The organism is Streptococcus sp. HMSC073D05 (assembly GCF_001812015.1).
Taxonomy (GTDB): domain Bacteria; phylum Bacillota; class Bacilli; order Lactobacillales; family Streptococcaceae; genus Streptococcus; species Streptococcus parasanguinis_D.
On record NZ_KV807481.1, the window covers coordinates 43827 to 101497 of the forward strand.

Genomic DNA, 57671 nt, shown 5'->3' on the forward strand with positions numbered 1-57671 from the left:
TCTAACGAATTACCGATTTCTGTCTCACTCTCTTTTTTCACTTTATATGTTACGCCCTTTGTATCTTGTTGTTACGCTACTTCTTCTGTGAATTGGCTATTATAGAGATCAGCATAGAAGCCATTTTGGCTCATGAGTTCTTGGTGGTTGCCTTGCTCGATAATATTTCCATCTTTCATCACGAGAATCAGATCTGCATTACGGATAGTGGACAAGCGATGGGCAATGACAAAGGAAGTTCGGCCTTCCATGAGTTTGTCCATGGCTTTTTGAATCAACTCTTCTGTACGGGTATCGACAGATGAGGTTGCTTCATCCAAGATAAGAAGCGGGGCATCCTTCAAGAGGGCACGCGCAATGGTCAAAAGTTGCTTTTGACCAACGGACAAGGTTACTGAATCATCTAATACTGTATCATAGCCATTCGGCAAGGTCCGAATAAAGTGATGGACACCAACCGCTCGGGTTGCCGCTTCGACCGCTTCGTCTGAAATATCGGTTTGATTAAAGACCAGGTTTTCCCGAATAGTCCCTTCAAAGAGCCAGGTATCTTGCAAGACCATCGAAAAGGCATCATGAACTTCTTCACGGCTCATGGCCTTAGTATCCACACCATCGATGGTAATTTTACCAGCTTGAATGTCGTAAAAGCGCATCAAGAGATTGACCATGGTGGTCTTACCAGCACCTGTTGGACCAACAATAGCGACCTTTTGTCCTGGCTTCGCTTCAGCTGTAAAGTCATGGATAATAGTCTTATCTGCTGAATAACCAAAGCGAACATGTTCAAAGGTGACGTGACCTTTTGGCGCTTCCAATTGACGTGTTTTTTGGGATTCGTCTTCCATTTCTTCTTCGTCTAAGAATTCAAAGACACGCCTCATAGCAGCACTAGCTGATTGTAATTGGGTAATTCCTTGGGCCATTTGACCAATTGGTTGGGTAAAGATACGGACATAGGTCATAAAGGCCACAATGGTCCCAATGGTAATATCTCCATTAATGGTGAGGGCAGCCCCTACGATACAGACCATGACATAACCAAAATTCCCTACAAACTGCATCAAGGGCATCATAATCCCAGAGAAGAATTGGGATTTCCACATGCTATGGTACAGATCTTGGTTGATGGCATCAAAATGATCTTTGGCTTGATGACGACCATTGTAGGAAATAACAACATTATGTCCACTATAGATTTCTTCAACATAGCCTGAAACTTTGGCAAGATTATCTTGTTGCTGTTTAAACAAAGGCTGACTCTTGACCATAATGATGCTGGAAAGAGCAAAGCCGGCAAAGACGGATACAATCGCTGTGACAGCTAAGTGCCAGTCCGTCTTAAACATCATAAAGATAGATCCAATCAATAAGACGATAGAGGAGACCATTTGAACCAAACTTTGGTTAAAGGATTGGGTCATCAAATCCACGTCATTGGTCACACGAGACAAGGTATCTCCTTGTTCATGGCTATCAAAATATTGGAGAGGTACACGATTGATCTTTTCAGCGATGGCATTTCGCAAGCGTTCTGCGAAGCGCTGAATCATTGTTGAGATAATGAAACTACTGCTGTAGGACACCAGTGCTCCAACTCCATAAAGGATGGCTAAGGTCAGGGCAATCGAAGTGATTTTGTCAATATCAATGGCGCCTCCCATCCCTTTTGTGATGGCATCCGTGATTTCTTTTAACTTATCCGGTCCAATAACCGTGATAATACTCGATACGATTGAAAAGAGGATAGCAACTAGGAAAAATAGGTGGAAGCCCTTCAAATAGGGAGAAAGTTGTCTCCAAAGGGACGAATCTTGTTTTGTTTTATGCATGTTCCAACTCCTCCTTAGACAATTGTGAATAGGCAATTTCTTGATAGACTTCATTGGTCGCAAGCAATTCTTTGTGGGTGCCTTGACCGACGACCTTCCCTTGATCCAAGACCAAAATCAAATCCGCATCCATAATGGTCGAAATCCGTTGGGCAACGATCAATTTGGTCGTATCTGCCAGCTCTTCTTTCAGGGCTTGTCGCAAGATACGATCCGTTTTGTAATCCAGAGCTGAGAAGGAATCATCAAAGATGAGGATCTCGGGCTTACGTGCAAGGGCACGCGCAATGGCCAAACGTTGACGTTGACCGCCAGAGAAGTTGCTTCCTCCTTGCGCTACTTCTGTATCCAAGCCCTTCTCTTTTGTGGCAACAAACTCTTTGGCTTGGGCCAATTCAAGAGCTTTCCAGATGGCTTCATCCTCTAATTTTCCTTGACTACTTTCTCCAAATTCCATATTAGAGCGAATAGTACCGCTAAAGAGCACAGCTTTTTGGGGGATATAGCCGACTTTATTATTCAATTCTTGGTGGCTATAATTCTTGACATTGACACCATCCACTAAGATCTTTCCTTCTGTCGCATCGTAAAAACGTGGAATTAAGTTGACCAAAGTGGATTTACCAGAACCAGTCGACCCGATGAAGGCAACAGTTTGTCCCTTTTGGGCTGAGAAGGTCACATGCTCAATCACAGCACGAGAAGTCCGTCCATATCTAAAGGAAACATCTTGAAATTCTACTGTACCTGCTTGGTCTGATTTTTCTTTTGACTCACTTGGGAAGGCTACAGACGGTTCAAGAGCCAAGACCTGATTAATCCGTTTTGCAGATACTAAGGCACGAGGCAGAATAATCAAGATGGCCACCATCATCATAAAGCCAATGACAACCTGCATGGCGTAAGAGGAGAAGGTGATCATATCGGAGAAGACCTTGGTCCGATCCGCTAATGCAGGACTGGTGAGGATCTTTGTAGGATCTTTTGGCATGGTGATATCATTGATCAAGTGCGCCCCAATCCAGTAGATAGCAAGGGTCAAGCCACTTGATACCACTGTCATAACAGGGTTCATCAGAGACATCAAACGATAAACAAAGAGATTTAGACGGGTTAAGCCCTTGTTTTCAGCCTGGAATTTCTCATTTTGATATGCTTCCGCATTGTAGGCGCGAACGACCCGCACCCCAGTCAAACTCTCCCGTGTCGTCGCATTCAAGGCATCGGTCAAGCCTTGAACCTTTTGCTGGCGCGGAAAGGCAATAAGAACCAGAACAGAGAGAAGAATCAAGACCATCAAGACCGCAATCCCAACAGAAGTTGTCCAGGCACTGCTCTTCCCCCAAATCTTGGTTAAGGCCCAAATCGCCATAATGGGACCACGCGTCACAACTTGCATCCCCATGACAATCATGATTTGTAACTGGGTCAAATCATTGGTTGTACGAGTTAAGAGAGAGGGAACGGAGAATTTCTTGATCTCGGCATCAGAGTAATCCATCACCTGGTGGAAAATCTCTCCTCGAAGCCGCGTCGTAAAGCTGGCAGCGACTCGTGATGCTAGAAAGCCCACAAAAACTGCCATCAAAAAGCTTCCAAAAGAGAAGAGCAACATCTTACTCCCTGGCTCCATGATATCAGAAACCTTGGTCCCCTCCTTAGCTAAGAGGGTCGTAATATCGGATAAGTATTCCGGGGTCTTTAAATCCATCCAAACTGCCAGACAGATAAAGACCGTACTAAGGGCAATCATGCTCCATTCTTTGGCGGTTAAGCGCCGAAACATATTGATCATTCCTCGCTCCTTTTTTTCATATTCTCATAAAATTGATGCATGACCTTGAAAAAGGTGGACAATTCTTCTTCTGATACACCCGCTACTAGACTCTGCTCCACTTCCTCAAAGAATTGCTTCATGTCATTCAAATTGGCTTTCACACTGTCTGTTAGGTAGACATACTTGGCCCGTTTATCGGTCGGACTAGCCTCTAAATAAATAAACCCATTTTTCTCCATTCGCTTGATCAGGCTACTGGCCACGGATTTTGAGATATGAAGTTCCTGCTCAACATCCCGAATCAAGGTCACTTTTCCCTCTTTTTCACGATGAGATAAGAATCTCAATACCTGACCTTGTGGTCCTGCGCTAAATTCAAACCCACGCTTCTTAGCCTCTCTTTCCACCATGAGGTGAATGAGATGGCCAATTTTTTTTAATTCTTGTAATGGCTTTTCCATCATTCCTCCAAATAGTTCTCTTAAGAACCTTAAAGTTACTATGAGAACTATTTTAGCACAAAAAAGATCCCTGTCAAGAAAAAAGTTTCTATAAGAACTAAAAAAATGGAGCCCAATCGACTCCATTAATGACTTCTAGATAATAATGCCTTCTAGATGATCCATTTCGTGCTGACAGATCTGGGCTGGAAAACCTGACAACTGAATTGTTTTTGCTTTCCAATTCACATCTCGATAGGCCACTGAAATCTCCTCATAACGAGTGGTCGGCCGACTCCCCACCAAGGACAAGCATCCTTCTTCTGTTTGGTAAGGCTTTTTCTTTTCAAGGAGAACAGGATTAAACAGGACCAAATTTTCACTTCCCATTCGGATGATAATAGCCCGTTTTTTCACCCCGATCATATTAGCCGCTAAACCCACACACTCAAGGAGATGAGCATTTAAAGTGTCCTGCAAATCCAAAGCCAAGGTGCGATCCTCAGGTGTCGCTTCTTCTGACTTTTGACCCAAGAATAAGACATCTTTTACAATATTCTTTTTCATTCCTTCCTCACTTCTTGATAGGTAGACGAAAGAAGAGAGTGGGACAGAAATCGGTAATTCGTTAGAATTCGATTTCGTTGTCCCACCTCCGCACAGTTGAGTAAGGCTGTAAAAGCTGATGAAATCAGCGTAGTATATCCCACTCAGCCACTGCGTCTTGCTCGACAATCCAAAAACAATTGAGAGGCCAGGACTTTTGTCCAGCCTCCTCGCTCTTATTTCTAACCTCTAAGAGACAATTGCTACTTATTTTTTAAACTTCTCGCTCACTTCTTTTGCAAGAACAAAGTTCCCCAAGGTCGCTGAACCATTGCCAGCAACTGCAGGTGTCACAATATAATCTCTCACATCAGGTACAGGGAGGTAACCGTTTAAGAGGGCAGTAAATTTCGTGCGAACACGATCTAACATATGTTGTTGAGCCATTACTCCTCCTCCAAAGACAATGACGTCTGGGCGGAAGGTAACGGTCGCATTCACCGCTGCTTGTGCGATGTAGTAGGCTTGAATATCCCATACATTGCTGTTGAGTTCAATGTTTTCCCCACGAATACCTGTACGAGCTTCCAGACTAGGACCAGCCGCAAAGCCTTCCAAACAGCCATTGTGGAAAGGACAAACACCCTTGAATTCTTTTTCCACATCCATTGGGTGTTGGGCCACATAGTAGTGCCCCATTTCTGGGTGTCCAGCTCCCCCGATAAACTCACCACGTTGGATGACACCAGCTCCGATTCCTGTTCCGATTGTATAGTAAACCAAGTTTTCGATATGACCACCCGCGTTATTGCGTGCGACCACTTCTCCATAGGCAGAACTATTCACATCTGTCGTGAAATAGATAGGTACATTCAAGGCACGTCGGAAAGCCCCAACGATATCTACATTGGCCCAATTTGGTTTTGGAGTCGTTGTGATGAAACCATAAGTGTTTGAATTTGGATCGATATCAATTGGTCCAAATGATCCAATCGCAAGCCCAACTAGATCCTCAAATTTTGAGAAAAATTCAATACACTTATCAATCGTCTCAATTGGCTTGGTTGTTGGAAATTGTACTTTTTCCACAACATTATAGTTTTCATCACCAACTGCACAAACAAATTTTGTACCGCCAGCTTCCAAACTTCCATATAATTTTGTCATGTTGGCTCCTTTTTTATTATGAAAAATATCCTGTATTTATTATAGCATATTTTGTAGTCAATCTTTTTCTCTTCTCTAAAGAAAAAACACACTTTTTTTGAGAAATAAAATTCAAGGACTGGAGATGATAGACCAGTCCTTGAGAACTTATTTTTCGATTAAGCTTTGACTTCGATGATCGCATCACCCTTCGCAACAGATCCAGTTGCAACAGGTGTGACAGAAGCAAAGTCAGCTGTGTTAGTGACGATCACCATAGTTGTGTCTTCAAGACCAGCTGCGGCAATTTTCGCTGCATCAAATGTACCAAGGACTTCACCAGCTTTGACTTTATCGCCTTGAGCTACTTTTTGATCAAATCCTTCACCATTCATTGATACTGTATCAATCCCAACGTGGATCAAGATTTCAGCACCATTAGCTGTTTTCAAACCGTAAGCATGTCCAGTCGCAAAAGCAATAGTTACTTCCGCATCTGCTGGTGCATAGACAACGCCTTCAGTTGGCTTGATAGCAATCCCTTGTCCCATCGCTCCACTTGAGAAGACAGGATCATTCACATCAGCAAGTGCTACAGCACTACCAACGATAGGAGAGATGATGGTTTCGTCTTGAAGAGATGCTGGAATAACTCCAGTTGTTTCTTCTTCAATAATTGCACCAGCTTCTTTGTCCTCTGCAGGAACTGATGAAGCTTCATCTTCATAACCAAACATATAAGTCAAACCGAAACTTAGTGCAGTTGTAAATACAACCATAAATACATATTTCAATAATTGACCATTTAGATAGAGAAGTGTACCTGGAATAATTGTAATACCAAATCCTGTACCAGCCAGATTTAACATAGATGCAATCCAACCACCTACAGCACCTGCTCCCAAAGCAATAACGAATGGTTTCACATAACGCAAGTTCACCCCGAAGATTGCAGGCTCAGTAATACCTAGCAAAGCAGAAATAGTTGCTGGGAATGCTAAAGCTTTCACTTTTTGAGATTTAGATTTTACTGCCACTGCTAAAGTAGCACCAGCTTGCGCAGTCATAGCTGCTGTAATGATTGCATTAAATGGATCTTTTTTATCTGCAGTAATTAATTGTGATTCAAGAAGATTAAAGATATGATGGACGCCAGTAACGACAATCAACTGATGAACCCCACCGATAAGAAGCCCTGCAAGTCCGAATGGTAAATTTAAAATAAACTTAGTTGCATTCAGTACATATTCTTCAATGCTGTGGAAGAATGGACCAATAATAAACAAAGCGAGGAATGACATGATTGTTAATGTGAATAATGGAACCAATAACAAATCTAAGACATCTGGAATTTTCTTATGGAGCCACTTTTCAAGTTTCGCACCAATTAGACCAACGAAGAAAGCGGGAAGAACTGAGTTCTGGAATCCAACCACATGATGGAAGATACCAAAGTATGTTGCTGCTTTAGAAGGATCTTCCGCTACAACCCACGCATTTGGAAGTGTCGGACTAACCATCATCAAACCAATTACAATCCCAAGAACAGGATTTCCTCCGAATACTCGGAACGCAGACCATGAAATCAAGGCTGGGAAGAAGGCAAACGCGGTATCAGTTAAAATTGTTGAATATGTATAAAAATCAGTAGATTTAAATGCGTCTGCTGTTGTACCAAACAAAGCCAAAACCTGGTCTTGAGCAATAGCACCGCGAATCCCCATAAACAATCCAGTTGCAACGATCGCTGGTAAAATTGGCACAAAAACGTCTCCAAAGGTACGGATCGCACGTTGGAACCAGTTTCCTTGTTTAGCAGCTTCAGCTTTCATTTCATCTTTTGATGATGTTGGTAAGCCAAGAGCTACTACTTCATCATAGATCTTGTTTACAGTACCAGTACCAAAGATGATTTGGTATTGACCTGAGTTAAAGAAAGCACCTTGTACTTTTTCAATGTTCTCAACAACATCTTTGTTGATTTTTGATTCATCTTTTACCATCACGCGAAGACGAGTCGCACAGTGAGCAACACTGCTAACGTTCTCAACCCCACCGATTGCATCTATGACTTTTTTTGCAATTTCTGTATTTGACATTTGCAAAAATCTCCTTATTTTTTATTGTTTTGAAAACGGTTCACCCGCCTCTACGTTTTTAATTGTACCACGTATTGAAAATATGTCAACCGTTTTGCAGGATTTTTTTGAAACTTTTTTGGACTTTTTGACACATTTTGATAGCATGAAACTATTTTCATTTTAAGACAGGCCTATACTACGCTTTTTAGCACTTTAAACCAGTCTTTTATTTTCATTTTCTTTCATTTTTTCATAGATTTCCAACTTCTCCTCTTTTCTTCAAGCTACAAAATAGATGTCAATCGTTTGACATTTTTTGCCGTTTTTTTCATTTATCGCTTGCATTTTTAATAGGAAATCGGTACTATGGAAGTAAGAAAAAATTCGGAGGAATAAAATGGAATGGACAACTGAACGTCGTTACAGACGTTACGAAGACTGGACAAAAGAAGAAAAGCAAGCCATCCAAGAAAACATGGCGAAATCTCCTTGGCATACACATTATCATGTAGAGCCAAAAGCTGGTCTCTTAAATGATCCTAACGGTTTTTCCTACTTTGATGGAAAATGGATCTTGTTTTACCAAAATTTCCCATTTGGTGCAGCCCATGGGTTAAAATCATGGGTACAAACAGAAAGTGAAGACTTGGTTCATTTCAAAGAAACTGGTGTAACGCTTCTTCCAGACACAGATCTGGATAGCCATGGAGCTTATTCCGGATCAGCCATGCAGTTTGGTGACAAACTATTCCTATTCTACACTGGAAATGTTCGTGATGCAGAATGGGTTCGTCATCCTTACCAAGTCGGTGCTTTGATGGACAAGGACGGAAAGATCGAAAAAATTGACAAAATCTTGATTGATCAACCGGCTGACTCTACGGATCACTTCCGTGACCCACAGATTTTTAATTTCAAGGGTCAATACTATGCTATCGTTGGTGGTCAAGACCTTGAGAAAAAAGGATTCATCCGTCTCTATAAGGCTGTAGATAACGACTATACCAACTGGGTTGCAGTCGGTGATTTGGATTTTGCAAACGATCGGACAGCTTATATGATGGAATGTCCCAACCTAGTCTTTGTTGGAGACCAACCCGTTCTCCTCTACTGTCCTCAAGGCTTAGATAAATCCGTTCTCGATTATGACAATATCTATCCAAATATGTACAAGATCGGGGCAAGCTTTGATCCAGAAAAGGCCAAAATGGTTGATGTATCTGAATTGCATAATCTCGACTATGGTTTTGAAGCCTATGCGACTCAAGGATTTAATGCTCCCGATGGACGTGCCTATGCTGTTAGCTGGCTAGGTCTTCCAGACGTTTCTTATCCAACGGATTCCTATGACTACCAAGGAGCTCTCTCACTGGTCAAAGAATTAACCATCAAAGACGGAAAACTCTACCAATACCCAGTCGAAGCCATCAAGGACTTGCGCGCTGAGAGTGAGGAATTTGCCAACAAGGCACAAACCAAGAACTGCTATGAATTGGAATTGCAGTTTGAAAAGGATAGCCAGAACGAAATCGTCCTCTTTGCCGATGCAGAAGGAAAGGGCTTAGCTCTCTCATTCGATCTCTCTAAGGGATTAGTCACAGTCGATCGTAGCCAGGCAGGTGAGCAATATGCCCAAGAATTCGGTACGAGCCGTAGCTGCCCAATCGCTAACCAAGCCACAACCGCTAATATTTTCATTGACAATTCAATTTTTGAAATCTTTATCAATAAAGGAGAAAAAGTATTTTCTGGTCGGGTCTACCCACATGCGGATCAAAATGGAATATTGATCAAGTCTGGAAACCCTACTGGAACTTACTACGAACTTGATTATGGTCGCAAAGCTAACTGATGTCGCCAAACTCGCCGGTGTCAGCCCTACTACTGTCTCACGGGTCATCAATAAAAAAGGATACCTGTCTGAAAAAACGATCCAAAAAGTCCAAGAAGCCATGCGAGAATTGGGCTATAAACCTAACAATGTTGCTCGTAGCCTCCAAGGAAAATCAGCCAAGTTAGTCGGCTTGATCTTTCCCAACATCAGCAATGTTTTCTATGCTGAATTAATCGACAAACTAGAGCACCAACTCTTCAAACACGGCTATAAAACCATCATCTGCAATAGTGAACACGACTCCGAAAAAGAGCGCGAATATATTGAGATGTTGGAGGCTAACCAGGTAGATGGCATCATTTCAGGAAGTCATAATTTGGGCATTGAAGATTACAACCGGGTAACTGCTCCTATCATTGCTTTTGACCGCAACCTCTCCCCAGAAATTCCGGTTGTCTCTTCAGACAACTACGCTGGCGGGGTGCTTGCAGCAGAAACTTTAGTAAAAACCGGAGCCCGAAAGATTATCATGATCACAGGGAATGACAACTCCAACTCCCCAACAGGCTTGCGTCATGCGGGGTTTGCATCGGTTCTACCTGAGTCCATGATCATTAATGTTTCCAGTGATTTCTCCCCTATTCGCAAAGAAATGGAAATCAAACAGATTTTAACCCACCACAAACCAGATGCCATTTTCGCCTCCGATGATTTGACGGCGATCTTGATCATGAAAGTCGCTAGAGAATTAGATATTCAGATTCCCCAGGATTTGAAAGTGATTGGTTATGATGGAACCCAGTTCATTGAGACCTATACACCTGAACTGACAACCATCCAACAACCCCTCGAAGACATTGCTATCCTCATGGTGGATCTTTTACTCCAAAAGATCGAAGGAAAAAAAGTAGCGACTACCGGTTATTTCTTGCCCGTTAGTCTCCACTCTGGAAAAAGTGTCTAAAAGCAGTATCCCCTCAGTAGAAACTGTGGGGATATTTTTCACAAAAAAAGAGCCATCGGCTCTTTTTTAATTATTCTTCTGTCACAAATTGACTGAGGACACCGTTGACAAATCGTGAAGAGGTTTCATCTGAAAAGGCCTTGGCCAATTCCACCGCTTCATTGACTGCGACGATCTGTGGTGTATCAAACTCTGTCATTTCGTAAATTCCCAGACGAAGGATGTTTTTCTCTACCAAGGTCAAGCGCTCAACAGTCCAGCCGGTTTTCAAATGTTGACCGATTTGCTGGTCCAGTTGATCTTTGGATTGGTAGACACCCGTCACGAGATTCATGAGAAAGGCAGGAAGATCGACTTCTTTGTCTTCTGCTAGGTCCTTATCATGTAGATAAGCAAAACGACAAGCTTCAACAATGTCTCCATCGTATTCCAAGGCCATCAAGGCTTGGAAGGCGCGCTCACGCAAATCTCGACGTGATTCTAATAAAATTTCATCAGTCATTGAGGAAGTCCTCATTAAACAAATCTTTCAAGTCTGGTTTTGGAGATTTTTCCGTTGCGATACCAACAACGTGAATGTTGACAGCATCCAAGGTTACATCTGCCATATCATAAACTGCAGACTTGACCGCTTTTTGAATGGCTACAGCGACAGATGGTACAGCCACTCCGTATTCTAAATAGAGATAGATGTCTACTGAAACTTGACCATCTTCTTCTGTATGAAGGTAGACGCCACGTCCAAGGGAGCGTTTGGATAAGCTATCTGAAACACTCTTGTTTTCAAGCGAATAGACACCCTCTACTTTTGCTGTCGCAATCGCAATAATTTTTTCTAATACACGTGGTGCAATAACGATGTCACCAAATTGTTCAGTTGCCATAGAAGTTCCTTTCTATTTGACACCCTGAGATGTCTCTTATGCACGAGAAACGTAAGTTCCTTCAGTAGTGTTAATGACCAATTTTTGTCCAGCTTCGATGAAATCAGGAACGTTTACGACCAAACCAGTTTCCATTGTAGCAGGTTTACCAGAACCAGTCACTGTAGCACCTTTGATAGATGGTTGAGTTTCTGCAACAGTTAATTCAACAGTTGTAGGGACTGTTACACCGATGACTTCGCTTCCGTAGAATTGAATTTTTACTTCTGAGTTTTCAAGGATGTAAAGCAATTCTTGTTCTACGTTCACAACTGGAATTTCATATTGGTCATATGTTTCCGTGTTCATGAAGTAGGCTGTATCATCCATTTTGTACAAGTATTGAGCTGGAACAGTTTCGATAATCGCTTGTTCAAATTTTTCTTCTGGACGGTAGCTAGTATCAAATGTTGAACCAGTACGGACATCACGCAATTTCATACGCATGATAGTGTTTCCTTTACCTGGTTTGTGGTGGCTAGCTTCCAAAACGCGGATCAATTTTCCGTCAGCTGTTTCAAAAGTCATACCAGCTTTCAATTTACTTGCTTCGATCATGTTTTATTACCTCTTTTTTAAAAATAGATTACTCTTTATTGTAACACACTATTTGATTTTTCTCAAACAGCAATTTTCTCTTTTTAGGAAGGCTAGAAGGTGGAGAGCGATTGCAAGAACGAGTCCTTAGAATCTCTATACCTCCAACTCCAGCTTCACTATTCCTTATTGGTCCACAGGCACAATATTGCCATCAGCATCTTTGGTGACATGGACATACTTTCCATCTACTTCAATGTAGAAGGTATGTGGCTTGTCTTGAGCTGGAGAGGCTTGTTTTTGAAGGTCATTGCCAAGGGCTTGACCCAAGTTCATCCCCATGATCATGTTCATACCATTGCCACCTTCATTTTTAGCAGCTGCGACCAAGGCTTCATTGCGAGCACGACGTTCTTCGATTTCAATGGTATTGTACTTCATCGCTGCCAATTCACTGTCCAGTTTATTGACCTTAGCCATACTGTCTGCATCGTAGCTCAAATCTTCGATGAGGACATTGGTTAATTCGATACCATATAATTCTGTCCAAGTTTTGTTGACTTCGCGTTTTGCAACTTCATTGAAGACGTCTTGGTCCGCATTGATATTGTAAATATCCGCCTTATTTTCTGCTGTATATTTTGAAATGGCCACTGCAATTTTTGGAGCCAGGTTTTGGCGCAAGGTTCCCTGAGCCACATCTTCTAAGGTAAATGGCTTATCTGTAGTGATTTGGCGACTGACTGCACTGATGTAAAAGAGTACAGGATCTGCTACTTTAACATCATAAAGACCATAAAAACGAATGCTAAGAAGTTGTTGGTAACGGTCGCTAAAGTACTCAACTGGATTTTGAGTGCCAAATTTATTTCCTGTAAAAGGTTGCATCCGCACAAAAATAATTTCTTGTTGGGTGACCACTTGGCCTCCAAATGAGAAACGATTCTTGAACTGATCCCACGTTCCTTTCACACCACCCTTTTCAAACAACCAGGCATTTTCACCGGCTTGCCATTCGTGACTCCCTGCTTCTAGAAGGTCTCCTAGAAAAGTTCCATTATTGACCAAGAGAGCAACATAGCCTTGGGGAACGATGACGACAGAACCATCTGTCAATAGGCCCGTATTTTGGTTGCTCTGGCGAGAGCGCCCATCTGGATCTTTGGTCAAGAGCTGTCCCTTAATGGCCAAAGCTGTTGCTGGAACAGCTTCTGGCAAGGTAATGGCTTCCTTAAATTTACTATCTTGAAAACTTGAAATGCCCGCTGAAAGGGCTGCTTTAATAAATCCCATACATTCTCCTATCTGTAGAATTCAATTTCATCCACAACTTCGTAGACATCCAAGACCCAATCTTTTGGATTGTGCTTCAAGGATGCTTGGCAATATTCACACTTGTCGATTGAATCAATCGTCAATGGCGCACCACAGTTCGGACAATGATCACTAACGACTTCTGAATTCTTAATGATCTCTGTCTGAGCTCCATGTTCACGGAGGAAGACCATGCGGTAAACGGTAAAGAGATCTTTGGTTGGATCCCCTTCGATCACACGACCCGTTTCATCACTTCGGATGTAATCTCTCATCGTCGATGACAGAATGACTTCGATGCGGTCATTGCCTTCTGGATTTTCGATAAAGTCTTTGATCTTCGAATCTTCCACACGCACGCGCTCAAGAACATTGGTTGTTTTGGCGCGAATATGCTCTTGCAACTGTGTCAAGTGTTGCTCATAAAGACTCGTACTTTCTAGATTCCGCACGGAATTCCAATCTTTTTCTGTCCAGGCAGACTGCAATTGAAGATAAACCAGCTTGACTTGCGATAAGAAGCGGTCTTCATCAAACATTGGATCCAGTTTACGGATACGGCGAATCGCTTCATAGTTGTTCTCAATTGGTCGACCAGCCCGTTCTTCGGTTGTCCGTTTTGGACCACTGTTTGAAGAAAATGATTCATCACTTTCATTAGCTTCTTTTGCAATATTATAGACAAATCCAATCAATCCAACGATAGCAAAAATTGCTACTACACCACCTGAGTCTGTTCCAGAACCAGAACTGTAGCTACTGGATCCGCCAGACCAACTGCTGCCACCAGACCAACTACTTCCGCCATCGGACCAGCTACTGCCACTATCGGACCAACTGCTACCACCACCTGAATCAATCAAGCTACTGCCACCACTATCTGTATTACCGACACCAGCATGGGCAGAAGGAGCAAATACAAATAGCAAGACTACTAGAAGAATTCCAACTATTACACTTCGTTTTTTCATAGGCCTCTTTTCTTATCTTTGTTTGTTACACAGGGGTTAAGAAAATACTGTCTATTTTATAGGACAATCAATTCTTTAGGAGCAAGGGTCAAGACTTCACAGCCTTTTTCTGTGATCAAGAGGTCATCTTCGATCCGCACACCAGAGAGACCTTCAATATAAATACCTGGCTCATCTGTTAAGACCATCCCTGCTTGAATCGCTTCTTTAGACGTTTGGCTGAAGTATGGCTCTTCGTGGATATCTAGCCCAATTCCATGACCGATTCCATGAGTAAAGTATTGACCATAGCCGGCTCTTTCGATCACATCACGTGGGATTTTATCAAAATCACGGAAGCCAAGTCCATCTTTAGCCGCATCAATCAAGGCTTGATTGGCTTTCAAAACGGTTTCGTAAATTTCTCTTTCCTTGTCGCTGACATGTCCTGCATAGATAGTCCGTGTCATATCACTGACATAGTGGTCATACAAGCAACCAAAATCAAGGGTCAAGGCATCTCCTGCTGAAATGACCCGATCACTTGGAGTCGCGTGAGGCATGGCAGAGCGTTCACCAGCTGCTGAAATAATATCAAAAGATACACCAGAAGCTCCCAACTCCCGCATTCTAAAATCGAGGAAAGTCGCTGCTTCCAACTCTGTCGTTTGCCCTACCTTGATATAATCCAAAATATCATGGAAGGCTTGGTCAGAGATGCTACAAGCTTTTTTAATGGCCGCAATCTCCGTTTCATCTTTAATCAAGCGCAATTCCATCACAAAGTTCGCTAGGGATTGAAGGCTAATGCTATTGAAAACAGAAGCCATGCGGGCATGGTAGGCCACCGTCACTTCGTCCTCAAAACCAAGTTCTTTGATTCCAAGGTCCTTAACGATCTCTGCAGCTGCAGTCAACTCATCGCGGGTTTCCACAATCTCTACAAAGGGGAAACAAGTCGCATGGGCATGGATGGTGTAGCGCGAATCTGTAAAGAGGACCACACGTTCTTCTGTCACCAAAGCAGTCCCGTTTGAACCCCAAAAATTGGTCAAATAATAAACGTTTTTCAAATTGTTAATCAATACCGCTTTGAGGTTTTGGGCTTTCATTTTGTTTCTTAAGTTGCTGATCCGTTGATTCATTGTAATTTTCCTTTCAAATATTGTCCTGTGTAGCTAGCAGGATTTGCTGCTACTTCCTCTGGTGTTCCGGTCGCAATAATGGTTCCACCACCGACACCACCTTCTGGTCCTAAATCGATGATATGGTCTGCGGTCTTAATGACATCCAAATTGTGCTCAATCACAAGGACCGTATTGCCATCATCCACAAATCGCTCTAAGACTTTGATCAAGCGAGAAATGTCTTCGGTATGGAGTCCGGTCGTAGGTTCATCCAAGATATAGAAGGATTTCCCTGTAGAGCGCTTGTGCAATTCAGAAGCCAACTTCATCCGTTGCGCTTCCCCTCCTGATAGAGTCGTTGCAGGTTGCCCTAGCGTTACATAGCCCAAGCCCACATCTTGGATGGTCTTGAGTTTGCGTTCAATTTTTGGAATGTGCTTGAAGAATTCAACTGCCTTGTTGACCGTCATATCCAGCACTTCTGCGATATTTTTTTCCTTGTAGTGGACTTCGAGGGTCTCACTATTGTAGCGACGCCCATGACAAACCTCACAAGGGACAAAGACATCTGGCAAGAAGTGCATTTCAATCTTGATGATCCCATCTCCTGAGCAGGCTTCACAACGCCCACCCTTGACATTGAAACTAAAGCGGCCTTTTTTATAGCCCCGAATTTTGGCTTCATTGGTCTGAGCAAAGAGATCGCGAATGTCATCGAAGACGCCTGTATAGGTCGCTGGATTGGAACGAGGAGTCCGACCAATCGGGCTTTGATCAATGTCGATCAAGCGATCGATATGCTCAATCCCCTGAATGGTCTTGTATTTCCCTGGTTTTTCCGAATTGCGGTTGAGTTTTTGAGCGATGGCTTTTTTCAAGATGCCATTGATCAAGGTCGATTTTCCAGAACCGGAAACTCCAGTGACTGCGATGAATTTGCCCAGAGGAAAGCGTGCTGTGATGTCTTGTAAGTTGTTCTCACTGGCCCCTGTAATTTCAATAGAACGGCCATTCCCCGAACGGCGCTCTGTTGGAACCGGAATCTTGCGTTTACCGGACAAGTACTGACCGGTGATGGATTTGCTATTGCCAGCCACCTGCTTTGGAGTTCCAGCCGCAACGATCTCTCCCCCAAAGACACCGGCACCTGGGCCGACGTCGATCAGATAGTCTGCCTCTCTCATGGTATCCTCATCGTGTTCGACGACGATCAAGGTATTGCCTAAATCGCGCATCTTCTTGAGACTGGCAATCAGGCGGTCATTGTCCCTTTGATGGAGGCCGATAGACGGCTCATCCAAGATATAAAGGACACCTGAGAGGTTGGAACCGATCTGGGTTGCCAAACGAATGCGCTGGCTTTCTCCACCTGATAAGGTCCCAGCCGATCGTGACAGGGTCAAGTAATTGAGCCCCACATTGTTTAAGAAGGTCAAGCGATCCTTAATCTCTTTTAGGATCGGTCTTGCAATCGTAGCTTCATTGTCCGTTAAGACCAGCTGGTCCACGGCTTTTAAGTGGTCCGCAATCGATAGATCTGACACCTCCCCGATATGCATCCCCTTTTCTCCTCCGACACGAACAGAGAGAGCCTGGTCATTGAGACGGTAGCCATGGCAGGTCGCACAGGTCAATTCGTTCATATAAGAGCGCATTTGGTTGCGGGTGAAATCACTATTGGTCTCACGGAAACGACGGTGAATATTGTTTACGACCCCTTCAAAAGGAATCTCGATATCCCGAACTCCACCAAATTCATTTTCATAGTGGAAGTGGAATTCCTTGCCATTTGACCCATAGAGGACCAAGTCCTTTTCTTCTTGAGAAAGATCGGAAAACGGCTGGTCCATATCAACGCCAAAATGGATCATGGCCTGCTCCAACATCTGTGGATAGTAGTTGGAAGAGATCGGATTCCAAGGAGCAAGCGCTCCTTCACGAAGGGTTAAGCGATCATCTGGCACCACCAAATCCAAGTCCACCTCTAGCTTAATACCTAGCCCATCACAGTCTGGACAAGATCCAAACGGCGCATTGAAAGAAAAGAGGCGGGGCTCTAATTCAGAAACGGTAAAGCCACAGACTGGACAAGCATAATGCTCCGAAAAGAGTAGCTCCTTGCCATCCATGGTATCAATCACCACATAACCATCCGCAATTCGAAGAGCTGCTTCAATCGAATCAAAGAGCCGCGAGCGAATGCCCTCTTTGATCACGATTCGGTCCACAACTACTTCAATCGTGTGCTGCTTGCTTTTAGACAGTTCTGGAACCTCTGTCACATCATAGATCTCACCATCGACCCGCACCCGGACATAGCCGTCTTTTTGCACCTTTTCAATGATATTCTTGTGCTGGCCTTTTTTCTTGCGAATAATAGGGGCTAGAATTTGCAGGCGTTGGCGCTCTGGTAATTCTAAGACTTGATCGACAATTTGCTCAACCGAAGAAGCTGTAATCGCTCCATGCCCATTGATACAATAAGGCGTCCCTACACGCGCATAGAGCAAGCGCAGGTAGTCATTGATCTCTGTTGCCGTCCCCACTGTAGAACGGGGGTTTTTACTGGTTGTTTTTTGGTCGATGGAAATAGCTGGACTCAAGCCGTCAATGGAGTCCACATCTGGTTTTTCCATATTTCCCAAGAACTGCCGGGCATAGGCCGATAAGCTCTCCACGTAGCGACGCTGACCTTCTGCATAGAGGGTATCAAAGGCCAGACTGGATTTTCCAGAACCAGACAACCCCGTCACCACGACCAATTTGTCCCGTGGAATTTCCACGTCTATATTTTTTAAATTATGGGCGCGTGCCCCATGAATGACAATTTTATCTTGCATGTTCTTACTCTAATCACCTTTTTGTTAACCTCCATTATAACAAATTTTTTAGTATTCTTTTATCCAAAACCGTCCTTTTTCTGATATAATGTTAAGGTGTAAAAAAACAAGGGGAGGCACCATGAAACAGGTCTTTTTATCGACAACGACTGAATTTAAAGAAATAGAGACGCTGGAACCCGGTAGCTGGATCAACCTTGTTAACCCTTCTCAAAGTGAATCGATGGAAATCGCCTCTGCTTTTAATATTGATATTGCAGACTTGCGGGCCCCACTCGATGCGGAAGAAATGTCCCGTATGACCATCGAAGATGAGTATACCTTGATTATCGTCGACGTCCCCATTAAGGAAGAGCGGAACAATCAGACCTACTACGTGACCATTCCGCTAGGGATTATCCTGACAGAAGAGGCTATTATCACGACTTGCTTGGAGAAATTGCCACTTCTAGATATCTTTATCAACCGACGCTTGCGGAATTTCTATACCTTTATGCGATCGCGCTTTATCTTTCAGATCCTCTATCGCAACGCTGAACTCTACTTGTCAGCGCTTCGTACCTTGGATCGTAAAAGCGAACAGATTGAAAGTCAACTCCACAAATCAACGCGTAATGAAGAGCTGATTGAGTTGATGGAGTTGGAAAAAACCATCGTCTACTTTAAGGCCTCTCTAAAAACCAATGAGCGCGTGATCAAGAAATTGACCAGTGCTACTAGTAACATCAAGAAATACCTAGAAGACGAGGATCTGTTGGAAGATACCTTGATCGAAACCCAGCAGGCCATCGAGATGGCAGATATTTATGGAAACATTCTCCACTCTATGACCGATACCTTCGCATCGATCATCTCCAACAACCAGAACAACATCATGAAGACCCTGGCCCTCGTCACCATTGTCATGTCCATTCCAACCATGATCTTTTCGGCCTATGGGATGAACTTCAAGGACAATGAGCTTCCGCTCAACGGCGAACCCCATGCCTTCTGGCTGATTATTTTCATCGCCTTTGCCCTGACCGGGTCTCTCGTCGTCTACCTCATCCATAAAAAATGGTTCTAACCAAACTTGTACATCAAAGGAGTAACTATGTCTCACACCGACCTTCATCAACTTAGTAAGAAAAATCAAGAATTTATCCGGATCGCCAAACACCAATTGCTTGAAAACGGAAAGACAGAGGAAGAAGCAGAAAGCCTCATCCAAGAAATTCTTCCAGCTATCCATGAAAACCAAGGAAAAGGAATTCCGGCACGGACCCTTTTTGGAGCTCCAACTGTATGGGCGAACTCTTTCAGCGAGAAAGAACGCTATGAAAAAGAGCATCCGAAATTAAACGATGCTCCCTCTCTCATGATTTTGGATTCCTTCCTCTTTATCTTTGGTGTCTTTGCTGCGATTAGTGCCTTCATGAACTTGGTCGCACCGCGTCGTACTGGCTATGGGGTGATCACCTTGATTCTTGGAAGTTTGACAGGGGCCCTGCTCTTGTATCTCATGTACTACTTCTTCTATCAGTATATGGATGGCACAAAAGATCGCAGTGAGCGTCCCTCTCTTTGGAAATCCATGCCGATTCTTGTTGGAGTCATGTTCCTTTGGGTCATTGTCTTGTCCTTTACTTCCTTACTCCCACAAGTTCTCAACCCAACTATTCCAGATGTTTTTGCCATCGTTTTAGGAGCTCTAGCGCTTGTCCTTCGCTTCTACCTCAAGAAACGCTTTAATATTAAAAGTTCGAGCACAGCACCCGCAACTCGACGTTAAAAAGAAACGGATGAAGTTTTCATCCGTTTTTGTTTTACTGTATTTCCCTGTTCAATCTTTTTGAAAAATAGAGGACTAAGTCATCATTGTTTTCACAAGAACTGTAAGGGGCCAAGGGGTGATCACTAAACCAAACCCCAGATCCATCTGGGATATAGCCCCGTTTGACATACAGTCTTTGAGCTGGGCCATAACCCGAGTGTAAACCAACCCCTAAAGTAACAATCTCTGATAGTAGCCAGACTCTTTTTTCTGCCTCCTCTAAGAGTTGATTCCCAATCCCTCGATTTCTAAATGGTTCAAAAACATTAAAATCAGATAGTTCAGGATAGACTCCCACGAAAGGGCCGTGCTTGGCAACAGGCAATATAGTGATATAGCCTGCCACAAATCCATCCGACTCAGCTACTAATACGTCCCTCTCTCTATTCTCCTGCTCCTGAAAATAGCTAGTCAAGATATCCTCTCTACCTGGCCACCCTTGGTGGATAAAGGCTTGAGAGATGTGCTCAATATCTGCCTTTATCATCCTCCTGATGATTACACCTTCCTTCATGTTGCGCTCCTTGATACCTTTCTCTTCATCATTATAGCATAATTAGAGCTTGGGAAAGGTCAAAGAGCTTCACACGGACCTAACTCACTATCACATTTCTATGCTCGCAAAAAAGATCCAAAAGGGTCTGAAAAAGAGGTCCCCCGGACCTGAAAAAAAGACCCGTAAGGGTCTTTTCTTTAATCTTCGTTTACGAAAGGCATCAAAGCCATTACGCGAGCGCGTTTGATAGCTGTTGTTACTTTACGTTGGTTCTTCGCTGAAGTTCCAGTTACACGACGAGGAAGGATTTTCCCACGTTCTGAAACGAAACGGCTAAGAAGCTCAGTATCTTTGTAATCGACATATTCGATTTTGTTTGCTGCGATGTAATCAACTTTTTTACGGCGTTTGAATCCGCCACGACGTTGTTGAGCCATGTTTAATTCTCCTTTATAGTTTTAATTCGTTAAACCCATTCTTAGAATGGAAGATCGTCGTCCGAGATATCCATTGGATTAGCTCCAAATGGATTTTCTTCACGACCAAAGTTTGGCGCTGCATTGTTTGGTTCAGATCCACCAAAGCTTGGGGTTGCATTTCCAGCAAAACCACCATTACCTGATGAATAACCACCACCTGCATGCCCTTCGCGTGCTGCACGGCTTTCCAATAGTTGGAAGCTGTCTGCTACGACTTCAGTGACATAAACACGTTGACCTTGCTGGTTTTCGTAATTACGTGTTTGAATGCGACCGGTAATCCCAATCAAAGCACCTTTCTTAGCCCAGTTGGCTAAGTTTTCTGCTTGCTGACGCCAGATCACACAGTTGATGAAATCGGCTTCGCGCTCTCCATTTTGACTCTTGAAGTTGCGGTTGACAGCTAGGCTGAATGTAGCAACTGCTTGATTGCTTGGAGTGTAGCGAAGTTCAGCATCACGGGTCATACGACCGACAAGTACAACATTGTTAATCATAAGTCACCTCTGATGATTTCTTACGCGTCAACTTTTACGATCATGTGACGAAGAATGTCACCGTTGATTTTTGAAAGACGGTCGAACTCGTTAAGAGCTACAGCGTCGTTCGCTTCAACGTTTACGATGTGGTAAAGTCCTTCACGGAAATCTTGGATTTCGTATGCAAGACGACGTTTTTCCCAATCTTTTGATTCAACAACAGTTGCACCGTTGTCAGTCAAGATAGAATCGAAACGTGCTACCAAAGCGTTTTTAGCTTCTTCTTCAATGTTTGGACGAATAATATAAAGAATTTCGTATTTAGCCATTGATAATGTTCCTCCTTTTGGACTAATGACCCCCTGTCTTTGCAAGGGGTAAGTGAGGTTTACTCACAAGAAACTATTATACCAGACTTTTGGAACAAAGGCAAGAATTATCTTTAGGATTTAAAAAATGATTTCTGGACGTCCCCTTCGATAAAAAAGAAAGAAATGTCCTAAAAAATGACACTTTATAGAAGAAACCCCTCCCCTTCTTCCTCTCCTTTCCTTAAAGAAAACTGATATCAGTTAGCTTTAAGCTTGAGTCTTTATACTAGCTACAACAAATCTCAAGAAACGAGGAACGATTATGAATTATCTTATCATCCCCGCCTATCAACCGGATCTGAATCTTGTCAAACTGGTTCGCTTGGTCCACGCTAAGAGCGATCTCCACATCATCGTGGTCGATGATGGGAGCGACGCTGACAAGAAAGTGATTTTTGACAAATTAGAGGGTCTTGCGACAGTTCTGACTCATGAGCACAACCAAGGAAAAGGGCAAGCTCTCAAGACTGCTTATGCCTACATCCTAGAAAGAGGCACCTATGGAAGCATTGTAACAGCTGATGCAGACGGTCAGCACAAAATTTGGGATATTTTCAGGGTTGTTAACCAATCTCAAGAGCATCCTGGATCACTTATTCTAGGAGCACGCGCCTTCTCTGGAAAAGTTCCTTTGCGTTCTGCTTTCGGGAATAAATTGACCCGTTTTCTCTTCAAACAACAAACCGGAGTGGCGGTCAGCGATACCCAAACGGGCTTACGGGCTTTCACTAGGAATCTCTTGCCTTTCATGCTTGAGGTTGAAGGACAGCGTTATGAATATGAAATGAATGTGCTCCTCGCAGCAAGCAAATCCTTCCCCATCGAGGAAGTTCCCATCGAGACGGTCTACATCAATGACAACGAAGGCTCCCATTTCCGACCTATTCGAGATGGCCTCATGATCTACAAGGACATGTTTAAGTTTGCCCTCTCCTCTCTGAGTAGTTTTATCGTTGACTATCTGGTCTACGCCTTCTTCCTTTTCGTGATGATGGCCGTGCCCATTAGTCTACGTATTCTCCTAGCCAATGGGATCGCTCGTGTAACGAGTTCCATCTTTAACTACTCGACCAATAAGCACCTAGTCTTTAAGAACAAAGACAGCGTCGCTAAAACTGGAAGTGGCTACTTTGGCCTAGCCCTCGGCCTCTTTATTCTCGATACGCTCTTGATTCGACTCTTCTATACTGCTTTCGGGCTCAATCTCCTAATCAGTAAGATTGTCGTCGGCTTCCTCCTCTTTCTGGTCTCATGGGTGATCCAGAAAAAAGTGATCTTCAAAGAAAGGACTGCTCCCCACCATGAAATTCTTTAAAAAATCCTACACCTATGCTGCCTGCTTTGGCCTTCTTTTGACCAGCAGTTTTAGCTACTCTATGCTCAAGACCTTTGTCTTATCCGATGCCATCCAAACCGTAAAAGCTACGACTACGGACACCAAGGCAGCCAAAAAAGCAGCTGCATCAGCTACAACGACGGATACTAGCTATTCAGATGACAATATCCAGGTGAGCCTAACAGAAAAAACGATTGAAAATACTCAGGTTTACATTGCAGATATCACAGTCAGCTCATCTGACTACCTCAAAACAGCCTTTGCACAAAATACTTACGGAACCAACGTGACTGCTAAAACCTCTGTCACAGCCACCAACAACAGTGCCATTCTAGCAGTGAATGGTGACTATTACGGGGCTAACAGTACAGGATATGTCATCCGAAATGGAGTGGTCTACCGCGATACCGTTCGGGAAGATGCAAGCAATGGTGACCTGGCCATTTACAAGGATGGATCCTTCAAAATTATCTACGAAGATGAGATCTCTGCAGATCAATTGGTCAAGGACGGGGTCGTCAATCTCCTCGCTTTCGGTCCTTCCTTAGTTGAAAATGGAGAAATTACCGTCGATACCAACTCAGAGGTCGGGCAATCTATGGCATCCAACCCACGGACAGCGATTGGGATCATCGATGAAAACCACTACATTATCGTCGTGTCAGACGGACGGACTTCAGAAAGTGAAGGGCTTTCTCTCTACCAATTAGCGGAAGTGATGAAATCGTATGGCGTCAAAACAGCCTACAACCTGGATGGGGGTGGATCTTCTACCCTTTACTTCAATGGCCAAGTCATTAACAAACCAACAACAAATGGTACTATCTCAGAAAGGGCGGTGAGTGACATTGTCTACATCGGTTACTAATCCTATTAAACAACGGTTGAAAAAAACGATTCTCTGGTACACTCTGATTTCAGCTTTCTTCTTTGTCGGAAGTCGCATCTATGAACACTTTAGTTTTGGCGAAACCTCTGCCTTCATGCACTACCTCTTCTTGATTCCTTTGATCGGTGGCGCCCTACTAGTGCTTCTACAGTTGATGGTGAAAGGCCTCTCTCGCCTGAGTCTCAATCTTTGGAATTCAGGAGTGGCTACGCTCACAGCCGGAGCCCTCTACCGAGGGATTGTCAACCTCTCTGGTCGATCTACTACAATGGATCAACACTATTATTACCTTGGAGTTGCCTTTCTAGCACTAGCTCTGATCAGCCTCTTCTTTGTCCGCAGTGTCTGGGTGGAGAAAACAGCTTAAGACATGAAAAACGTCCGTTTCTTAAAAGAACGGACGTTTTTTAGGGTAAGTTAACGGATGAACGACTTAACCTTCACGTTTTTTGCTAGCTACAAAGCCTGCTAAAGCTAATGAGGTCATACCAAAGAGGCTAAGGACTGTTGATGCCAATTCATCTTGACCTGTTTTTGGAAGACCAGTTGCTGGTGTAGTAGCTACTTCTGCTTGACCACCCGTATGATAAGTGACAGCGACTGGTTTGACACTTGCAACTTCTTTCGTTTCAGGTGTAGTTGATTTAGCTGGGATAACTGGGCTTTCAGGTTGAGGAGTTGGGGTAGCCGGAGTTACTGGAGCTACAGGATGGACTGGATTTTCAGGACTGACTGGATCGACTGGCGCTGGCTGTGGTTCTGGAGTTGGTTGAGGTTCTGGAGTAGGTGTATCTTCTTCCACTTTTTCCACAAATGTCTTGTTGCCTAAAATAGAAGCAGATAATTTCTTCCCTGCCTTATCCAAATCTTGGATGTACTGGATAAAGACTTCTGTATCCGGATTGATAGCCCCGATCAATTTGGTATCACGGAAGACTGAGAAGCCATCTCCACCCCCATACAAGAAGTCGTTGATAATCGCTTTATAAGTCTTGTTGCGATCGATTTCGGTACCGTCTGCCTTGTAAGCTTTCACGACCTTATAAGGATTTTCTTCTGTGGCATCCGCTGGTTTTGTGTAGGTATACTTGATGCCAGCCATTTGCAAGAAGTAGAGTTCTTTCTCATCATACTGTTGGTCTAATGCCTTGTAGATTTGGTCTCCAGTAATTTCAACTACTTGAAGGATATTTCCAAATGGTTGTACCGCTTGAGCCGCTCCCCAAGTTACAGTTCCGTCGGGCTTGACAACAAGATCTGCACGGATTCCCCCATTATTTGTAAAGGCAAAGTCAACATCTGGATAACCTGATTTTTTGGCAATTTCTAGTTGCGCTGCTGTGACCAAATCTCCAACAGCACTTTCTTTTTGTGCATTCAATTCACGGGTAATATTTTCAGCCTTGTCTGCTGTACCGATTTTTGCTTCTGTTACCTTTTTAACCGTCGCATTGGCATCATCGATGATCGCTTGAATCTTGGCATCTTTTGCTTTGCCTTTAGATGGATCTATCGCAATAATTTTAGCAGTTGGAGCTTTGACAAAGTCAGCTGTATCTGTATCTAGGACTCCACGGACATCCGAGTAGGCTTTCCCTTGAGACGTACCTTGAACTATCAAGGTATTTCCGACCATCCCGTTTGTATATTGGTGATTATGACCTGCAAAGACGATATCCACTGAGTTTTCAGGATAGATTTGATTTAATTTTTTGATCATGTCTGCAGCCGGTCCTTCTGCGACACCGTTTTTACTTGTTGCAGCGACGTGAGCTAAAACGACGATCGCATGAACCCCTTGGTCATTCAATTCGCGGGCATATTTAGCAATTGATTCTGCTTCATCCAAAACCCGGTATTGTTCATGATTTTTACGCAAGACAAGATTTGGGAATTCTGTCGTAACAACCCCGATAAATCCGACCTTAACGGTCTTGTCATTGACTGGGATTTCTTTGATGGTATAAGGTTTCCAGTCAAATGGGATTTTATTGGTATCCTTGTCGACCAAGTTGGCAATCACGACTTCTTGTTTAGAAGCTTCATGAGGATACTCATCGACGATCTTGTTGAATTGACCAGGTGTTGGGGCTTCCCCCTTCATGATCCGGTTGAATTCACCAAGTCCTTCGTCAAACTCGTGATTACCAAGGGTTCCGTATTCAAAGTTCATTTCATTGAAGACTTTTACAGTCGGTTCATCTTGAAGCAAGGCAGAGTTAGCTGGACTAGCTCCGACCATATCTCCAGCTTGTACACGGATGCTGGCATTTGGCGTTCCTGCATTCTCCGTTTCAAAGTCTTTTTGTGAATCGTTCAAGTAGGTTGCCAAAAGTGGGGCTGTTCCTGCATTTTTCACAGTTTCGCCTTCTAAACGAGCTGTCCCCGTTTGTTCCAAGGCACCGTGGAAGTCATTGATGCCCATGAACTGCACGGGCAATTCGTCTGCAAAAACGCTATTGATCGCAAAAACACTAAGACCTGCAGCGACCGCTAGGATACTGCTTTTCAAGATAATTTTTTTCTTCATAGAATACTCCATTTTCTAATGTAGAACACTTCTCCAAAAAGGAGAACGCAGAACAGTTGATTTGCTGCAATCAGCTCTTCCATTTTACTATTTTTTCGGTTTTACTTCAATATTTTCCCAGAAACTCTTACAATTTTATTGGAAAGCGCTTGATTTCCGAACATCTTTTCATGTATCTTTTATCCCCCCTACATTCAGAGCAGCAAAAAAGCCGGATTGCTCCGGATATTTAGAATGTAGACAAACTATTTTAAAGTAAAATAACTAAAGCGATTCTGCAAAGAAATAAAAACGAGTTCCAATTTTTAAATCGATTCAAAAAAATGCGAAACTTTCCGCTGTGAGAAAAGTGCCTGAAACAATCAGTTTCAGGCACTCGGAATTATTGAGACCTTAGTCTCAATAATTAGTCTTGGAACTTCGAAGAAGTTCACTGACGTCCGTACTCACTTAAGGAAAGTTTTTAATATGACTTTGTCTTAAATCTGAAAAGCCGGATTACTCCGGCTCTTTTTCTTATTTATTCACGTTTTCCCATTTCCAGTTTTGAACTTCTGGAATGTCGTCTCCGTTTTCACGGATGTAGTCATGGTGGAAGGCGATTGTTTCATCCATTTGAGCTGCGAATTCAGCTGCTTCTGCTCCAAGAGCTGCATTAGCTGCATCTTGTGCCAAGTGGAAGCGATCCAACTCAGACATCACACGCATATCAAATGGTGTGGTGATATCCCCGTTTTCACGGTAACCATGTACACGAAGGTTATGGTTGTGACGGTTGAAGAAGATATCACGGATCATGCCTTCGTAACCATGGAAGGCAAAGATGACTGGTTTATCAGTTGTGAAGACTTTGTCAAATTCTTCATCTGAAAGCCCACGCGCATCAACGGATGGGTGACGCAATTTCAAGATGTCGATAACGTTGACAAAGCGGATCTTCAATTCTGGGAAGGCTTTGTGCAAGATTGTAATAGCAGCAAGAGCTTCTAAGTTTGGCTCTGTACCTGCAGCAGCAATAACAAGATCTGGCTCTTCATCTGCTGAAACAGTTGATGCCCAATCGATCACCTTGTATCCTTCACGAACCAATTCTTCTGCTTCAGCTGCTGAGTAGAATTGAGGACGTGGGTGTTTAGAAGAAACGATCAAGTTGATCATATTTTCTGCCTTGAAGGCTTCATCCATTACCGCAAGCAAGCTATTGGTATCTGCTGGCAAGTACTCACGGATATATTCAGGAGTTTTCTCAGCCAAGTGAGTCAAGATACCTGGATCTTGGTGAGTGTAACCATTGTGGTCTTGTTGGAAGACAGTTGAAGTTGCAATCAAGTTCAAGGCTGGGTAGTTTTTACGCCATGTTGTATGGGTCTTAGACTTACGCAACCATTTGAAGTGTTGAGTGATCATAGAATCCACAACACGAAGGAAGGATTCGTAAGAAGCGAAGAATCCATGACGACCTGTCAAGACATATCCTTCAAGCATTCCTTCTGCTTGGTGCTCTGACAATTGAGAGTCAATGACACGACCAGCAGGGCTCAATGCTTCATCGTAGTCTGGTTTCATACGTCCTAACCATTGACGGCTTGTACGAGTGAAGACTTCTTGAAGACGGTTTGATTTGGTTTCGTCTGGACCAAAGATACGGAAGTTATCTGGGTTCGCATCTACCAAGTCTGCCGCATACTTACCAAATTCGATCATGTCTTGAGCCATGATTTCACCTGGTGTGTTAAATTGAAGAGCATGTTTCTTCCAATCAGCTGTGTTCATTGGTTTGATCACACCAGCATTTGTGATTGGGTTCATCGCCATGCGACGGTCACCTTTTGGTGCAATTTCAGCAATTTCGGGAACTAGTTTACCAGTTTCGTCGAACAATTCAGCTGGACGGTAAGATTCCAACCATGAAAGAAGAGCATCGACATGCTCCATGTGGTGAGCATCTACTGGGATTGGAACTTGGTGCGCACGGAATCCACCCTCGATTGGTGTTCCTTCCCATGCTTTTGGACCAGTCCAACCTTTAGGAATACGAGCAATCAAGACAGGGTAAACTGGTTGAGTTGCTTCTTCAGCAGAACCTTTACGAGCTTCTGCTTGGACTTTCTTGATTTCTTCAATTGCTTCATCCAATTTTTCAGCGAACAAAGCGTGGGCAGCTTCATGGTCTTCTGAAATTGCAGTGACATTCGCAAAGATTGGGTTCCAACCAAGACCTTCAAAGAAGAGGGCCAATTCTTCGTCTGTTTTGCGTTCGAAGATGGTTGGGTTGTGGATCTTCCCACCATTGAGGTAGAAGATTGGAAGGATAGCCCCATCGTTGACTGGGTTCAAGAAGGTATTTGACAACCAACCAGCCATCAATGGACCTGTTTCTCCTTCACCGTCACCGATAACTGTGGCAGCAATCACATCTGGATTATCCAATACAGCACCTGCAGCGTGAGAAAGGGCATAACCAAGCTCTCCCCCTTCATGGATAGATCCTGGTGTTTCAGGCGCCGCATGAGAAGCGATTCCTCCTGGGAATGAGAAGATCTTACACAAGTGTTTGAAACCTTCTTCATTTTGTGGGATGTTTGGATTCAATTCAGTATAAGAACCATCTAAGTAAGAGTTCGATACCATTACTTGTCCACCGTGACCTGGTCCTTCAATGTAGAACATATCCAAGTCGTATTTGTTGATGGTACGGTTCAAGTGAGCATAGATAAAGTTTTGCCCTGGTACAGTTCCCCAGTGTCCGATTGGGTGAGCCTTCAAGTCGTTTTCAACGACTTCGCGCTTCAACAACGGGTTATCTTTTAAGTACATTTGAGCAGCTGAAATGTAGTTGGCTGCACGCCACCAAGCGTCTACTTTATCCAAGTAAGCTTTGCTGTTATAATCGACAGTCATCTTGTCTCCTCACAATTTCTAGACAGGTCTGTTGAACAACCTGTTCGTTTGATCAATAGTTTAAACAATCTGTTTTCACGACAAACAGATGATATTGAAGAAAATATTCAATATTACTTCTATTCTATCAAGAATTTCCCTTTTTGTACATCAGAAAGCAAGAAAAATATTCTTTGAACGTCAAATTTTAATTTCCCACTAAAGTGGTTCCATTCCCTACAGGGATAGGTTTTAAAAAAAGACTTTGCTGATTTTTGCAAACGAGCAAAGTCCCAAATGAAATGGAGGAGGTTAAATGACTTTTTGACCTTTCTTGTAGACATCTGTCACTAGATTTGTCGCAAAGAAATAGAAGAGATAATCTAGATTTGGTGCATCAAAGATGGTAATGTCAGCCTGTTTGCCAACATCGAAAGAGCCGATTGTTTTAGCACGATCTACTGAATAGGCTGCATTGATGGTCACTGCATTGAGAATTTCTACTGGAGTTAGGCGCATCATGAAGCAACCCAGATGCATGGCAAACTGGAGATTGGCTGTCGGACAAGACCCTGGGTTGCTGTCCGTTGTTAGGGTAATGGCCATCCCAGCGTCCAACATCTTACGAGCCGGTGCATAGGTATCTTCCATGAGGCTGAAGGTTGTAGCAGGCAAGAGATTGCCGATAACTTTGGCTTTTGCTAGTTTTTGAATGCCTTCATCCGTAATCACCATCAAGTGTTCTGCGCTGGTAGATTCTAATTCAGCCGCCACGTCAACACCACCAATGGATTCGATCTCATCCGCATGAATCCGCAGTTTGAAGCCCATTTCCTTGGCTTTAGAAAGAAGATAGCGAGATTCATCTGCTGTAAAGACACCTTTTTCACAGAAGATATCACAGAACTCAGCTAGTTTTTCTTCCTTCACTTTCGGAAGCATTTGTTCCACAATGAGATCTAAATATTCTTGGGAACGGCCCTTGTACTCTGTGGGAATCGCATGGGCTGCCATAAAGGTTGATACCAAGTCTATTTGATGATCACGGTCCAGTGCAGCCACAACATCCAACTGGCGTTTTTCAGTTTCCCAATCCAAACCATAGCCACTCTTGGCTTCGACAGTAGTCACCCCATGACGCAACATGTAATCCAACAGTCGTTTGGACTTGTCATAGAGATTTTCAAAAGAAGCTTCCCGTGTCGCCCGAACCGTGCTCAGAATTCCACCGCCTTGGGCGAGGATGTCTAAGTAAGAAACACCCGCTAATTTTTTCGCAAATTCATGTTCACGACTACCTCCATAGACCAAGTGGGTATGGCAGTCAATCAGGCCAGGAGTCGCAACTTTTCCTTCACAGGATTTCACTTCCGTATGGTCATCAATCAGTTCTGGATCTGGTTGACCTGTCCCAACTGCAAGAATCTTTCCATCTTTAATGGCGATATAAGCATCTGAAAGAATTTTTGCTTCTGCCATCTCCTTGCCATAGAGAGGATGACCTAGATCATTCGGACAAAACAATTGGTTAAAGTGGGTTAATAGGATATCAGCAGACATATGAAACATTCCTTTCTATTTCCCTTGTTATTCATTTTACAATTCTACAGGAAAAGCGTCAAAAAAAAGTCAAAAAGTTTTTCCCTCATTTTTTTTGCTTTATTAAAAATTATATTTTTTTTTGACTCTTTATTGACGTTTCTTCGATACAATAAAGAAAATATAAATTCACAGTCCAACTATAAGGAGGGTTCTGCTATGTCATTTATAGACGAGAAAGAAATTGTAGCTGCTATGTCTGTCAAACTTGACTTTGATGTCCTACCTGAAAAGGCGACTTTTCAAGAAGGCATCCGTCGTGCACCTGATAGAGGCTTCCGCTTAACGCAAGCTCAGACTGAAATTGCCCTTAAAAACGCTTTGCGTTACATTCCTAAAAAATTCCATCAAGAGTTGATCCCAGAATTTTTGGAAGAACTAAAAACTCGCGGTCGGATCTATGGCTATCGCTTCCGTCCAAAAGATCGCATCTATGGAAAACCAATTGATGAGTACAAAGGAAAATGCACAGCTGCTAAGGCTATGCAGGTCATGATCGACAACAACTTAAGCTTTGAAATTGCCCTTTATCCATATGAATTGGTCACTTATGGGGAAACAGGATCTGTCTGTGCCAACTGGATGCAATACAACTTGATCAAGAAATACTTGGAAGTCATGACAGAAGACCAAACCTTGGTGGTTGAATCGGGTCACCCTCTAGGCCTCTTCAAATCGAAACCAGAAGCTCCTCGTGTCGTCATTACCAACGGTCTCTTGATCGGTGAGTATGACAACATGCGCGACTGGGAAATTGCTGAAGAAATGGGTGTTACCAACTACGGTCAGATGACGGCTGGTGGCTGGATGTACATCGGTCCTCAAGGGATCGTTCACGGTACTTTCAACACCCTTCTCAATGCCGGTCGTCTCAAACTCGGTGTGCCTGATGATGGCGACTTGACCGGTAAACTCTTTATTTCATCTGGTCTCGGTGGAATGAGCGGAGCTCAAGGGAAAGCAGCTGAAATCGCAAAAGCGGTTGCCATCGTTGCAGAAGTGGACCGCTCTCGGATCGAAACTCGTCACTCTCAAGGCTGGATTAGCCAAGTGACAGACAGTGCCGAAGAAGCTGTGAAATTAGCTCAAGCAGCACTGGAAGCTGGTGAATCAACTTCGATTGCCTACCATGGAAATATCGTAGACTTGCTCGAATATGTCAACGAACACCAAGTTCATGTTCACCTCTTGTCTGACCAAACCTCTTGCCACAACGTCTATGATGGTGGCTATTGCCCAGTTGGGATCAGCTTTGAAGAACGGACACGTTTGTTGGCAGAAGACAAAGAAACCTTCCATCGCTTGGTCGATGAAACCTTGGCTCGTCACTTTGCAGTGATTAAAGCTTTGACGGCTAAAGGTACCTACTTCTTCGACTACGGTAATGCCTTCATGAAATCTGTTTACGACTCAGGCATCAAGGAAATTTCTAAGAATGGATTGGATGACAAGGACGGCTTCATTTGGCCATCTTATGTAGAAGATATCATGGGACCTATGCTCTTTGACTATGGATACGGTCCATTCCGTTGGGTCTGCCTCAGCGGTAAACACGAAGACTTGATTGCAACTGACCATGCAGCTATGGAAGCGATCGATCCAACTCGTCGCTACCAAGACCGCGACAATTACAACTGGATTCGCGATGCGGAAAAGAACCAATTAGTCGTTGGTACACAAGCTCGTATCCTCTATCAAGATTGCATGGGCCGTGTCAACATTGCTTTGAAATTCAATGAACTCATTCGCCAAGGTAAGATCGGACCGGTCATGATCGGACGTGACCACCACGACGTATCTGGTACAGATGCTCCATTCCGTGAAACATCAAACATCAAAGATGGTTCGAACGTTACTTGTGATATGGCGGTTCAATGTTACGCTGGTAACGCTGCTCGCGGTATGAGTCTCGTTGCTCTCCACAACGGTGGTGGTACTGGTATTGGTAAAGCTATCAACGGTGGATTTGGACTCGTCCTAGACGGTAGCCACCGGATCGACGAAATCATCAAATCTGCCATTGCCTGGGATACCATGGGCGGAGTTGCTCGTCGGAACTGGGCACGGAATAACCATGCCATTGAAACAGCGATCGAGTACAACCGTCTCCATGCAGGAACAGACCACATCACCATTCCTTATCTGGCAGATGAAGATTTGGTCAAAGAAGCCGTTCAAAAATTGTTTTAACATCAAAAAATAAAAACTGAGAAAGGGGAGGAAAATACAAAGACTTCTCCTCCCCACCTTCTCCTATAAAAAGAGGTAATCATATGGCAAAAATTGTTGAGTGTATTCCAAACTTCTCTGAAGGACGCAATCAGGCTGTGATCGACGGATTAGCCGCAACAGCAAAAAGTATTCCAGGTGTCACTTTACTCGACTACTCGTCTGATGCCAGTCACAATCGCAGCGTCTTTACACTCGTTGGGGATGAAGAAAGCATTCAAGAAGTGGCTTTCCAATTGGTGAAATACGCTTCTGAAAACATTGATATGACCAAGCACGAAGGCGAACACCCTCGTATGGGGGCAACAGACGTTTGTCCATTCGTTCCGGTTAAAGATATCACTACAGCTGAATGCGTTGAGATTGCTAACAAAGTGGCTGAACGCATCAATCGTGAATTAGGTATTCCAATCTTCCTTTACGAAGATGCTGCAACTCGTCCAGAACGGAAGAACTTGGCCAAAGTGCGTAAAGGACAATTTGAAGGAATGCCAGAAAAATTGTTGGAAGAAGACTGGAAGCCAGACTACGGTGAACGCAAGATTCACCCAACTGCAGGGGTTACAGCTGTCGGTGTCCGTATGCCACTCGTTGCCTTCAATATCAACCTTGATACAGACGACCTAGAGATTGCCAATAAGATTTCTAAAATCATTCGTGGATCAAGCGGTGGATACAAATACTGTAAAGCGATCGGTGTCATGCTAGAAGATCGCAACATCGCCCAAGTCTCCATCAACATGGTCAACTTGGAACAATTCCCATTGTATCGTGTCGTTGAAACCGTTCGTTTCGAAGCGCAACGCTATGGTGTTCGCATCATCGGAACAGAACTCATTGGACTGGCTCCTGCTAAGGCTTTGATCGACTCTGCTGAATACTACTTACAATTAGAAGACTTTGACTACAGCAAACAAGTCTTGGAAAATCACTTGTTGGGTTAGAAAGGGAGTTCTATGAAACTAGTTGACTTAAGTATTACGGAGTTTGCCAAGGTTCTTGGTTCAGATGCTCCAGCTCCAGGTGGTGGTTCTGCTGCTGCTCTATCCGCTGCAAATGGGATTTCCCTTACAAAAATGGTCTGTGAACTGACCATTGGAAAGAAAAAATACGCAGAATTTGAAGACCACATCAAAGCGGTTCATGAAAAAAGCGCTCAACTCCAAGACCAATTACTAGAAGCCATCGACAAGGATACAGAAGCCTTCAACGTCGTATCAGCTGTCTTTGATCTTCCAAAAGAAACGGAAGAAGAGAAAGCTGCTCGTCGTGAAGCCATGCAAAAAGCTTTGAAACATGCGACAGTATCTCCTTTCTCTATGATGGAGCTCATCGTTGAAGCTCTTGAAACCACCAAAGAAACTGTTGGCAAGTCCAACACCAATGCGGCTAGTGACCTAGGGGTAGCTGCTCTGAATCTTAAAGCTGGCCTTCAAGGGGCTTGGCTCAATGTCTTGATCAACATTTCAGGAATCAAGGACCAAGACTTCGTTCAAGAATACCACGGCAAGGGACTCAAACTCCTCCAAACCGGTTCTGATCTTGCAGATAATATTTACCAAACCATTTTAGAAAGTCTATCTTAAACCTAGCAAATAAAAATAAAGAAAGAAGGGATTCTATGGTTTTATCGGATATTGAAATTGCCAATTCTGTCCAAATGAAGCCCATCACCGATATCGCTGCTGAACTTGGATTGACCGAAGACGATATTTCGCTCTACGGAAAATACAAGGCAAAAATTGATAGCAACCAACTGGAACAACTCAAGGATAAGGAAGATGGAAAGCTGATCCTCGTGACAGCCATCTCTCCAACACCTGCTGGAGAAGGAAAGACAACCACCTCTGTTGGCTTGGTCGATGCTCTTTCAGCGATTGGTGAAAAAGCCGTCATTGCCCTGCGCGAACCTTCTCTTGGCCCTGTTTTTGGGATCAAGGGTGGAGCTGCCGGTGGCGGGTACGCCCAAGTGGTTCCAATGGAAGATATCAACCTTCACTTTACCGGAGACTTCCATGCCATTGGGATTGCCAACAACCTCCTTGCAGCCTTGATTGACAACCATATCCATCACGGCAATGAGTTGGGCATCGATTCTCGTCGCATTACCTGGAAACGGGTGGTCGATATGAACGACCGTCAGCTCCGTCATATTGTCGATGGCCTTCAAGGAAAAACAAACGGGGTTCCTCGTGAAGATGGCTTTGACATCACCGTGGCTTCTGAAATCATGGCCATTCTCTGTCTATCAGAAAATATCCTTGATCTTAAAGAACGTCTTGATCGCATCATTATCGGGTACAACTACCAAGGACAACCGGTCACAGCCAAAGACCTCAAGGCTGGAGGGGCCATGGCAGCTGTCCTCAAAGATGCCATCCATCCAAATTTGGTGCAAACCTTGGAACATACTCCTGCCATCATCCACGGCGGACCATTTGCCAATATCGCCCACGGCTGTAACAGTGTGCTGGCTACTAAACTAGCCCTCAAATATGCAGACTATGTCGTGACAGAAGCTGGTTTTGGAGCAGACCTCGGTGCTGAAAAATTCATCGATATCAAGTGCCGCATGGCCGGCCTCAAACCTGCTGCCGTTGTCCTCGTCACAACCATCCGTGCCCTCAAGATGCATGGTGGAGTTGCCAAAGCAGACTTAGCTACTGAAAATGTCCAAGCCGTTATCGATGGTCTACCAAACCTAGACAAACACTTGGCCAACATCCAAGAAGTCTATGGACTACCTGTGGTCGTTGCCATCAACAAATTCCCACTGGATACAGAAGCCGAACTAGAAGCTGTCTATGAATCTTGTAAGAAACGCAATGTAGATGTGGTCATTTCAGATATCTGGGCACATGGTGGAGCTGGTGGTCGTGACTTGGCTGAAAAAGTCATTCAACTGGCTCAAGAAGAAAACCACTTCTCTTATGTCTATGACGAAGAAGATAGCATTGAAACAAAATTGACCAAGATCGTCACAAAAGTCTATGGTGGTAAAGGCATCAGCTTAACACCAGCAGCCAAACGCGAACTGAAAGAATTAGAAGCTCTTGGCTTCTCGAACTACCCAATCTGTATGGCCAAAACCCAATATTCCTTCTCAGACGATGCGAAGAAGATGGGAGCACCAAAAGATTTCACAGTTAAAATCAGTAACCTTAAGGTGGCTGCCGGAGCTGGCTTCATCGTAGCTCTCACTGGTACCATTATGACCATGCCTGGCCTACCTAAAGTTCCTGCCAGTGAAAAGATTGATATCGATGCCCACGGCAATATCACTGGTCTCTTTTAAGAAAGAAGGCGTCCTATGGTGACTCTCCTTCATCTTACCCCCGCAGATTATCAAATTTCTACCTGGTCCGGTGGCCAAACCACCCAACTCTTTCTCTCCCCAGAGGGAGGAAGCTATCCAGATCGGACCTTTGACTTCCGCCTCTCTACTGCAACGGTAGAGGTTGAAAAAAGTAACTTTACCGATCTCACCGGCTACCACCGAATCTTGATGCCCTTGAATGCCTCCATTAGGCTCACCCATCACCATAAAGAAGTGGTTTTGAACCCCTTTCAAAGCTACTTCTTTGATGGGGGAGATCCTGTATCTAGCCAAGGGACTTGTCAAGACTTTAATTTGATTTACAAACCTTCTTATCAGGGGCATATGAGTGCTATATCCCCAAAAGAGAGTGTCAAAAGTCAGAGTCGCTATCAATTGATCTATGCTCTCTGTCCACTAACACTCGAATGGGGAACCAATCATTCTCAAACCCTCCAAACTCACGAGCTCCTGGTGATCGAACAAGCATCTCCTCTTCAAGAGATGACAATCACGTTTTTACCCCATCAGTCTGGGGAGCAACCGATTGCTATCTGGACTGGACTACAATAATGTTCACAAAGGAGAAACATTATGAACGGAGCACATAAACAGTCGATTGAGGAACAAGAAAAAGCGAAATTCAGCTTCAGCGGTGCCACTCTTTACGGTATCAACGCCGTAATCGGATCTGGTATCTTCCTCCTCCCTCAAAAAATTTATTCTGGCCTCGGACCAGCTTCTCTAGCTGTCATGTTCGGGGTTGCCATTCTCGTCATGCTACTATCAGCCTGTCTGGCTGAAACAGCTGGCTACTTCGACAAAAACGGTGGAGCCATGCAATACTCAAAAGCCGCTTTCGGAGACTTCGTTGGCTTTAACGTTGGGATTCTCGGTTGGGCCGTTACTGTTATCGCTTGGGCTGCCATGTTAGCCGGCTTTGCTAAGATCTTCATCATCACCTTCCCAGCATTTGAAGGCTACAACCTTCCGATCAGTATCGGTATGCTGATTCTCTTGAGTCTGATGAACATTGCCGGTCTGAAAACCTCTAAGATGTTTACTCTGACAGCTACTGTTGCAAAATTAATTCCAATTGTCCTCTTCTCGCTCTTTGCCATCTTCTTCATTTCTGGTGGCGTGAGCAAGGGCAACTTCACACCTTTCCTTCAATTGGAAAGTGGAACAAGCCTCTTCAGTTCTATTTCTAGTACAGCCGTCTACATCTTCTACGGTTTCATCGGATTTGAAACCATGTCTATCGTTGCAGGGGAAATGCGCAACCCTGAAAAGAACGTTCCCCGCGCTATTCTAGGTTCTATCAGTATTGTATCTGTTCTCTACATGTTGATCATCGCAGGAACAATCGCCATGCTTGGTGGTCGCATTATGCAAACCGGTGCACCAGTACAAGATGCATTTGTCGAAATGATTGGCCCTATCGGAGCTCCACTCGTTTCTTACGGAGCCCTTATTTCAATCGCCGGTCTAAACATCGGTGAATCCATCATGGTTCCTCGTTTTGGTGCCGCATTAGCAACTGAAAAACTCTTGCCAGAAGGGCTTGGAAAAACAAACTCTAAGAATGCCCCTGTCATTGCCATTATCATCTCTGGTATCTTCGCTTTCTTACTCTTGTTATCTGGCTCTTTCGAATCATTAGCAACCTTCAGTGTTGTCTTCCGTTTCTTCCAATACATTCCAACTGCTTTGGCAGCCATCAAACTCAGAAAAATGTACCCAGACAAAAAGGTTACCTTCCGAGTACCATTTGGTCCCGTTATCCCAGTTCTAGCCGTTGTGATCAGTATCTTGATGATTGCAGGGGACAACCTAATGAACTTTGTTTGGGGGGCCATCGGTCTCGTGATTGCAAGTGGACTTTACTTTGTTTTCCACGGCGATAAACTACATAAATCGAAAACCCTTCCTCACTAATTTTCTTTACACAGTAGATGGGAACAGAGACGGGAGCGAAGCTCAGTTTTGCTCCCTAACCCATCTAGGACTCCACGAATGTCAAACCTGAGCCCTTTTCTCTAAGACTCTTCTCAAATTTCTTAAGATCAATAGACAATGGGCTCATGTTTGGTATTCAAACTGAAGTAAACACATCTACTTCCCCAGAACAACTATTCATAATCGGAGGTTTTATATGACTCAATTGATTCATTTAGATGGCAATAGCTTAACACTCGAAGAAGTCATCGCTGTAGCTCGGCACGGTGCCCAATGTGAGCTTGATGAACAAGCCAAAGAAGCCGTTATCGCATCCCGTAAAATCGTTGATGACATTGTCCGGGAAAAACGAGTCGTCTATGGTGTAACCACTGGCTTTGGTTCCCTCTGTAATGTCAGCATCTCTCCAGAAGATACTGTTCAACTGCAAGAAAACCTGATCCGAACTCACTCATCTGGCTTCGGTGATCCACTTCCTGAAGATGCCGTTCGTGCCATCATGCTGATCCGTATCAACTCACTCTTGAAAGGTTATTCTGGCATTCGTCTATCAACCGTTGAAAAACTGTTAGAATTGCTCAACAAAGGAGTCACTCCTTATATCCCTGAAAAAGGCTCTCTCGGAGCTTCTGGAGACTTAGCACCACTTGCTCATATGGTTTTACCAATGTTGGGTCTTGGACGCGCCTACTACAAAGGAGAACTTCTCAGTGGTCAAGAAGCCTTAGATCGTGCTGGAATTGAAAAGATCCAATTAGCTGCCAAAGAAGGGCTTGCCCTGATCAATGGCACGACTGTCCTAACCGGTATCGGTGCTCTTGCGACTTATGATGGTATCCAATTGCTCAAACTCTCTGATATCGCTGGTGCTCTCTCAATGGAAGTTCACAATGGAATTACCAGTCCATTCGAAGAAGACCTTCATTCCATCCGCCCACAAAGTGGACAATTGGCAACTGCTCGCAACATCCGTAACCTTCTTGAAGGAAGCAAGAATACCACTGTTGCGACTCAACAACGGGTACAAGATCCTTATACACTTCGCTGTATCCCTCAAATCCATGGAGCCAGCAAGGATTCTATTGCTTACGTAAAAGAAAAAGTTGAAATCGAAATCAACTCTGTCACAGATAACCCAATCATTACCAAAGAAGGACACGTCATCTCAGGAGGTAACTTCCACGGTGAACCAATGGCGCAACCATTTGACTTCTTAGGCATTGCCCTTTCTGAAATTGGGAACGTATCTGAACGTCGGGTGGAACGCTTGGTCAACAGCCAACTCAGTAAATTACCATCCTTCTTGGTCAAACACCCTGGACTCAACTCAGGCTTCATGATTACCCAGTATGCTTGTGCATCCCTTGCATCGGAAAATAAAATTTTGGCTCACCCTGCTAGTGTCGATTCTATTCCATCTTGTGAAAACCAAGAAGATTTCGTCAGCATGGGAACGACTGCCGCTCGTAAAGCAGCAGAAATTCTTAAAAACTCCCGTCGCATCGTTGCTACTGAAATCATGGCAGCTTGCCAAGCCTTGGATCTCAAGCCAGAAAATCATGAACTTGGTAAAGGTACAAAACCAGCTTATGAGCTGATTCGTCAAAAACTGAACTTCATTGAATTTGACAAAGATATCGAAATCTTTGAAGAACTTAATAAAGCATCTGCTGTTGTCGAAAGCGAAGAATTCTTAGCAACCATCGAAAAAGCAGTTGACTTAAGCATTCAATACTGATACAGTAAGAATAAAGCAAAACAGAGGCTGGCGATCTTCTCAGCCTCTGCATGCTTTCAGAAAAATAAGGGAGGCGACAAGCTTGCTCACAAACTACTATCCAATGACCTACAGCTACTACCAAGGTAGCATCGAGGACAATCCCTACACGGCCAAATGGGGAATGGTCACCAAATTTTTAGACCTAAACGACGAGACCCTCACTCCATTTGAGGGGATGACCTTTGGGATCATCGGCTTTAAGAGCGACAAAGGAGTCTATATCAACAATGGGCGTGTAGGAGCGGTCGAGGGTCCTACAGCCATCCGTTCTCAAATCGCTAAACTTCCATGGCACTGGGGAACCAATGTGACAGTGTATGATGTGGGAAATATTGACGGGCCCAACCATTCACTAGAAGAACTCCAAGAAAGTCTCTCACAAGCGATCCAGCGCATGTACCAATTAGGGATCCAACCCATTGTCCTAGGAGGCGGTCACGGAACTGCTTACGGCCACTATCTAGGGATTCAATCCAGTTTAGAAAAAGATGAACAACTGGCTGTGATCAATCTGGATGCCCACTTTGATTTGCGGCCTTACGACCAAACCGGTCCCAACTCTGGAACAGGTTTTCGTCAAATGGCTGATCATGCGAAAGAAAAAGGTCAGGACTTCCCTTACCTCATCCTGGGGATCCAAGAGCACAATAATAACCTCTTCCTCTTTAATTACGTTGCTAAAACACCAAGTATTGATTTCTTAACCGGGCAAGACCTCTTCCAGATGAGCCACCAAGCCATTCTGGATCGAATCGATCAATTTTTAGAAAATCAAACCGCGATCTATCTGTCTATTGATATGGATTGCTTTGCGGTCGGCTCTGCTCCTGGTGTTAGTGCCATCCAATCACTTGGTGTCGATCCTAAACTAGCCCTCCTGCTTCTCCAACACATTGCTGCCAGTGGCAAACTAGTCGGATTTGATGTCGTGGAAGTTTCTCCTCCTCATGACATTGACAACCATACTTCAAACCTTGCTGCGACCTTTATCTTTTACTTGACCCAAATATTGGCGCAACAAAAACTGAACTAGGAAGATTTCTACACACATAAAAAGCATAGAAACACCCATTACTAGGGTATTTCTATGCTTTTTCTTCATTTTCAGACACAACGATTTTTGCCTGAAAAGAGGACAGGCCACTTAGCCTTCTCTTATGATTTAGACAAGAGACACTACAGGTCTTTTAATTTCTTAAGAAACTGACGATCTCTGTAAGGATTCAAGTGTTGCTCTGCTACCTTCTTGTAGTAATTCTTATCTTCTTTCAAGAAGGTACTCAAGGCAGGAGCGAGCTCTTCTCCTTTCCCCTTTTGATCAGATAAGTAAGCTAATAGATAATGAACCATTCCCTTATCCCGAGAATTGGCAGATTGTTTCATCGTCCTTTCTTTTCGAGCCAGATAATCCGCAACCTTCTCCTGATCCCCTTGCTGACAAGCAATCAAGGATTGGTAAAATTCGAGCAATTCTTCCTTCCAAGGGAAACGAACACTGGACAAAATCTTCTGAGCTCTGTCAAAACAGAGGCGAGCTTGAATCAAATCTCCCTTCCAATAATAGGCGATCCCAAGATCAATATCAAAGACGACACGGACAGAATCAACAGCTTGATCTCCCATCAAACGCAGAACCTCTTCTAAGTGGGTGACCGCTACTTGGAAATGGCCTCTCACTTGCTCGATTTCAGCGAGATAGGCCAAAGAAGCCGCAATTTGAATGGCATACTTGGTCTGCATGCTATTGGTCAAACTAAAGCAATCAATGGAGCGATACAGATGCCGAGTCGCCTGCTCCTCATCCCCAACCATCAGGTGATACAAGCCTTTCAAACGCAACTGGATCGCGATGACCTCATGATTATTAGCTTGGATGGCATCTTCCAAAGCCAAATCTGTATAATAAGCCATCTCAGAGATATTTTCCGTTTGAATGCAATAATAAATGATTTGCCGATAACCCTCTAAGAGGAAGTCGGATTGCTTGAGTTCCCGCGCATAGGAGATGACTTTTTGGATATCATGAATCCCCTTTTGATACTCCCCACTTCGAATAAAATAGCGACCTTCTAGGTACAAGTAACGCAGTTGTAAATGCTTGTATTCTCTATCTCTTTGGTGCCTTGAAAAGAGGTTATCTAATTCTTGGCGTATACGGGATAGCTCTCCAAAAATGTCCAAACGGCTATTTGTACCATCTGATAGGAACCCCTCATCTACCTTGGAATAAATCGGAAACAGTTCATGCTCCAGCTGAAGGATTTCTTCTAAGTAGGTCAACTCAAAAGATAAGGAGCGCAAGAGATTTAGCGATTGCTTATATTGGTAGGCAATTTCCTTATAAAGAAGAAGGTCCGTCGAATCTTCTAAGCTTTCTTCCAATTTTTGCGCAATTTGTTGGTGGAAGAGCCGCCGTCTAGCTGGCGAAAGAAGATGGTAAAAGTACATAGCTACCAATTGCTTGCAGAATTGAACCAAGAGAGCCTCGTCTTCTTCTACGATTGAGACGATCGCTCTTTCAGATAAAGGCTCGATTAATTCAGTCAAAACAGGAAGCTCTGTAGCCGTCAATTCTGCCAAGATAGACAGAGAAATTGGCTTATGAAAACAAGATAGGTAGTGTAGAAGAGCTTCTTCTTCACTGCTCATATCCCCAAGTTCCTGAGAAAGATAGGCTTGAATGATATCAGGCAAGGGTTCTAAATTTTCATTTTCTTTCCACTCTTCGATATAGCTGGACAGTAAGAACGGACTGCCTTCACTCCATTCGACCATCTGCTCCATCACTGCCGGCTCTATTGCTCCCAGTTCCCCTTTCAAGAGAGCACGACTTTCACTTGGATCAAAATTGGTCAACTCTAGTTGGGACAAGCGTTTCTCTACCTTCAATCTCCCCAAGAAGTTGACGAAAGAAGCTGGCAGAGGCTCTTCAGCTGTAAAAATCAGTTGCCATTTCTCCTGGTTTCTTCTCTCCTCTAGTTGTTTCACTTTTTCTAGAGACACTGCATCGATCCACTGGGCATTTTCAAGCAGAATCAGGAGCGGTTTTTCTTTGCTAAGGATCTGAAGCTGATTCCATACCGAAATGAGATCATCCTCCTCTTCCAGAAGGGAAATCCCCATCTCATCCCCCAGTTTCTCTAGAGCTTGTCTGAGATCATTCCAGGTGCTTCCTTCGTAGCGTTGACTAGTAGCTTTTCCTTCCGCCTTGATAAAGTTAAAACTGCGATTGGACATCAAGACCAACTGCCGCAACAGACGTTTCTTACCTGTTCCAGATTGCCCCATCACGAGAAAAGGACCTACCGCCTCACCCGTCTCGACTAAGGAAAGGTATTCCTCGAGTTGCGAGAGTTCTTGTTTCCGACCAAAGAAGGAAAGTTCACGAATATTCAAGCGATTGGTCAGTTTATGAGTTCGTTTGGCTTCCAAAACCGAGTGATAAAGTTCCTCAATCGCTCGACTGGGACGCACACTGAGCTCGCGATCCAATAAATCGACTAGCTTATAATAGGTCTCAAAAAATTTTCCTAGCTGATGATGAAAGCTATAATATTCCATCAAGAGCTGGTAGTTTTTCTCTTCAAATTCATCCAGCTCTACCAAATGATGGAGCAAGAGTTCTATACTAGAGTCTCCAAAACCGACCTGCTCAATTTTTTGATAGCAACTTTCGACATAGAGCTTCCTATAAGCATCTCGTTTGCGAGAAGCCCACTGATCAAAGTCTTCATCATCCTTAACATAGAAGCCCTCTAGAAAGTCTCCCCGATAGAGATCCAAGGCACTTAGTGGGTCTCTTTCAAAGAGCTGAACATCCAAAGAAAGACTCAACTCAGGATTAAGAGCCAAACTGCTTCGGCTTGGTGAGACAATGATATCTCCTTCAAAGATTTTATTGGCTTGGTAAACCGTATTCCGTAAGTTTTTGCGAGCCACTTGGTTTTCCTTATCTCCCCAAAGGATACCGGCTATTTCATCACGGTTAACTTGCCCCATGACTGCCAAGTAATAAAGCAAGGCCTCCATCTTCGAGAAAGAAAATCGAATATCTTTCTGATTGAAAACAACCTTAGGGGGTCCAAATAACTTTAACGTGAGATCTTTCTTCATTGCAAGCGCCTCCAAAAACTTCATATTAATACTATAAAAAAAAAGTTGGCTTTTAGCAAGTAATTTATCCAAATAAAAAGAGACTGAGAACGATTCTTTCTCAATCTCTACACTTCCTACTAAAAGTGTTGATTAATTCACTTCAAAATTCGGTTGATGAGCAAATAAATCCTTTGTCGCTTGGTAGACGTGGTAAGCGACATCTTCATTGTTCATGGTGTAAAGATGGACACCTGCCACATCTTGAGTAACCAAATCAACGATTTGATCGACTGCATAAGCCAAGCCAGCTGCGCGAAGAGACTTTGGATCATGCTCATACTTGTCTAGAATGGCTTTAAACTTCCGTGGGATATGAACATTTTCACAAGTCTTAAGGAGACGAAGGGCCTGATTGCGATTGAGAATCGGCATCACTCCTGCATGAATAGGAACATTGATCCCAGCCAAGGTACACTTATCCTGAAAATCATAGAAACGCTCATTGTCAAAGAAAAGTTGAGTGACCAAGCTAGAGCACCCTGCATCTACCTTCTTTTTAAGATTTTGAATATCTGAAATTTGGTTTGGAGAATCTGGGTGTCCCTCAGGATAGCAAGCACCAATTACCTCAAAATGGGGAGCTTCTGTTTTGATAAATTCAATCAGATCCGTTGCATAACGAAAGTCTTTTAAAGGTTCCACACCAGGGATAATATCCCCACGAAGAGCCAAAATCCGATGAACCCCTACTTCATCTAACTCATGAAGAGTATCGGCCACTTTTTCCTTGCTCAAATAGACGGCTGGCAAGTGAGCAATCGTCGGAATAGACAATTCATTTTGAATGTAATTGGCTAAAGCAACCGTCGTCTCTTTGATATTGTATTTATTATTGCTAGCGGTCACACTAATAAAGTGAGGAGCTAGCTCCTGCATATTTGCCAAGGCACGTAAGAGTTTGGCATTGCCTACTTCAGGATTTGGAGGAAAAACTTCAAATGACAGAGACGGTGTGTGTTGTGACATATTCTATCCTTTTCTTTTGTTTCTTTGATCAAGAACTCTGAGCCACTATTTCTAGGATAAGGGAACGATTCGAAAACCCTCTACACGATGATAGAAGGTCCTCGAAACAGTTCTTACAAGTGTTCACGCGCTTCTTTAGCGGCATTAACGAGTTTGATCAAGCTTTCTTTTGTTTCTTTAATTCCACGAGTCTTCAAACCACAGTCAGGGTTGATCCAAACTTTGCCACTTGGTACTTTGGCCAAGATTGCTTCAATAGTGTGATCGATTTCACCGTCTTGTGGGACACGTGGTGAGTGGATATCGTAAACCCCAGGTCCAACTTCTGTTTGGAAGTTTTTGGCTTTCAACTCATCCAAGATTTCAAGGTTTGAACGGCTAGCTTCAAATGAGATGACGTCTGCATCCAAGTTGTCGATAGCTGGGATGATATCTGTAAATTCTGAGTAACACATGTGAGTGTGGATTTGTGTGTCTGGTGCAACAGTTGAGTGTACCAAACGGAAGGCTGGAATCGCCCAGTCAAGGTAGTCTTCGTACCAGTCGCTACGACGGAGTGGCAATTTTTCACGAAGAGCAGCCTCGTCGATTTGGATGATCTTCACGCCTGCAGCTTCAAGGTCAAGAACTTCATCCTTGATGGCAAGAGCGATTTGAAGAGTAGAATCCTTGATAGAGATATCTTCACGTGGGAATGACCAGTTAAGGATGGTAACAGGTCCAGTCAACATCCCTTTAACAGGTTTGTCCGTACGACTTTGTGCGTAGCTAGACCATTTCACAGTGATTGGGTTGAGACGAGTCACATCACCCCAGATGATTGGTGGTTTCACCCCACGCATACCGTATGATTGTACCCAACCGTTTTTAGAGAAGAGGTAACCAGACAAGTTTTGACCGAAGTACTCAACCATGTCGTTCCGCTCAAATTCACCGTGTACAAGTACGTCAAATCCAACTTCTTCTTGCCATTTGATCCATTCGTCGATCGTTTCAGCAAGGAAGGCATCGTATTCTTCTTGTGTCAATTCACCCTTACGGAAGGCCAAACGTTTAGCACGAACTTCCTTGGTTTGAGGGAATGAACCAATGGTAGTTGTTGGAAGTGCTGGAAGCTTGAAGGCTTCTTTTTGGATTTCTTCACGTTCTGCGAAAGCTGGCAAACGAGTATAGTCTGCTTCTGTCAAAGCTGCGATGCGAGCATGAAGTTCAGCATTTGCTCCAACGCGTTCTGTTGCAAAGAGTTCTTTGTTGGCAGCAAGAGCTTCTGCCCCTTGACCATTGCGGATGGCATCCAAGTCACGCAATTCACCCAATTTTTCAACTGCAAAGGCGAAATGGTTCAAAATAGCTGGTTCAAAATCTTCGTTAGCCGTTGTAAATGGCACATGAAGAAGGGAGCAAGAAGTCGTCAAGACAACCTTTTCAGCTGGAACTTGATCCAAGATTTCCAAGCTCTTTTCATAGTTGTTGCGCCAGATGTTCTTCCCATTGACAATACCTGCATATAGAGTCTTATCAGCTGGGAAGCCACCTTTCACCAATTCAAGTGTTTTCTTGCCTTCAACAAAGTCAAGACCGATACCATCTACTGGCAAGTTTACAAGGTCATTGTAGACATCACGAACATCACCAAAGTAAGTTTGGATCAAGACTTCAAGACCTTTCTTGTCAGCCAAGAGTTTGTTGTAGAGGTTCAAGAAGAGAGCTTTTTCTTCGGCTGTCAAATCTTTAACAAGAGCTGGCTCATCGAGTTGAATACGAGTAGCACCAAGCTCAGCCAATTTGGCAAAGACTTCTTGGTAAGCAGCAACCAAGCTGTCGACGAAGTCTTCAGCTTTCACACCATCTTCAAAGTCAGATAATTGAAGGAAAGTGAATGGTCCAACCACTACTGGACGAGTGTTGATCCCCAATTCTTTGGCTTCTTGGTACTCATCAAAAATCTTGTGACCAGCCAATTTCACTTCTGTTGTTTTTTCAAATTTAGGAACGATGTAATGGTAGTTGGTGTTGAACCATTTTTTCATTGGAAGGGCACGCACATCCCCTTTTTCACCTTGGTAACCACGCGCCAAAGCGAAGTATTGTTCAAGGTCTGTCAAATCCAAGTTTTGAACAGATGCAGGCACGACGTTGAAAAGGAAGGCCGCATCAAGGAAATTGTCGTAGTGTGAGAAGTCATTTGAAGGAATCTCTGAGATACCTTGTTCTTTAACAATGTTCCAGTGTTTTGCACGCAAGTCTTTAGCAGCTGCCAAGAGCTCGTCTGCTGAGATTTCTTTTCTAAAGTATTTTTCAGTTGTAAATTTTAATTCACGGAATTCACCCAAACGTGGGAAACCGATAATTGTAGTTGACATGTTGTGTCCTCCAAAAATTCTAATTGACACTATCATATCAGAAGAAAGCCGTCTTGTATAATTGCTTTTACACGAATTTTGATATAGCCAAAAACTATAACACAGATTTAATGGGCCTTGAGAGCAGAAATCAAAATCAAAAACTAGGACTTCTTATAAATATTTCCTATAGCCCAAGCATCCCCAAAACCATTTTTGAGCGGATTTTGAGCGGATTCTACTAGAAAAACAGCCCCTAAAAATAAAGCAGGCCTTCTCTGCTGAGAAAGACCTGTGCAAGCATAAACAAATTGCTTCTGTTTACAAATCTAAGAAATTCTATAAAAATGTATTCGTTAGAATGATTCTATCATCTAGTGAAACTTTCCGCCGTGAGAAAAGTGCTAGAAACACTATTGTTTCTAGCACTCGGAATTATTGAGACCTAAGGCTCAATAATTAGTCTTGGAACTTCGTAGAAGTTCGCTGACGTCCGTCCTCACCTAAGGAAAGTTTTTTAAATAACGTCGTTCCTAATCCGACAGTCCTTCTCAACTGAGAAGGACCTGTTTCTACGAGGAAGTAATTTCCTCTATTTTTCTTACTTTTATTAGGCTAATTTGACACAGAAGGCATCCCAAGGGGCTAACTTGCCTGATTCGAGGACTTGCTCTACCTTGGTATTGGCAATGAGAACCTCTTCAACCCCATTGACGAGCGGTAAGTCTTGCTCTTGACTGGAGAGATTGACAACCACCAAATAGGCGTGCTCTCCTTCTACCCGCTTGTAGGCAAAAACCTTGTCTGCTGCGTCCACCAATTCATAATCGGCTGTCACAAGCCAAGGGTACTCTTTTCTCAAAGCAATGAGGGCTTGGTAGGTATAGAAAATTGAGTCTGGATCTGCTAGGGCAGCCTCCACATTGATCTCTTTGTAGTTTGGGTTGACCGCAAGCCATGGATGACCTGTCGTAAAGCCAGCTTCTGCTTCATCATTCCACTGCATCGGTGTCCGGGCATTGTCCCGACCAATATGGCGGATTTGATCCATGATCACTTCGAGCGGCACGCCTTTTTCTAAGGCTTCATGAGCATAATTGATCGACTCGATATCTTCTACGTCCTCAAGGCTCTTAAATGGAAAATTGGTCATCCCGATTTCTTCCCCTTGATAGATATAAGGAGTTCCCTTCATCAAGTGAAGCAGAATCGCTAAAGCCTTGGCAGATTTGACACGGTAGTCGCCATCATCCCCCCAAGTTGACACAATCCGTGGCAAATCGTGGTTGTTCCAAAAGAGGGAATTCCAGCCTTCCTCTTCTCCTAATTCCGTCTGCCACTTGGTGAAAATTTCCTTCAATTTAGGCACATCCAATTCCTTCGCATAGTGCCATTTTGGTTGACCCGGTTGGTATTGAAGACCAATGTGTTCAAATTGGAAGACCATGGACAATTCTTGATTTTTCGGATTGGAGTATTGCTTGGCAATCTCTGGAGTCGCTCCCCAAGTTTCTCCTACTGTGAGTAGATCCTTATCGCCAAAGGTCGCTTGATTCATTTCCTTCAAGTAAGGATGGAGCATGGGACCATTGCTGATGATTTCCTGATCTGGGATCTTACCGATCATATCGATCACATCCATACGGAAACCACCAATTCCCTTGTCAATCCAGAAATTCATCATGTCATAGATCTGATGACGGAGCTCCTCATTTTCCCAGTTAAGGTCTGGTTGCTTCTTGCTAAAGTTATGCAGGTAGTATTGACCTGAAGCTTCATCGAACTCCCAAGCGGAGCCACTAAAAGCAGAAATAATGCCATTGGGCTCATCGCGCCAAATATAGAAATCCCGCTTTGGACTGTCTGGGTTTTCACGCGCCTCGATAAACCAAGCATGCTCATCAGAGGTATGGTTGACCACCAAGTCCATGATGATTTTGATCTTGCGTTTCTGACCTTCTGCGATCAATTCTTCCATATCTTCCATGGTACCAAAGATGGAGGCCATATCCTCGTAATCCGAGATGTCATAGCCGTTATCATCCATGGGACTCTTGTAGACTGGTGAGAGCCAGATGGCTGTAATCCCTAGCTTTTCCAGATAGTCTAGCTTGCTCGTGATCCCCTTGAGATCCCCGATGCCATCGCCATTACTATCCTTGAAACTTTTTGGATAAACTTGGTAAATTACGGCATTGTGCCACCATTTTTGTTCCATTTTTTCTTCTCCTTTATGATTGTGAAATCACTTTCATCATACAAAAATAGGGGTGAAATTGCAAGAATTTACAAGTCTTCATTCTCTTCACTGGAATAAATCACTTCAAAGAGACGTTGGCGCAAGCCTTCCTCTAAAGGCGTGATGACCTTCATCAACTGTTTCCAATCCTTGGCTCTTGAACAAGCCACAAATAATTCGTTTTTCCTATCGTAGGCCAGGTTGGCAGATTTTAAGAGTTCAAACATCCGATCTTCTTTAGCAATCGGATGCGATTGCAGCTCACCCATCGCAATTTCCTGACTTTGATTGTCCACTATGATAGGGTCCGTCTCAAAGGTATGGAGCAAGAAACGGTGCTGTCTCTTTTCAGGAAGCAAGGCAATCTCACCTGTCAAATCCAGCCTAATCTTTCTTTCATCCCAATCGACTGTTAGGCGGGTTTCAACCTTGCTAGCTCCTTCACCTTCGACGAGTACGAAAGAACGATTGTCACCTGGGAAGAGATGCCAGTCCAGCATTTCTGGAAGGTCCACTCCTGTCTGTGGTTGGGAATCCATAGGGATGATGGCTCCTGCACGAGCAAAGACTGGAATATCTTGGCTGGTCCTAAAGACCGTGAGCTTGCCTCTTCCTTCATACTTCCAATCATGGAAGAAATCGTACCAAACGCCGTCTGGGAACCAAACGCTCACAGAAGCACTATGAAAGACCGGATCCAACGCTTCGGTAATTGGCGCCACCATGAGTTCACTGCCAAAGAAATATTGATTTTTCGCTTCATAAGCCTCTTCTTCATTTGGATAGTGGTAATAAAGGGGTTGAACCAAAGGCAGCCCTTCTTCGTGCGTTGCCACATTCATGGTGTAGAGATAAGGCAGTAGGCCATGGCGCAGGCGCAAATACTGCTTCATCAAGCGACAGGTCTCTGGAGAGTAAAACCACGGTTCCTTGCTGTTAAAGGCATTACAAGAACTATGAAGACGATTGATCGGGCTAAAGACCCCAAACTGCAACCAGCGAAGAGCCAAGTCTTCATCATAGTAGCCCCGCATATGGCCACCGATATCATGACTCCACCAGGTGTAGCCGATATTGGAAGCTGTGCTGGTAAAATAGGGTTGAAAGGCTAGGGATTCCCAAGTCACAATAGTGTCCCCTGAAAAACCAATCGGATACCGATGGCTGCCGGGACCCCCATATCGTGATAAGATGAGACCAGCTTGGCCTTTTCGGCAATTGTCTAGATAATGATAGTGATTTAACAACCAAAGGGGATCCATCTTGCCATGACTACCTTGCTGCCAATCAATCCACCAAAAGTCCACTCCTTGTTCTTCCAAAGGATGGTGGACATCTTCGAAATAAGCTTCGCGAAAGGCTGGACTATAAAAGTCAAAGCTAGCCGCTTCTTCTTTTTCAGCATCCAGTCCCAAGCGTTTTGCGACCATGGGATAAGCATCTTCGAAGGCGCGAATTCCATCTGCCGGATGGACATTTAAGGTTACCTTTAAACCACGCTCATGCAGGCCATTTAAGAAGGCAACTGGATCAGGAATCAAATCCCGGTTCCAACTATAGCCAGTCCAACCACTTCCAAAGCGAGCAGGAATCGCCGTCTTGTGCCAGTCCATATCGATCACACTGACTGCAAGAGGCACCCCTTCTGCTTTGAACCGATCCATCAAATCTGTATACTCCTGACTGGTATAAGGCCAATAGCGACTCCACCAGTTTCCCAGAGCATAACGTGGCAAGAGTGGGGGCTGTCCTGTCAGATGGTAAAAATCTTTTAAGGCGCCTAGATAATCGCGCCCATAACCGAAGAAATACAGATCCACTTCTGGATAGGGCCGTGCTCTAAAACCGCTTTCGTCATCATACAAATAGGAAGCGGAATCGTCTAAAAGAGCATAACCGGCCTTGCTCAAGATCCCATCTTGCAACTCCATAGCCCCATCGACCTCGTCAAGCGTCCGACTGGTCCCCTTTAAGGTCTCCGGCTGATCTCCATAATGCCACCGGCTCCCATAGACTGCATACTGACCCTTGAGTTCGATAAAAAGCCGATCCGGGGCAAAAGGTCCTTTTTCAAAATGGAGGTGGAGATGCTCTGTATGAAGATCGAGAACAGCTTCTGTCTCTACGACCTCACAGGCAAGTTGTACAAAATCTCGATTTTGTACAACTTGCGTCTGACCATCTTCAAAAACACCATCTTCAGAGTATTCCAAGCGCACCAAAGATTCCGTTAATACGGATATCCGATAGTTTTCTCCCTCTATGACTGGTCCTGCCATTTGTCTGTCCTCCTCTTTTTATAGGGCATCTGACTCGCCCTCTTTTCATCTGCTTCGCTTCACTAGGTAAGCGCTTACGATTTTACTATAGCACTCAAAAAAAGGCCTGTCAACACTTGACAGAGTCTTTCCTAAAATTTTATAAGATCAACTTCCCCAATTGATCAAGAGATACATAAGACTCGAGCCAAACATATCTCCCAAGGCATGCATGAGGAAAAATGGCAAGAGATTCTTGACGACCTTCTTGTACATGAAGTAATAAAAGAGTCCATAAATGACGCCAATCACAAGGGCCCAGAGAAGCCCCTGATAGGTGTGGAAAGAAAAACGGATCAGAGTTGAAAAGGCCAGCGCCTTCCATTTGTTCTTCTCACTTACCGAAGTCATTAAGCCCAAAAAGAATGGCCGTCACAATACCAATATCAAACCATTTGAGCTCTTTTAAGGGCTGTTTGGGTCGTATTCTGTTAAAAAATATCATCTTTCATCCTTCTATTCCCACAATGGAAGTGTTTTTGTTTCTCTTACTTTAGCAATCATTGCTTAAAGAAGAGTTAACCTAGAGAGGAAAAAAACGACCTTTCGGCCGTTTCCATTACACAATTAGTCTAACAAATCTTGGATTCTATCCAGATATTGGTTGTCTGTCACTGCCATCACGCGTACCTCCGCTGGCCATACAAAATCTGGTCCTAACTGGCTCCGCAGGGGCTGCTCTTCTGCATCTCGATAGCCAATAATATTGAGTTGATACTGGTCTCTGACCGCCAACTCTCGAATACTCTTTCCAACCCAGGCAGATGGAACGGTAAACTCAACCACGACCACCTCATCATCCAACTGGAAAACTTCAATCCGGTGTTGGAAAAGAATCATTTTAGCGAGGGACATGCCTGCTTCTACCTCCGGCAGGATGACCAGATCAGCCCCAATCTTCTCAAGAACTTCCTTGGTCACTTCATTCTTGACCTTGGCAATGACGTGCTCGACGCCCAATGCCTTACAGTGCATGACAGCTAGGACACTGGACTCCAGGTTTTCACCTGTCGCAATCACGACTGTGTCACAGTTCCCAATATCTGCCGCATCCAAGAGGTCCATTTCCGTAATGTCTCCAACAATTCCAGTTGTAATCATAGATTCATACTGGTTGATCACATCTTCGTGATCGTCAATTGCGATGATATCCACATCCTGGTCCTGCAGGGTTTTTAAGACACTCTGTCCAAAAATCCCTAAGCCCAGAATTCCAATGGTTCGATTTGCCATAAGTCTCTCCTATCCGATAATGATGTCTGCCTTGGCATACTGCAAGGCGTCTGCCTTCTTGGCTTTGTAATTGTTCAAGCTGACCATGAGGGTCAGGGGACCTATCCGACCGATAAACATGAGGACCATGATGATGCCAAGTCCCGCTCCATTTAAGGTTGAGGTCACATTAGCCGTCACACCTACTGTCGCTAGAGCCGACACCACCTCAAAGACCAGATACAGAAATCGTTGGCCATCCGGAGTCACGAGACAAAGGCCAAAGAGACCAAGAAGAAAGGTCAACTGGAAGATTACCGCTGTCCCCAAAGAGCGTTGGACCAAGTCTGGTGCGATGGTGCGCTTTCCCAGGTTGGTATGTGGCAAGCCGAGCAACTCTTTGCGCGCTAAGAGAATCAGCACCAAGAAGGTGGTGATCTTCATCCCCCCTGCTGTCCCACCTGGTGCTCCTCCTAGGAACATCTGTAAGAGATAGATAAAGAGCGTTACTGGCCGGACTGCTGTATAATCTAGCGAAGCAAAACCAGCTGTCCGCATACTGACAGTTTGGAAGAAGCTGACCAAGATCTTCTCTCCTAATGGAAGGGACCCAATCGTTGCTGGATTATTAAACTCGGTCAAAAGACTAGTCACTGTCCCAAAGAGAAGGATCGCAGCTGTTAACCAGAGAACCACCTTGGTATGGAAGCGAAGAGTCCGCCGTCCTGATTGATTGCGGGCCTTGGTGGCTAGGTCAAACCAGACCATGAAGCCCAAGCCCCCAGTAATAATAAGGGCAGACAAGGTCAGATTGACCAACCAATCGGTCTGGAAGCTCATCATACTATCACCTCCAAAATTATCAAAGCCCGCATTACAAAAGGCCGAGACCGCAACAAAGATGGAGTTAAAGATCCCATGCCCCCAGCCAAAGCGAGGGATAAAGCGGGTCATGAGGAGCAAGGCCCCCACTCCTTCGATGGTAAAGGTGGTAATAAAGATGGAGCGGACAAAACGGGCCAAGCTCTGGTTATTGCTAAAACTAAAACTGTCTCGAATGGTCTGCCGGTCCTTGTAACTAAGTTTTTGGCGACCTTCCATAAAGAAGAGACCGATAAAGGTCAAGATCCCTAAGCCTCCGATCTGGATCAAGAGCATACAGATCAATTGTCCCAAACCATTATAGGTCGAAGCCACCGACTGGGTAAAGAGCCCCGTCACACAGACCATGGAGACCGCTGTAAAGAGGTGGTCGATATAGCCTGCTTTTGAGCTCGCTTGCTGGACAAAAGGCAGACTCAATAAGAGCGAGCCCACCAGGATAACTAAGGCAAAGCTGAGAAATATTCGCCTTGCCGGAGACAGGCTTTTAATTTTGGCCTGCCATTGTTTAAAAAATAATTTGACTAACATAGCTTCATTGTATCATAAAAAGTGAAAAGACCTACAAGTGATGAACCATCTCTAGGCACAATTCTAGGGCCTTCTCAAAAGCTTCAGCACCCCAGTCACGCTGGTCATAATTTTCCAGGTCTGCAAGAGAATCTGCGGTAAATAGGAGCAAGCCCCAAACTGCATCACGAAGCTGGGCGACCGCTGCAAGTGAGGCACACTCCATCTCCACAACACGACACCCTTCTTCAATGCGATAGGCCACCTTGTCAGGTGTTTCTCTATAAAAACCGTCCGTCGACCAGGTCATGACCTCTTGATAAGGAATATCTTTTCCTTTCAAGACAGTTTCGATGGCGGTCAGTGCACGACTGTCCACTTCGATATAACGAGAAGGCGCTACATAATGGTAACTAGCTCCCTCATCTCGCAAGGCCTTGGTCGGGATCAAAAAGGCATTTTCTTCTATATCTACCAAGACGCCACAGCTACCCGAGGAAATGATCTTCTTCACCCCATAGCCAATCAACCAATCCATGAATTGGGCAGCAGCTGCAGATCCAACTGGCGCTTGTGCCAAGCAGACTTCCTCCCCTTGGTGCTTCAGAACATAGACTGGATAAGCCTTGGTAGCTGAGACAAAGGTAGCCACTTGCTCAGCTCCAACAGTTTTGGCAAAGCGGTCAATCTCATCCGCTAAGAAAGCATAAACGCATTTTTCAGGCAGGTGCAGGTCTAACCCCTCATGGGTCGGCATCAGGACTGCCTGTGGGTTGTCGTCAAACTCTAAAATAGGAATTTCATGTTTATGGATCATCCCTTCTCCTTTTTAACGGGTATTTCTTTGATGACACGGGCTGGGTTTCCTGCAAGGACCACATTGTCTCCAAAAGACTTGGTTACGACTGCCCCAGCGCCAGCGACCACATTATCACCCAGCGTGACACCAGGAAGGATGGTGACCCCTCCTCCTGCCCAGAAATTGTCTCCTATCGTAATCGGAGCTCCGTACTCAAGACCCGAGTTGCGCTCATCTGGATCCAGCGGGTGTAAGGGGGTCAAAAATTGGCAATTAGGACCAATCATGGCATTCTTTCCAATCGTAATGGGACAAATATCCAACATGGTCAAATTGTAATTGGCATAGAAATGCTCTCCCAAATGGATGTTGACGCCGTAATCCACAAGAACCTGACGATTGAGATAGAAGTTGTCGCCAGTAGAGCCAAACCACTCTTTGATGATGGCCGCTCCTTTTTTAGGGTCCACCTCTTGATTAAAGGCTTCCTGCTTCTCCCGAGAAGCTTTGGCTAAAGCCCGTAATTCAGGGTCCGCAGGTCTATAATAGTCACCTGCAATCATTTTTTCATATTCACTGGCCATAAGGAAACCTCCACGTTATTTTGACATATTATAGCAGAATTTCCCCTTTAAAACAAACGTCAGTAATAAGGTTTTCTAAGAAAAAGATCATAAATACTTAAATACCCTCAAGAAAACTTGCACTCGCTTACAAAATGATGTACAATAAAGACAAGAACAGCAATAAGGAGCGAATTCATGTACCAGGAACAACGGCTTGAAAAAATCCTAGAACTTTTAGAAGAGCGAAAACAGCTATCCGCTAAAGAAATGGTCGATTATTTCAAGGTCTCAAAAGATACTATCCGCAGAGACTTTGCCCTTCTGAGCCAACGCCAGCTAGTCCGTAGGACCCATGGTGGGCTTCTCCCCTTAAACAAAGAACCCGGCCCTTCTTACCTAGACCGCAGTCAGAAAGCCAACAAGGAAAAGACTACCATGGCTCAAAAGGCCCTGCAATTGATCCAAGATGGACAAGTGATTTTTCTCGACGTTTCCACCTCGATGACCCTGCTTGCTGGCATGCTGAATAAGGAAGTCACGGTCTATTCGCATTCCCTTGACAATGCCATCCAGCTCAGTAGCCATTCCCAGGTTGACGTTCATCTCTTAGGCGGGAAATTCTACCCTAAAAACCGCTTCTACTATGATGCGAATCAAGCACACATACTGGACAATCTTCGCTTTGATCTTGCTTTTTTTGGAGCGAGTAGCTTAGCCAATGGCGAAGTCACCTTTGAGGATGCTGAAGACGTTGCAGTCAAGTCTCTCGTTTTTGAACGGACTCGTACCAAGGTGCTGGTGGCAGAAAGTGCCAAGTTCCACCAACATGCTAACTACTATCTCGCTCGTCTCCAGCAATTTGACTATTGGATTACTGATCAAAAACCAAGCCCTGACATCCTTAAACAAATCGGCAGTGAAACCACTATTCTCTATTAGGAGGTCCTCATTATGTCTCACATTCGTCTCATCATCAGCGACATCGATGGTACCATCTTAAATGATCACCATCAGATCGATCCACAGTTGGCAGCATTGATCCCGGATTTAAAACGCGAAACCATTCCTTTCGTACTGGCCTCTGCTCGCTCTCCAAAAGGGATGGCTCCCATTGCCAGAGAACTCGGTATAGAAGAGTGCCCCATGGCTTGCTACAATGGTGCCTTGATCCAAAAGGGAGAGCAGGTTCTTTTCGAGCATCCTTTGGACAAGACG

Annotated in this window: 46 protein-coding genes and 1 pseudogene (1 of these 47 only partly in view); 17 read left to right on the forward strand and 30 right to left on the reverse strand. The window is 44.1% G+C overall.

What is annotated here, in order from left to right; translation table 11 throughout:
• Positions 1–71 precede the first annotated feature (71 nt).
• The 6 genes from HMPREF2832_RS00500 to HMPREF2832_RS00525 all read right to left on the reverse strand — a co-directional run bounded on the left by HMPREF2832_RS00500 (position 72) and on the right by HMPREF2832_RS00525 (position 7840).
• Positions 72–1832, reverse strand: coding sequence for an ABC transporter ATP-binding protein (locus HMPREF2832_RS00500; RefSeq protein WP_070505235.1), 1761 nt, complete (start codon positions 1830–1832; stop codon positions 72–74).
• On the reverse strand, positions 1825–3627 hold the full coding sequence (locus tag HMPREF2832_RS00505) for an ABC transporter ATP-binding protein (RefSeq protein WP_070505236.1): 1803 nt from the start codon (positions 3625–3627) through the stop codon (positions 1825–1827). Before HMPREF2832_RS00505 ends, HMPREF2832_RS00500 begins: the two co-directional genes overlap by 8 nt.
• Positions 3624–4070, reverse strand: a complete 447-nt coding sequence (locus HMPREF2832_RS00510) for a MarR family winged helix-turn-helix transcriptional regulator (protein ID WP_070505237.1) — start codon at positions 4068–4070, stop codon at positions 3624–3626. The genes HMPREF2832_RS00505 and HMPREF2832_RS00510 overlap by 4 nt, the downstream gene beginning before the upstream one ends.
• A gap of 135 nt (positions 4071–4205) precedes the next feature.
• A complete protein-coding gene (locus HMPREF2832_RS00515; RefSeq protein WP_070505238.1) occupies positions 4206–4616 on the reverse strand; it encodes a peptide deformylase in 411 nt (136 codons plus the stop codon).
• A 246-nt stretch (positions 4617–4862) separates the two neighbouring features.
• Positions 4863–5762: a fructokinase ScrK gene (gene scrK, locus HMPREF2832_RS00520; RefSeq protein WP_070505239.1), complete on the reverse strand. Its 900-nt coding sequence runs from the start codon at positions 5760–5762 to the stop codon at positions 4863–4865.
• Between the two features lie 158 nt (positions 5763–5920).
• Positions 5921–7840 carry a sucrose-specific PTS transporter subunit IIBC gene (locus HMPREF2832_RS00525; protein WP_070505240.1) on the reverse strand — a complete coding sequence of 640 codons (1920 nt, stop codon included), beginning with the start codon at positions 7838–7840 and terminating at the stop codon, positions 5921–5923.
• 379 nt (positions 7841–8219) lie between these two features.
• On the opposite strand from HMPREF2832_RS00525, the gene HMPREF2832_RS00530 reads away from it, so the two are divergent.
• Together HMPREF2832_RS00530 and HMPREF2832_RS00535 are read left to right on the forward strand one after the other, a co-directional pair.
• Positions 8220–9674 (forward strand): sucrose-6-phosphate hydrolase, encoded by a 1455-nt coding sequence (locus HMPREF2832_RS00530; protein ID WP_070505241.1) that lies wholly within the window; start codon positions 8220–8222, stop codon positions 9672–9674.
• Positions 9655–10620 carry a LacI family DNA-binding transcriptional regulator gene (locus tag HMPREF2832_RS00535; RefSeq protein ID WP_024055083.1) on the forward strand — a complete coding sequence of 322 codons (966 nt, stop codon included), beginning with the start codon at positions 9655–9657 and terminating at the stop codon, positions 10618–10620. Before HMPREF2832_RS00530 ends, HMPREF2832_RS00535 begins: the two co-directional genes overlap by 20 nt.
• A 70-nt stretch (positions 10621–10690) precedes the next feature.
• Here HMPREF2832_RS00535 and nusB read toward each other — a convergent pair whose 3' ends face one another.
• The 7 genes from nusB to uvrA form a co-directional block, all read right to left on the reverse strand.
• Positions 10691–11122 (reverse strand): transcription antitermination factor NusB, encoded by a 432-nt coding sequence (nusB, locus tag HMPREF2832_RS00540; RefSeq protein ID WP_003008602.1) that lies wholly within the window; start codon positions 11120–11122, stop codon positions 10691–10693.
• Positions 11115–11504: an Asp23/Gls24 family envelope stress response protein gene (locus tag HMPREF2832_RS00545; protein ID WP_003005404.1), complete on the reverse strand. Its 390-nt coding sequence runs from the start codon at positions 11502–11504 to the stop codon at positions 11115–11117. Before HMPREF2832_RS00545 ends, nusB begins: the two co-directional genes overlap by 8 nt.
• Before the next feature lie 36 nt (positions 11505–11540).
• Positions 11541–12101, reverse strand: a complete 561-nt coding sequence (efp, locus tag HMPREF2832_RS00550) for an elongation factor P (protein WP_003005479.1) — start codon at positions 12099–12101, stop codon at positions 11541–11543.
• Between the two features lie 165 nt (positions 12102–12266).
• Complete coding sequence (locus HMPREF2832_RS00555; RefSeq protein WP_061590914.1) at positions 12267–13373, reverse strand: SPFH domain-containing protein; 1107 nt, start codon at positions 13371–13373, stop codon at positions 12267–12269.
• Positions 13374–13381: 8 nt separating this feature from the next.
• Positions 13382–14365: a TIM44-like domain-containing protein gene (locus HMPREF2832_RS00560; protein ID WP_061590913.1), complete on the reverse strand. Its 984-nt coding sequence runs from the start codon at positions 14363–14365 to the stop codon at positions 13382–13384.
• A 56-nt stretch (positions 14366–14421) separates the two neighbouring features.
• A complete protein-coding gene (locus tag HMPREF2832_RS00565) occupies positions 14422–15489 on the reverse strand; it encodes a M24 family metallopeptidase (RefSeq protein ID WP_070505242.1) in 1068 nt (355 codons plus the stop codon).
• Positions 15486–18311, reverse strand: a complete 2826-nt coding sequence (gene uvrA / locus HMPREF2832_RS00570) for an excinuclease ABC subunit UvrA (protein ID WP_070505243.1) — start codon at positions 18309–18311, stop codon at positions 15486–15488. The genes HMPREF2832_RS00565 and uvrA overlap by 4 nt, the downstream gene beginning before the upstream one ends.
• A gap of 121 nt (positions 18312–18432) precedes the next feature.
• Between uvrA and HMPREF2832_RS00575 the strand changes: the two genes are divergently transcribed.
• Together HMPREF2832_RS00575 and HMPREF2832_RS00580 are read left to right on the forward strand one after the other, a co-directional pair.
• On the forward strand, positions 18433–19377 hold the full coding sequence (locus tag HMPREF2832_RS00575) for a magnesium transporter CorA family protein (protein ID WP_003005422.1): 945 nt from the start codon (positions 18433–18435) through the stop codon (positions 19375–19377).
• Between the two features lie 27 nt (positions 19378–19404).
• Positions 19405–20082, forward strand: a complete 678-nt coding sequence (locus tag HMPREF2832_RS00580; RefSeq protein ID WP_070505244.1) for a DUF1129 domain-containing protein — start codon at positions 19405–19407, stop codon at positions 20080–20082.
• Between the two features lie 34 nt (positions 20083–20116).
• On the opposite strand, the gene HMPREF2832_RS00585 is transcribed toward HMPREF2832_RS00580, so the two are convergent.
• The 4 genes from HMPREF2832_RS00585 to rpsF form a co-directional block, all read right to left on the reverse strand.
• Positions 20117–20638, reverse strand: a complete 522-nt coding sequence (locus HMPREF2832_RS00585) for a GNAT family N-acetyltransferase (protein WP_049488555.1) — start codon at positions 20636–20638, stop codon at positions 20117–20119.
• Between the two features lie 179 nt (positions 20639–20817).
• Positions 20818–21057 carry a 30S ribosomal protein S18 gene (gene rpsR, locus HMPREF2832_RS00590; RefSeq protein WP_000068664.1) on the reverse strand — a complete coding sequence of 80 codons (240 nt, stop codon included), beginning with the start codon at positions 21055–21057 and terminating at the stop codon, positions 20818–20820.
• A gap of 41 nt (positions 21058–21098) precedes the next feature.
• Positions 21099–21596 carry a single-stranded DNA-binding protein gene (locus tag HMPREF2832_RS00595; protein WP_070505245.1) on the reverse strand — a complete coding sequence of 166 codons (498 nt, stop codon included), beginning with the start codon at positions 21594–21596 and terminating at the stop codon, positions 21099–21101.
• 20 nt (positions 21597–21616) lie between these two features.
• Entirely contained in the window at positions 21617–21907 is a 291-nt protein-coding gene (gene rpsF / locus HMPREF2832_RS00600; RefSeq protein WP_003005040.1) for a 30S ribosomal protein S6, read from the reverse strand.
• A 304-nt stretch (positions 21908–22211) separates the two neighbouring features.
• Here rpsF and HMPREF2832_RS00605 point away from each other — a divergent pair, with 304 nt between their 5' ends.
• Genes HMPREF2832_RS00605 through HMPREF2832_RS00615 form a run of 3 tightly spaced genes read left to right on the forward strand, consistent with a single transcriptional unit; the run spans position 22212 to position 24541 of the window.
• Positions 22212–23264, forward strand: a complete 1053-nt coding sequence (locus tag HMPREF2832_RS00605; protein WP_070505246.1) for a bifunctional glycosyltransferase family 2/GtrA family protein — start codon at positions 22212–22214, stop codon at positions 23262–23264.
• Positions 23251–24153, forward strand: a complete 903-nt coding sequence (locus HMPREF2832_RS00610) for a phosphodiester glycosidase family protein (RefSeq protein WP_070505247.1) — start codon at positions 23251–23253, stop codon at positions 24151–24153. The genes HMPREF2832_RS00605 and HMPREF2832_RS00610 overlap by 14 nt, the downstream gene beginning before the upstream one ends.
• Positions 24134–24541 (forward strand): hypothetical protein, encoded by a 408-nt coding sequence (locus HMPREF2832_RS00615; RefSeq protein ID WP_070505282.1) that lies wholly within the window; start codon positions 24134–24136, stop codon positions 24539–24541. The genes HMPREF2832_RS00610 and HMPREF2832_RS00615 overlap by 20 nt, the downstream gene beginning before the upstream one ends.
• 66 nt (positions 24542–24607) lie before the next feature.
• Here the strand turns inward: HMPREF2832_RS00615 and HMPREF2832_RS00620 are convergent, their stop codons facing one another.
• From HMPREF2832_RS00620 to hutI, 3 genes are all read right to left on the reverse strand, one after another.
• A complete protein-coding gene (locus HMPREF2832_RS00620) occupies positions 24608–26704 on the reverse strand; it encodes a surface-anchored 5'-nucleotidase (protein ID WP_070505248.1) in 2097 nt (698 codons plus the stop codon).
• A 516-nt stretch (positions 26705–27220) separates the two neighbouring features.
• The gene (locus HMPREF2832_RS00625; protein ID WP_070505249.1) at positions 27221–29605 is read right to left on the reverse strand and encodes a phosphoketolase family protein; all 2385 of its coding nucleotides are present in this window, start codon (positions 29603–29605) and stop codon (positions 27221–27223) included.
• Positions 29606–29896: 291 nt separating this feature from the next.
• Positions 29897–31144 carry an imidazolonepropionase gene (hutI, locus tag HMPREF2832_RS00630; protein WP_070505250.1) on the reverse strand — a complete coding sequence of 416 codons (1248 nt, stop codon included), beginning with the start codon at positions 31142–31144 and terminating at the stop codon, positions 29897–29899.
• A 198-nt stretch (positions 31145–31342) separates the two neighbouring features.
• On the opposite strand from hutI, the gene HMPREF2832_RS00635 reads away from it, so the two are divergent.
• The 8 genes from HMPREF2832_RS00635 (at position 31343) to hutG (ending at position 41500) form a co-directional block, all read left to right on the forward strand.
• Positions 31343–33373: a urocanate hydratase gene (locus HMPREF2832_RS00635; protein ID WP_070505251.1), complete on the forward strand. Its 2031-nt coding sequence runs from the start codon at positions 31343–31345 to the stop codon at positions 33371–33373.
• A gap of 83 nt (positions 33374–33456) precedes the next feature.
• Entirely contained in the window at positions 33457–34356 is a 900-nt protein-coding gene (gene ftcD / locus HMPREF2832_RS00640) for a glutamate formimidoyltransferase (protein ID WP_003008641.1), read from the forward strand.
• 12 nt (positions 34357–34368) lie between these two features.
• Entirely contained in the window at positions 34369–34998 is a 630-nt protein-coding gene (locus HMPREF2832_RS00645) for a cyclodeaminase/cyclohydrolase family protein (RefSeq protein ID WP_070505252.1), read from the forward strand.
• 35 nt (positions 34999–35033) lie between these two features.
• Positions 35034–36707, forward strand: a complete 1674-nt coding sequence (locus tag HMPREF2832_RS00650; protein WP_070505253.1) for a formate--tetrahydrofolate ligase — start codon at positions 35034–35036, stop codon at positions 36705–36707.
• Positions 36708–36722: 15 nt separating this feature from the next.
• Positions 36723–37301 (forward strand): HutD/Ves family protein, encoded by a 579-nt coding sequence (locus tag HMPREF2832_RS00655; RefSeq protein WP_003013270.1) that lies wholly within the window; start codon positions 36723–36725, stop codon positions 37299–37301.
• Between the two features lie 21 nt (positions 37302–37322).
• Positions 37323–38666: an APC family permease gene (locus HMPREF2832_RS00660; RefSeq protein ID WP_070505254.1), complete on the forward strand. Its 1344-nt coding sequence runs from the start codon at positions 37323–37325 to the stop codon at positions 38664–38666.
• Between the two features lie 217 nt (positions 38667–38883).
• Positions 38884–40425: a histidine ammonia-lyase gene (hutH, locus tag HMPREF2832_RS00665; protein WP_003008651.1), complete on the forward strand. Its 1542-nt coding sequence runs from the start codon at positions 38884–38886 to the stop codon at positions 40423–40425.
• Between the two features lie 82 nt (positions 40426–40507).
• The gene (gene hutG / locus HMPREF2832_RS00670; RefSeq protein ID WP_003008653.1) at positions 40508–41500 is read left to right on the forward strand and encodes a formimidoylglutamase; all 993 of its coding nucleotides are present in this window, start codon (positions 40508–40510) and stop codon (positions 41498–41500) included.
• A gap of 143 nt (positions 41501–41643) precedes the next feature.
• Here hutG and HMPREF2832_RS00675 read toward each other — a convergent pair whose 3' ends face one another.
• The 10 genes and pseudogenes from HMPREF2832_RS00675 to HMPREF2832_RS00720 all read right to left on the reverse strand — a co-directional run bounded on the left by HMPREF2832_RS00675 (position 41644) and on the right by HMPREF2832_RS00720 (position 56474).
• Positions 41644–44580: an ATP-binding protein gene (locus HMPREF2832_RS00675; protein WP_070505255.1), complete on the reverse strand. Its 2937-nt coding sequence runs from the start codon at positions 44578–44580 to the stop codon at positions 41644–41646.
• 132 nt (positions 44581–44712) lie between these two features.
• Complete coding sequence (gene metF, locus HMPREF2832_RS00680; RefSeq protein ID WP_049486236.1) at positions 44713–45588, reverse strand: methylenetetrahydrofolate reductase [NAD(P)H]; 876 nt, start codon at positions 45586–45588, stop codon at positions 44713–44715.
• Between the two features lie 113 nt (positions 45589–45701).
• Positions 45702–47951, reverse strand: coding sequence for a 5-methyltetrahydropteroyltriglutamate--homocysteine S-methyltransferase (gene metE / locus HMPREF2832_RS00685; protein ID WP_049497962.1), 2250 nt, complete (start codon positions 47949–47951; stop codon positions 45702–45704).
• Between the two features lie 589 nt (positions 47952–48540).
• A complete protein-coding gene (locus tag HMPREF2832_RS00690; RefSeq protein ID WP_070505256.1) occupies positions 48541–50148 on the reverse strand; it encodes an alpha-glucosidase in 1608 nt (535 codons plus the stop codon).
• A gap of 68 nt (positions 50149–50216) precedes the next feature.
• The gene (locus HMPREF2832_RS00695; RefSeq protein WP_070505257.1) at positions 50217–52448 is read right to left on the reverse strand and encodes a glycoside hydrolase family 31 protein; all 2232 of its coding nucleotides are present in this window, start codon (positions 52446–52448) and stop codon (positions 50217–50219) included.
• A gap of 147 nt (positions 52449–52595) precedes the next feature.
• A pseudogene (locus HMPREF2832_RS00700) lies at positions 52596–52853 on the reverse strand (type II CAAX prenyl endopeptidase Rce1 family protein); the annotation flags it as partial.
• A 201-nt stretch (positions 52854–53054) separates the two neighbouring features.
• Positions 53055–53720, reverse strand: a complete 666-nt coding sequence (locus HMPREF2832_RS00705; protein WP_049490379.1) for a potassium channel family protein — start codon at positions 53718–53720, stop codon at positions 53055–53057.
• Between the two features lie 9 nt (positions 53721–53729).
• Entirely contained in the window at positions 53730–55112 is a 1383-nt protein-coding gene (locus tag HMPREF2832_RS00710) for a TrkH family potassium uptake protein (protein WP_070505258.1), read from the reverse strand.
• A 31-nt stretch (positions 55113–55143) separates the two neighbouring features.
• Entirely contained in the window at positions 55144–55908 is a 765-nt protein-coding gene (locus HMPREF2832_RS00715; RefSeq protein WP_070505259.1) for a nucleoside phosphorylase, read from the reverse strand.
• Complete coding sequence (locus tag HMPREF2832_RS00720) at positions 55905–56474, reverse strand: sugar O-acetyltransferase (RefSeq protein ID WP_070505260.1); 570 nt, start codon at positions 56472–56474, stop codon at positions 55905–55907. Before HMPREF2832_RS00720 ends, HMPREF2832_RS00715 begins: the two co-directional genes overlap by 4 nt.
• 177 nt (positions 56475–56651) lie before the next feature.
• Between HMPREF2832_RS00720 and HMPREF2832_RS00725 the strand changes: the two genes are divergently transcribed.
• Together HMPREF2832_RS00725 and HMPREF2832_RS00730 are read left to right on the forward strand one after the other, a co-directional pair.
• On the forward strand, positions 56652–57395 hold the full coding sequence (locus tag HMPREF2832_RS00725; protein WP_070505261.1) for a DeoR/GlpR family DNA-binding transcription regulator: 744 nt from the start codon (positions 56652–56654) through the stop codon (positions 57393–57395).
• A 12-nt stretch (positions 57396–57407) separates the two neighbouring features.
• Positions 57408–57671, forward strand: partial view of a Cof-type HAD-IIB family hydrolase gene (locus tag HMPREF2832_RS00730; RefSeq protein ID WP_070505262.1) — the start only. The gene runs 546 nt beyond the window's last position; only the first 264 of its 810 coding nucleotides appear in the window; its start codon is at positions 57408–57410; the stop codon falls past the right edge of the window.

What these genes read in the sequence shown, in the direction of transcription:
- HMPREF2832_RS00500 (WP_070505235.1), bottom strand. Translation starts at nt 1,832, where the DNA reads ATGCATAAAACAAAACAAGATTCGTCCCTTTGGAGACAACTTTCTCCC.
- HMPREF2832_RS00505 (WP_070505236.1), bottom strand. Translation starts at nt 3,627, where the DNA reads ATGATCAATATGTTTCGGCGCTTAACCGCCAAAGAATGGAGCATGATT.
- HMPREF2832_RS00510 (WP_070505237.1), bottom strand. Translation starts at nt 4,070, where the DNA reads ATGGAAAAGCCATTACAAGAATTAAAAAAAATTGGCCATCTCATTCAC.
- HMPREF2832_RS00515 (WP_070505238.1), bottom strand. Translation starts at nt 4,616, where the DNA reads ATGAAAAAGAATATTGTAAAAGATGTCTTATTCTTGGGTCAAAAGTCA.
- scrK (WP_070505239.1), bottom strand. Translation starts at nt 5,762, where the DNA reads ATGACAAAATTATATGGAAGTTTGGAAGCTGGCGGTACAAAATTTGTT.
- HMPREF2832_RS00525 (WP_070505240.1), bottom strand. Translation starts at nt 7,840, where the DNA reads ATGTCAAATACAGAAATTGCAAAAAAAGTCATAGATGCAATCGGTGGG.
- HMPREF2832_RS00530 (WP_070505241.1), top strand. Translation starts at nt 8,220, where the DNA reads ATGGAATGGACAACTGAACGTCGTTACAGACGTTACGAAGACTGGACA.
- HMPREF2832_RS00535 (WP_024055083.1), top strand. Translation starts at nt 9,655, where the DNA reads ATGGTCGCAAAGCTAACTGATGTCGCCAAACTCGCCGGTGTCAGCCCT.
- nusB (WP_003008602.1), bottom strand. Translation starts at nt 11,122, where the DNA reads ATGACTGATGAAATTTTATTAGAATCACGTCGAGATTTGCGTGAGCGC.
- HMPREF2832_RS00545 (WP_003005404.1), bottom strand. Translation starts at nt 11,504, where the DNA reads ATGGCAACTGAACAATTTGGTGACATCGTTATTGCACCACGTGTATTA.
- efp (WP_003005479.1), bottom strand. Translation starts at nt 12,101, where the DNA reads ATGATCGAAGCAAGTAAATTGAAAGCTGGTATGACTTTTGAAACAGCT.
- HMPREF2832_RS00555 (WP_061590914.1), bottom strand. Translation starts at nt 13,373, where the DNA reads ATGGGATTTATTAAAGCAGCCCTTTCAGCGGGCATTTCAAGTTTTCAA.
- HMPREF2832_RS00560 (WP_061590913.1), bottom strand. Translation starts at nt 14,365, where the DNA reads ATGAAAAAACGAAGTGTAATAGTTGGAATTCTTCTAGTAGTCTTGCTA.
- HMPREF2832_RS00565 (WP_070505242.1), bottom strand. Translation starts at nt 15,489, where the DNA reads ATGAATCAACGGATCAGCAACTTAAGAAACAAAATGAAAGCCCAAAAC.
- uvrA (WP_070505243.1), bottom strand. Translation starts at nt 18,311, where the DNA reads ATGCAAGATAAAATTGTCATTCATGGGGCACGCGCCCATAATTTAAAA.
- HMPREF2832_RS00575 (WP_003005422.1), top strand. Translation starts at nt 18,433, where the DNA reads ATGAAACAGGTCTTTTTATCGACAACGACTGAATTTAAAGAAATAGAG.
- HMPREF2832_RS00580 (WP_070505244.1), top strand. Translation starts at nt 19,405, where the DNA reads ATGTCTCACACCGACCTTCATCAACTTAGTAAGAAAAATCAAGAATTT.
- HMPREF2832_RS00585 (WP_049488555.1), bottom strand. Translation starts at nt 20,638, where the DNA reads ATGAAGGAAGGTGTAATCATCAGGAGGATGATAAAGGCAGATATTGAG.
- rpsR (WP_000068664.1), bottom strand. Translation starts at nt 21,057, where the DNA reads ATGGCTCAACAACGTCGTGGCGGATTCAAACGCCGTAAAAAAGTTGAT.
- HMPREF2832_RS00595 (WP_070505245.1), bottom strand. Translation starts at nt 21,596, where the DNA reads ATGATTAACAATGTTGTACTTGTCGGTCGTATGACCCGTGATGCTGAA.
- rpsF (WP_003005040.1), bottom strand. Translation starts at nt 21,907, where the DNA reads ATGGCTAAATACGAAATTCTTTATATTATTCGTCCAAACATTGAAGAA.
- HMPREF2832_RS00605 (WP_070505246.1), top strand. Translation starts at nt 22,212, where the DNA reads ATGAATTATCTTATCATCCCCGCCTATCAACCGGATCTGAATCTTGTC.
- HMPREF2832_RS00610 (WP_070505247.1), top strand. Translation starts at nt 23,251, where the DNA reads ATGAAATTCTTTAAAAAATCCTACACCTATGCTGCCTGCTTTGGCCTT.
- HMPREF2832_RS00620 (WP_070505248.1), bottom strand. Translation starts at nt 26,704, where the DNA reads ATGAAGAAAAAAATTATCTTGAAAAGCAGTATCCTAGCGGTCGCTGCA.
- HMPREF2832_RS00625 (WP_070505249.1), bottom strand. Translation starts at nt 29,605, where the DNA reads ATGACTGTCGATTATAACAGCAAAGCTTACTTGGATAAAGTAGACGCT.
- hutI (WP_070505250.1), bottom strand. Translation starts at nt 31,144, where the DNA reads ATGTCTGCTGATATCCTATTAACCCACTTTAACCAATTGTTTTGTCCG.
- HMPREF2832_RS00635 (WP_070505251.1), top strand. Translation starts at nt 31,343, where the DNA reads ATGTCATTTATAGACGAGAAAGAAATTGTAGCTGCTATGTCTGTCAAA.
- ftcD (WP_003008641.1), top strand. Translation starts at nt 33,457, where the DNA reads ATGGCAAAAATTGTTGAGTGTATTCCAAACTTCTCTGAAGGACGCAAT.
- HMPREF2832_RS00645 (WP_070505252.1), top strand. Translation starts at nt 34,369, where the DNA reads ATGAAACTAGTTGACTTAAGTATTACGGAGTTTGCCAAGGTTCTTGGT.
- HMPREF2832_RS00650 (WP_070505253.1), top strand. Translation starts at nt 35,034, where the DNA reads ATGGTTTTATCGGATATTGAAATTGCCAATTCTGTCCAAATGAAGCCC.
- HMPREF2832_RS00655 (WP_003013270.1), top strand. Translation starts at nt 36,723, where the DNA reads ATGGTGACTCTCCTTCATCTTACCCCCGCAGATTATCAAATTTCTACC.
- HMPREF2832_RS00660 (WP_070505254.1), top strand. Translation starts at nt 37,323, where the DNA reads ATGAACGGAGCACATAAACAGTCGATTGAGGAACAAGAAAAAGCGAAA.
- hutH (WP_003008651.1), top strand. Translation starts at nt 38,884, where the DNA reads ATGACTCAATTGATTCATTTAGATGGCAATAGCTTAACACTCGAAGAA.
- HMPREF2832_RS00675 (WP_070505255.1), bottom strand. Translation starts at nt 44,580, where the DNA reads ATGAAGAAAGATCTCACGTTAAAGTTATTTGGACCCCCTAAGGTTGTT.
- metF (WP_049486236.1), bottom strand. Translation starts at nt 45,588, where the DNA reads ATGTCACAACACACACCGTCTCTGTCATTTGAAGTTTTTCCTCCAAAT.
- metE (WP_049497962.1), bottom strand. Translation starts at nt 47,951, where the DNA reads ATGTCAACTACAATTATCGGTTTCCCACGTTTGGGTGAATTCCGTGAA.
- HMPREF2832_RS00690 (WP_070505256.1), bottom strand. Translation starts at nt 50,148, where the DNA reads ATGGAACAAAAATGGTGGCACAATGCCGTAATTTACCAAGTTTATCCA.
- HMPREF2832_RS00695 (WP_070505257.1), bottom strand. Translation starts at nt 52,448, where the DNA reads ATGGCAGGACCAGTCATAGAGGGAGAAAACTATCGGATATCCGTATTA.
- HMPREF2832_RS00705 (WP_049490379.1), bottom strand. Translation starts at nt 53,720, where the DNA reads ATGGCAAATCGAACCATTGGAATTCTGGGCTTAGGGATTTTTGGACAG.
- HMPREF2832_RS00710 (WP_070505258.1), bottom strand. Translation starts at nt 55,112, where the DNA reads ATGTTAGTCAAATTATTTTTTAAACAATGGCAGGCCAAAATTAAAAGC.
- HMPREF2832_RS00715 (WP_070505259.1), bottom strand. Translation starts at nt 55,908, where the DNA reads ATGATCCATAAACATGAAATTCCTATTTTAGAGTTTGACGACAACCCA.
- HMPREF2832_RS00720 (WP_070505260.1), bottom strand. Translation starts at nt 56,474, where the DNA reads ATGGCCAGTGAATATGAAAAAATGATTGCAGGTGACTATTATAGACCT.
- HMPREF2832_RS00725 (WP_070505261.1), top strand. Translation starts at nt 56,652, where the DNA reads ATGTACCAGGAACAACGGCTTGAAAAAATCCTAGAACTTTTAGAAGAG.